The organism is Clostridium sp. AM22-11AC (genome assembly GCF_003473545.1).
Lineage (GTDB): Bacteria > Bacillota > Clostridia > Lachnospirales > Lachnospiraceae > Enterocloster.
Map to the genome: position 1 here is coordinate 57,672 of NZ_QUCM01000010.1, position 45,939 is coordinate 103,610.

General features: G+C 44.0%; 43 protein-coding genes and 1 riboswitch (1 of these 44 cut by a window edge). Of the genes, 40 read left to right on the forward strand and 3 right to left on the reverse strand.

Features of this window, described 5'->3' with window-relative positions; all coding sequences use genetic code 11:
• The 8 genes from DW251_RS10655 to DW251_RS10690 all read left to right on the forward strand — a co-directional run.
• On the forward strand, positions 1–744 hold the 3' portion of the coding sequence (locus DW251_RS10655; protein WP_021868974.1) for a dihydrodipicolinate reductase. 297 nt of this gene lie to the left of the window's left edge; 744 of the gene's 1,041 nt are visible here — the last part of the coding sequence; its start codon lies off the left edge, out of view; its stop codon occupies positions 742–744.
• A gap of 214 nt (positions 745–958) precedes the next feature.
• On the forward strand, positions 959–1,936 hold the full coding sequence (locus DW251_RS10660; RefSeq protein WP_118301063.1) for an EamA family transporter: 978 nt from the start codon (positions 959–961) through the stop codon (positions 1,934–1,936).
• A 109-nt stretch (positions 1,937–2,045) separates the two neighbouring features.
• Entirely contained in the window at positions 2,046–2,666 is a 621-nt protein-coding gene (locus DW251_RS10665; protein WP_021870767.1) for an NUDIX hydrolase, read from the forward strand.
• A 30-nt stretch (positions 2,667–2,696) separates the two neighbouring features.
• Positions 2,697–3,401, forward strand: a complete 705-nt coding sequence (locus DW251_RS10670) for a DNA alkylation repair protein (RefSeq protein WP_118301065.1) — start codon at positions 2,697–2,699, stop codon at positions 3,399–3,401.
• A gap of 92 nt (positions 3,402–3,493) precedes the next feature.
• Positions 3,494–4,399, forward strand: coding sequence for a LysR family transcriptional regulator (locus tag DW251_RS10675; RefSeq protein ID WP_021870769.1), 906 nt, complete (start codon positions 3,494–3,496; stop codon positions 4,397–4,399).
• 138 nt (positions 4,400–4,537) lie between these two features.
• The gene (locus tag DW251_RS10680) at positions 4,538–5,659 is read left to right on the forward strand and encodes a 5-methyltetrahydropteroyltriglutamate--homocysteine S-methyltransferase (protein WP_118301066.1); all 1,122 of its coding nucleotides are present in this window, start codon (positions 4,538–4,540) and stop codon (positions 5,657–5,659) included.
• Positions 5,660–5,884: 225 nt separating this feature from the next.
• Complete coding sequence (locus DW251_RS10685) at positions 5,885–7,411, forward strand: impB/MucB/SamB family protein (protein WP_021870771.1); 1,527 nt, start codon at positions 5,885–5,887, stop codon at positions 7,409–7,411.
• On the forward strand, positions 7,408–7,803 hold the full coding sequence (locus DW251_RS10690; RefSeq protein WP_021870772.1) for a DNA repair protein: 396 nt from the start codon (positions 7,408–7,410) through the stop codon (positions 7,801–7,803). Before DW251_RS10685 ends, DW251_RS10690 begins: the two co-directional genes overlap by 4 nt.
• A gap of 6 nt (positions 7,804–7,809) precedes the next feature.
• On the opposite strand, the gene DW251_RS10695 is transcribed toward DW251_RS10690, so the two are convergent.
• Positions 7,810–8,952 carry a glycoside hydrolase family 88 protein gene (locus DW251_RS10695; RefSeq protein WP_021870773.1) on the reverse strand — a complete coding sequence of 381 codons (1,143 nt, stop codon included), beginning with the start codon at positions 8,950–8,952 and terminating at the stop codon, positions 7,810–7,812.
• Positions 8,953–9,515: 563 nt separating this feature from the next.
• Between DW251_RS10695 and DW251_RS10700 the strand changes: the two genes are divergently transcribed.
• The 10 genes from DW251_RS10700 to DW251_RS10745 all read left to right on the forward strand — a co-directional run bounded on the left by DW251_RS10700 (position 9,516) and on the right by DW251_RS10745 (position 20,239).
• Complete coding sequence (locus tag DW251_RS10700) at positions 9,516–10,895, forward strand: extracellular solute-binding protein (RefSeq protein WP_243034926.1); 1,380 nt, start codon at positions 9,516–9,518, stop codon at positions 10,893–10,895.
• A gap of 17 nt (positions 10,896–10,912) precedes the next feature.
• Positions 10,913–12,028, forward strand: coding sequence for a glycoside hydrolase family 88 protein (locus DW251_RS10705; RefSeq protein ID WP_021870775.1), 1,116 nt, complete (start codon positions 10,913–10,915; stop codon positions 12,026–12,028).
• 15 nt (positions 12,029–12,043) lie between these two features.
• Positions 12,044–12,949 carry a sugar ABC transporter permease gene (locus tag DW251_RS10710; RefSeq protein WP_021870776.1) on the forward strand — a complete coding sequence of 302 codons (906 nt, stop codon included), beginning with the start codon at positions 12,044–12,046 and terminating at the stop codon, positions 12,947–12,949.
• Between the two features lie 8 nt (positions 12,950–12,957).
• A complete protein-coding gene (locus DW251_RS10715; protein WP_021870777.1) occupies positions 12,958–13,806 on the forward strand; it encodes a carbohydrate ABC transporter permease in 849 nt (282 codons plus the stop codon).
• 28 nt (positions 13,807–13,834) lie between these two features.
• Complete coding sequence (locus DW251_RS10720; RefSeq protein ID WP_021870778.1) at positions 13,835–15,400, forward strand: glycoside hydrolase family 28 protein; 1,566 nt, start codon at positions 13,835–13,837, stop codon at positions 15,398–15,400.
• Between the two features lie 3 nt (positions 15,401–15,403).
• Positions 15,404–16,225: a sugar phosphate isomerase/epimerase family protein gene (locus DW251_RS10725; protein WP_021870779.1), complete on the forward strand. Its 822-nt coding sequence runs from the start codon at positions 15,404–15,406 to the stop codon at positions 16,223–16,225.
• Between the two features lie 127 nt (positions 16,226–16,352).
• Positions 16,353–17,045 (forward strand): GntR family transcriptional regulator, encoded by a 693-nt coding sequence (locus DW251_RS10730; RefSeq protein WP_118301068.1) that lies wholly within the window; start codon positions 16,353–16,355, stop codon positions 17,043–17,045.
• Positions 17,046–17,189: 144 nt separating this feature from the next.
• Positions 17,190–17,522: an extracellular solute-binding protein gene (locus DW251_RS10735; RefSeq protein ID WP_021870781.1), complete on the forward strand. Its 333-nt coding sequence runs from the start codon at positions 17,190–17,192 to the stop codon at positions 17,520–17,522.
• Positions 17,523–17,628: 106 nt separating this feature from the next.
• Positions 17,629–19,197 carry a glycoside hydrolase family 28 protein gene (locus DW251_RS10740; RefSeq protein WP_118301069.1) on the forward strand — a complete coding sequence of 523 codons (1,569 nt, stop codon included), beginning with the start codon at positions 17,629–17,631 and terminating at the stop codon, positions 19,195–19,197.
• Between the two features lie 52 nt (positions 19,198–19,249).
• Positions 19,250–20,239, forward strand: a complete 990-nt coding sequence (locus DW251_RS10745; protein ID WP_118301071.1) for a LacI family DNA-binding transcriptional regulator — start codon at positions 19,250–19,252, stop codon at positions 20,237–20,239.
• 31 nt (positions 20,240–20,270) lie between these two features.
• Here DW251_RS10745 and citG read toward each other — a convergent pair whose 3' ends face one another.
• The gene (citG, locus tag DW251_RS10750; RefSeq protein WP_118301073.1) at positions 20,271–21,674 is read right to left on the reverse strand and encodes a triphosphoribosyl-dephospho-CoA synthase CitG; all 1,404 of its coding nucleotides are present in this window, start codon (positions 21,672–21,674) and stop codon (positions 20,271–20,273) included.
• A 309-nt stretch (positions 21,675–21,983) separates the two neighbouring features.
• On the opposite strand from citG, the gene DW251_RS10755 reads away from it, so the two are divergent.
• The 12 genes from DW251_RS10755 (at position 21,984) to atpC (ending at position 33,397) form a co-directional block, all read left to right on the forward strand.
• Positions 21,984–23,180, forward strand: coding sequence for a pyridoxal phosphate-dependent aminotransferase (locus tag DW251_RS10755; RefSeq protein ID WP_118301075.1), 1,197 nt, complete (start codon positions 21,984–21,986; stop codon positions 23,178–23,180).
• Positions 23,181–23,606: 426 nt separating this feature from the next.
• Positions 23,607–24,716: a TRAP transporter substrate-binding protein gene (locus DW251_RS10760; RefSeq protein WP_118301077.1), complete on the forward strand. Its 1,110-nt coding sequence runs from the start codon at positions 23,607–23,609 to the stop codon at positions 24,714–24,716.
• Between the two features lie 180 nt (positions 24,717–24,896).
• Complete coding sequence (locus DW251_RS10765) at positions 24,897–25,382, forward strand: TRAP transporter small permease (RefSeq protein WP_021870794.1); 486 nt, start codon at positions 24,897–24,899, stop codon at positions 25,380–25,382.
• Positions 25,382–26,668 carry a TRAP transporter large permease gene (locus DW251_RS10770; protein ID WP_021870795.1) on the forward strand — a complete coding sequence of 429 codons (1,287 nt, stop codon included), beginning with the start codon at positions 25,382–25,384 and terminating at the stop codon, positions 26,666–26,668. The genes DW251_RS10765 and DW251_RS10770 overlap by 1 nt, the downstream gene beginning before the upstream one ends.
• A gap of 519 nt (positions 26,669–27,187) precedes the next feature.
• A complete protein-coding gene (locus DW251_RS10780; protein ID WP_021870484.1) occupies positions 27,188–27,874 on the forward strand; it encodes a F0F1 ATP synthase subunit A in 687 nt (228 codons plus the stop codon).
• Between the two features lie 36 nt (positions 27,875–27,910).
• Positions 27,911–28,135, forward strand: coding sequence for an ATP synthase F0 subunit C (gene atpE, locus DW251_RS10785; protein ID WP_021870483.1), 225 nt, complete (start codon positions 27,911–27,913; stop codon positions 28,133–28,135).
• Between the two features lie 13 nt (positions 28,136–28,148).
• Positions 28,149–28,640 carry a F0F1 ATP synthase subunit B gene (gene atpF / locus DW251_RS10790; RefSeq protein ID WP_118301081.1) on the forward strand — a complete coding sequence of 164 codons (492 nt, stop codon included), beginning with the start codon at positions 28,149–28,151 and terminating at the stop codon, positions 28,638–28,640.
• Entirely contained in the window at positions 28,633–29,148 is a 516-nt protein-coding gene (atpH, locus tag DW251_RS10795) for an ATP synthase F1 subunit delta (RefSeq protein ID WP_021870481.1), read from the forward strand. The genes atpF and atpH overlap by 8 nt, the downstream gene beginning before the upstream one ends.
• A gap of 11 nt (positions 29,149–29,159) precedes the next feature.
• Positions 29,160–30,698, forward strand: a complete 1,539-nt coding sequence (gene atpA / locus DW251_RS10800) for a F0F1 ATP synthase subunit alpha (protein ID WP_118301083.1) — start codon at positions 29,160–29,162, stop codon at positions 30,696–30,698.
• Positions 30,665–31,558 carry an ATP synthase F1 subunit gamma gene (atpG, locus tag DW251_RS10805; RefSeq protein WP_118301085.1) on the forward strand — a complete coding sequence of 298 codons (894 nt, stop codon included), beginning with the start codon at positions 30,665–30,667 and terminating at the stop codon, positions 31,556–31,558. The genes atpA and atpG overlap by 34 nt, the downstream gene beginning before the upstream one ends.
• 10 nt (positions 31,559–31,568) lie before the next feature.
• A complete protein-coding gene (gene atpD, locus DW251_RS10810) occupies positions 31,569–32,969 on the forward strand; it encodes a F0F1 ATP synthase subunit beta (RefSeq protein WP_021870477.1) in 1,401 nt (466 codons plus the stop codon).
• Positions 32,969–33,397: an ATP synthase F1 subunit epsilon gene (gene atpC / locus DW251_RS10815; RefSeq protein WP_021870476.1), complete on the forward strand. Its 429-nt coding sequence runs from the start codon at positions 32,969–32,971 to the stop codon at positions 33,395–33,397. Before atpD ends, atpC begins: the two co-directional genes overlap by 1 nt.
• A gap of 72 nt (positions 33,398–33,469) precedes the next feature.
• Here atpC and DW251_RS10820 read toward each other — a convergent pair whose 3' ends face one another.
• Entirely contained in the window at positions 33,470–34,363 is an 894-nt protein-coding gene (locus DW251_RS10820; RefSeq protein WP_118301087.1) for a LysR family transcriptional regulator, read from the reverse strand.
• Positions 34,364–34,573: 210 nt separating this feature from the next.
• On the opposite strand from DW251_RS10820, the gene DW251_RS10825 reads away from it, so the two are divergent.
• The 10 genes from DW251_RS10825 (at position 34,574) to DW251_RS10865 (ending at position 45,926) form a co-directional block, all read left to right on the forward strand.
• On the forward strand, positions 34,574–35,515 hold the full coding sequence (locus DW251_RS10825) for a type I phosphomannose isomerase catalytic subunit (protein ID WP_118301088.1): 942 nt from the start codon (positions 34,574–34,576) through the stop codon (positions 35,513–35,515).
• Between the two features lie 104 nt (positions 35,516–35,619).
• Positions 35,620–35,859: riboswitch (cobalamin riboswitch) on the forward strand.
• Positions 35,860–36,049: 190 nt separating this feature from the next.
• Positions 36,050–37,090, forward strand: a complete 1,041-nt coding sequence (locus tag DW251_RS10830; RefSeq protein ID WP_118301090.1) for a sirohydrochlorin cobaltochelatase — start codon at positions 36,050–36,052, stop codon at positions 37,088–37,090.
• A 144-nt stretch (positions 37,091–37,234) separates the two neighbouring features.
• Positions 37,235–38,164: a hypothetical protein gene (locus DW251_RS10835; protein ID WP_118301099.1), complete on the forward strand. Its 930-nt coding sequence runs from the start codon at positions 37,235–37,237 to the stop codon at positions 38,162–38,164.
• A 30-nt stretch (positions 38,165–38,194) separates the two neighbouring features.
• Complete coding sequence (locus tag DW251_RS10840; RefSeq protein ID WP_347474652.1) at positions 38,195–39,451, forward strand: ABC transporter substrate-binding protein; 1,257 nt, start codon at positions 38,195–38,197, stop codon at positions 39,449–39,451.
• A 32-nt stretch (positions 39,452–39,483) separates the two neighbouring features.
• Positions 39,484–40,506 carry an iron ABC transporter permease gene (locus DW251_RS10845; RefSeq protein WP_021870471.1) on the forward strand — a complete coding sequence of 341 codons (1,023 nt, stop codon included), beginning with the start codon at positions 39,484–39,486 and terminating at the stop codon, positions 40,504–40,506.
• Positions 40,507–40,510: 4 nt separating this feature from the next.
• Positions 40,511–41,620, forward strand: coding sequence for an ABC transporter ATP-binding protein (locus DW251_RS10850; protein ID WP_347474653.1), 1,110 nt, complete (start codon positions 40,511–40,513; stop codon positions 41,618–41,620).
• A 143-nt stretch (positions 41,621–41,763) separates the two neighbouring features.
• A complete protein-coding gene (locus DW251_RS17965; protein ID WP_182433607.1) occupies positions 41,764–41,940 on the forward strand; it encodes a hypothetical protein in 177 nt (58 codons plus the stop codon).
• Between the two features lie 85 nt (positions 41,941–42,025).
• Complete coding sequence (locus DW251_RS10855; protein WP_118301092.1) at positions 42,026–43,510, forward strand: C69 family dipeptidase; 1,485 nt, start codon at positions 42,026–42,028, stop codon at positions 43,508–43,510.
• 212 nt (positions 43,511–43,722) lie between these two features.
• Positions 43,723–45,282 carry a metallophosphoesterase family protein gene (locus DW251_RS10860; protein ID WP_118301094.1) on the forward strand — a complete coding sequence of 520 codons (1,560 nt, stop codon included), beginning with the start codon at positions 43,723–43,725 and terminating at the stop codon, positions 45,280–45,282.
• Positions 45,283–45,404: 122 nt separating this feature from the next.
• Positions 45,405–45,926 (forward strand): hypothetical protein, encoded by a 522-nt coding sequence (locus DW251_RS10865; protein WP_243034927.1) that lies wholly within the window; start codon positions 45,405–45,407, stop codon positions 45,924–45,926.
• Positions 45,927–45,939 lie beyond the last annotated feature (13 nt).

Genomic DNA, 45,939 nt, shown 5'->3' on the forward strand with positions numbered 1-45,939 from the left:
AATGTAATTACCACCTGCGAGGAAGCAACCTATCCATGGACCACTTCCGCAGCATGCACCAATAAATTAGACGTTCTTGCAAAAGAAAACGGCTGTACCATCGTTGGAGCAGGTATGGAAGATATCTTCTGGGTACATCTGATCGGAACCGTAGCAGGCGGCTGCCATGATATTAAGAAGATCGAAGGCGCTGTAAGCTACAATGTAGAAGATTATGGTCTTGCACTTGCAAAAGCTCACGGCTGCAACCTGACACCGGAAGAATTTGAAAAGACCATTGCTCATCCGGAAGTTCTGGAACCATCTTATGTATGGAACTCCAACGAAGCGCTCTGCAACCTGATGGGATGGACCATTAAGAGCCAGACCCAGAAGTGCGTTCCATATTTCTCCGATAAAGAAGTTTATTCAGAGACCATGGGACTGACCATTCCGGTAGGACGCTGCATTGGTATGAGCGCAGTGGTTACGACCGAGACTTTCCAGGGACCAGTGATCGAGACACAGTGTATCGGTAAAGTTTACGGACCAGATGACGGCGATATGTGTGACTGGAAGATTAAGGGCGAGCCGGATGTTACCTTCTATGTACAGAAACCGGATACACCTGTCCACACCTGCGCAACCATCGTAAACCGTATCCCGGATGTAATTATGGCACCTCCAGGATTTATCACCGTAGACAAATTAGACAGCGTAGAATACAGAACTTATCCAATGCATCTGTATGTAGATGAATATTAATAATAGTAATACAAGTGTTTTTAAGCTTAAGCGGCCGCAGTGATGCGGCCGTTTTTCTGCTTCTATTTGGAAATATCTGGGATTAATGATAAAACTTGGCACCAGAAAGGGTTGATCGCCCTTGCGAAAAAGTAAATTCGGATATATAATAAGCAAGTCTGTCCAGATGGGAAAAACTGGAAGATAAGAAAAATGCAAAGGAATTTAGAAAAATATGTGGTTTTGGCTTGCTCTTATTGCGCTCCTGTGCTGGAGCGGATCCGACCTGTTTTCAAAGATTGGCTGTCGCGGCAATGACAAATATGCCCATTTAAAAATGGTCATTGCTGTAGGTATTATCATGGGTATCCATGCACTGTACGAGATCTTCGTAGGCGGTGTGGAAGTTACCTGGCACGTAATACTTACTTATTTACCGGTATCCCTGTTATACATTTCCTCTATGACACTGGGATATATCGGCCTTCGTTACATTGAGTTATCTATTTCTTCACCGATCTGCAACTCTTCCGGTGCCCTGGTAGCAGTTTTATGCTTTATCACAGGTACACTGGATGATGGAATTGAAGGTTCCATGCGTCTGGCTGTTATGGGCGCTGTTGCCCTTGTATGTATCGGCGTCATCGGACTTGGCGTCGTTGAGTCAAGAGAAGATGATGAGCTGCGTGCAGAACGTCAGAAAGCATCCAATTACAAATATGCAAAATCCTGGCTGGCTCTGGCACTTCCCGTTGCGTACTGCCTGTTAGATGCAGCAGGTACATTTGCAGATACCTTAGTTCTTGATACACTGGCTGGTGAAGTGGAAGCAGCAGGATTGTTTGCAACAGCAGAGGAGTGCTCTTCCTATGCAGCTTCTGTATCCAACTGTGCTTATGAACTGACTTTCCTTTTTGCAGCTGTCTGCTGTATCGTATATGTAGGCTTTATCAAAAAGCAGAAGTTTGCATTCAGCCAGGAAGGACCGAAATACTTCGGTGCAATCTGCGAGACTGCTGGTCAGTTTGCTTACATTTTTGCATTATCTGATACTGCACATGCTGCTATTTCTGCGCCGATCATTTCCGCATACTGCGTGGCATCTGTTGTCTGGAGCCGCATTTTCTTAAAGGAAAAGCTGTCCTGGAAGCATTATGCAATGATCCTGCTGGTTATCATTGGTATTGTAATGCTTGGTGTGTTTGATATTTAGAATAAAACGAGAGATGTCTTTTTACAATTTACATTTCAGATCAAAGGCTGCTGTAGAAATACGGCAGCTTTTTTGATATGATAAAAGGAGCAGAAAAGGGGAATTATATATGCTTCAGGATAAATGGATCGAATTTGCAGTAGAACTTCAAAGCCTTGCACAGGCGGGACTGGCTTATGGAAAAGATGTGTACGATCTGGAACGGTATACCAGGATACGGGAGATCGCAGCGGAGATGATCGCATGCAAAAGCGATATTCCGCTGGAAAAAGTAAAAAATCTGTTTTGCAACGAAACAGGTTATCAGACTCCAAAAGTAGATACAAGGGCGGCTGTTTTTAAAGAGGGAAAGATCCTTCTGGTCCATGAGAAAAATGGGACCTGGTCACTGCCGGGAGGATGGTGTGATGTAAATCAGTCCGTGGCTGAAAATACAGTGAAAGAAACATTGGAAGAAGCAGGGCTGAATGTAAAGCCGGTGCGTATGATCGCAGTTCAGGACAGGAACAAGCACAATGATCCGCCTTATGCTTATGGGATCGTGAAAGTATTTATTTTGTGTGAAGTGATCAGTGGGGCATTTACGGAAAATATTGAAACAACAGAGATCCGGTATTTTGGTAAAGAGGAAATTCCTGAAAACCTGGCTCTGGAAAAGACGAATAAAGAACAGATCCAAATGTGTTTTAAGGCAAATGAAGCGAAGCACTGGGAAACGCAGTTTGATTAAATTATTAAAATAAAAGGATAAAAAGCTGATATGACGGATATTCAGAAACGATTATTTGAATTACAGGATCATGCATATGGGGATTTCCACAGCGGGCTGATCCCGGAACTGCCAAGAGAGTATTTTATCGGGGTCCGTGTGCCGGTTCTGAAAAAATTTGTAAAAGAGTATAAAAAAGAGGCAGAGTCAGAAACATTTTTAAAGCAGCTGCCTCATACCTATTATGAAGAATACATGGTCCATATCCTTTTGCTGGGGGAGATCAAAGACTATGATACCTGTATGAAGGTAGTGGAAGAATTTCTTCCCTATATTGACAACTGGGCTATCTGTGACGGCCTTTCTCCTAAGGTATTTAAAAACCACAAACCGGAATTGTTAGAAAAGATCAAACAGTGGATCCCTTCTGAGCATACGTATATCTGCCGGTTTGGCATTGAAATGCTGATGCGCTGGTTCTTAGATGAAGATTTTAAGCCGGAATATCTGAAAATGCCGGCTTCTGTCCGGTCAGATGAATACTATGTGAATATGATGATCGCCTGGTTCTTTGCAACCGCTCTTGCAAAGCAGTGGGATGCAACCATTCCTTATCTGCAGGATCCGGTTTTAGAACCGTGGACCCACAATAAGACCATCCAGAAGGCAAGGGAAAGTTTCCGCATTACGCCGGAGCAGAAGGAATATTTAAAGACTCTGAAAGTAGGGTGCAAAAAGAGCATCAAACGGCCATAAAACAGTCATCAAACAGTCATCAAACAGCGTAAAAATCCTGAAAGTTGGGAAAGGCAGAAGGAAACATAAAAAAGGGCAAAAGGAGTACATCTATGACACTGCAGCAGCTGACCTACATAAAAATGACGGCCGAATGTGGAAATATCACAGAAGCGGCAGAAAAACTCTTTATATCCCAGCCAAGCCTCAGCGCAGCGATCCATAACCTGGAAAAAGAAATGGGAGTGACTATTTTTGTCAGGTCCAAAAAGGGTGTAGTCCTTACCAGGGAAGGGGAAGAACTGCTGTCTTATGCGGGAATGCTGTTGGAACAGGTGGATATTATGAAGGAGCATTTCGGCGTCGGAAAAGCGCGGATGCCCAAGTTTTCTGTTTCCTGCCAGCATTATTCCTTTGCAGTCAATGCCTTTGTAGATGTGGTCCAGACCTATGATGCGGCAAAATATGATTTTATCCTCAGGGAAACACAGACCGGTGAGATCATTGATGATGTGGCAAATGGAAAAAGTGAGCTGGGAGTGATCTATCTGTCTGAACACAATGAAGAAGTGCTGACGAAGCTGATCAAAAAGAATGGCCTGATCTTTGAAGAATTATTTACAGCAGAGCCGCATGTATTTATCAGCAATGTACATCCTCTGGCGGTGAAAGCGAAGATACAGTTAGAGGATCTGAAGGCGTATCCATATCTTACTTACGAACAGGGGGAGCGGAATTCTTTTTATTATGCAGAAGAGTTTTTAAGCATGCTGGACATGCCTAAAAACATTCAGGTAAGAGACAGGGCTACCATGTTTAATCTGATCATTGGTTTAAATGGTTTTACTGTGTGTTCCGGAGTAATAAGCGAGGAACTAAATGGCTCCCAGATCATTGCAAGACCGCTTGACATGGATGTTCAGATGCGGATCGGTCTGGTGAAAAAGAAAAATATACTGTTCAGCCGTTATGCAGATACTTATATTGAAGCACTGAAAAAATATGTATCCATAGATTGAAACTATGGATAACATAAAATATAAAGTATTATCCCAAAATGAAAACTACTGTTAAACTATCCTCAGAAAAAAACAGACGGGAACCAGATAACAACTGGTTGATTGATCTATAAAATTGTGAAAACGGAGGATAAGACAGTGGCAGATTTAAAAACACCATTTCGTTATGATTATGTAGGAAGCTTCTTAAGACCGGAAGCATTAAAGCAGGCAAGAAAGAATTTTGAAGAAGGAAAGATCACAAAAGAAGAACTGACAGCAGTAGAAGATGACTGCATCCGTGATCTGGTTGGAAAGATCAAAAAGCTGGGATATCATGTGATCACAGACGGTGAGTTCCGCAGATCCACCTGGCATCTGGATTTTATGTGGGGATTTCAGGGCATTGAGCATAGAAAGACAGTAGAAGGAAATACGACTTTCGATGCAGAGGCAGCTATGATCGACGATACCTACATGGTAGGCAAGATCTCTGTAAAGAACCACCCGTTTGTAGAGCATTTTAAATTTGTAAAAGCATTAGAAGATGAAAATACAGTAGCAAAGCAGACTATTCCGTCTCCAGGACAGTTTTATGCTTACTTTACAGGTGCCGAGCTTCTTGGAACTACACTGGATATCTATGGAAGTGAAGAAGCTTTTGCAAAAGATGTGGCAGGGGCATATGTGGAATTTGTCAATGAGATCTACGCAGCAGGCTGCCGCAACCTTCAGTTTGATGACTGTGTATGGGGCGGTATGGTTAATCCAAAGCTGGCAGTTGCATTGACCGGAAGAAAGGGAGATGCGTTGGAGGCATACAAGAAACTGCTCCTTCAGTTAAACAATGAAGTTGCAGCTCAGGCACCGGCGGATCTGGTGATCAATACCCATGTATGCCGCGGAAACTATCATTCCACATTTTTCAGTTCCGGTGCATACGACGGAGTAGCCGACCTGCTTTTTGGCGAGGAAAATGTAAACGCCTACTATCTGGAATACGATGATGAAAGATCCGGCGGTTTTGCTCCTTTAGCAAAAGTTTCCGGCGACAAAAAAGTAGTTCTGGGCCTTGTAACCACCAAATCCCCGGTATTAGAAAAGAAAGAAGACGTGATCGCAAGGATCCATGAGGCTGCAAAACACGTGCCTTTAGACCGCTTATACTTAAGCCCACAGTGCGGTTTCGCCTCCTGTGAGATCGGAAACAAGCTTACAGAAGAAGAGCAGTGGGCAAAGTTAAAATTGGTGAAAGAAATTGCTGAAGAGGTGTGGAGATAGAAATAAGCAAATGACTTTAATGATATTCTGAAAATTCTAATATTCGCTGGTGCCGTATCTGGTGTGGCTGACTTATGTGGGATATCTGAATTTCATGATCAGTATTTTGAATTGAAGTGAGAATGAGTAAGTTAAGAATAGATAAGAACAAATGTTTGCAGCGTTCATGGACAGGAAAAATGGCGTATGGTATACTAAACAGTAACTGGTCATGGAGGTTTAAACATGGGTTCTGATAAGATTTATATTGCTATTGATCTGAAATCTTTTTATGCTTCCGTAGAAGCAGTGGATCTCGGGCTGGATCCGCTTACTGCTAATCTGGTGGTGGCGGATCCTTCAAGGACGGAAAAGACCATCTGTCTGGCGGTATCCCCTTCTTTGAAGGCTTACGGGATCTCTGGGCGGGCGAGATTATTTGAAGTGGTGCAGAAGGTGAAGCAGGCTAATAGTCTGCGAAGAAGCGGATTGCCACAGCGAAAGTTTACAGGGAGATCTTGTGATGCGAAAATGCTTGAAAGGGATCCGCGGCTTGAGATTGATTATGTAATCGCGCCCCCTCAGATGGCTCACTATATGGAAGTGAGTACAAAGATCTATCATATTTATTTAAAGTATGTGGCTCCGGAGGATATCCATGTATATTCCATTGATGAAGTATTTATGGATGTGACAGAGTATCTGGGCACTTACAGGATGACAGCCCGGGAACTGGCGATGAAAATGATCCAGGATGTGTTAAGTGAAACAAAGATCACTGCCACTGCGGGGATCGCCCCTAATCTGTACCTTTGCAAGGTTGCCATGGACATTGTGGCAAAACATGTGGCTGCGGATCAGGACGGAGTGCGGATCGCAGAGCTGGATGAAATGTCTTATCGCCAGATGCTATGGGATCACAGGCCGCTTACGGATTTCTGGAGAGTAGGAAAAGGTTATGCCAGAAAACTGGAAGAAAATGGAATTTATACAATGGGGGATATTGCCAGGTGTTCTCTGGGACGTTCTGGGGATTTTTATAATGAGGATCTGTTGTTTCGACTGTTTGGGATCAATGCGGAACTTCTCATTGATCATGCATGGGGATATGAGCCATGTACCATTGCAGATATAAAGGCGTACAAGCCTCAGGATAAGAGCATTGGCTCGGGGCAGGTATTGCATTGTCCCTGTGATTTTAACCAGGCAAAGCTGGTTTTAAAGGAAATGGCGGATATGCTGGCAATGGACCTGGTGGATAAAGGGCTTATAGCCAGCCAGATCGTTCTGACGGTGGGGTATGATATTGAAAATCTGACAGATCCGGTGAGAAGAAAAGCGTATAAAGGGGCAGTGACTACGGATCAGTATGGCAGGAAAATCCCCAAGCATGCCCATGGAACCATTCATTTAAAACTGCCGACTTCTTCTGCAAGACTGATCATGCAGGGGGCTATGGAGCTGTATGATGGTATTGTAGATAAAAATCTGCTGATCCGCAGGCTTTATATTACGGCAGAACATGCTATGGAAGAGAAGAAGGTACAAAAACAGGAGACTTATGAGCAGTTAAGCCTTTTTACAGACTATGAAGCAGTAGAGAAGGAGCGGGAAAAGGAAGTAAAGAACCTGGAGAAGGAGAAAAGGTTGCAGCAGGCTATGTTGGATATTAAGAAGAAGTATGGGAAAAATGCGATCCTTAAGGGGATGAATTTGGAGGAAGGAGCAACGGCTATAGAGCGCAACCGGCAGATCGGAGGGCATAAGGCGTGAAAAAGTATGAGGATATCATTGGTCTGTCAAGACCGGTTTCAAAAAAGCATCCTCCTATGTCAAGGGAGAACCGGGCGGCACAGTTTGCGCCTTTTGCGGCTCTTACGGGATTTGAAGGGGCTATTAAGGAGACTGCCAGGGTGACAGGGGAGAAGATCGAACTGGATGAGACGCAGAAAACGTTTTTGGATGAAAAACTTAAGGTACTGCTGCGCGAAAAAACTCCCGCCCTCTTTACGTATTTTCAAAAAGATGAACAAAAAGAGGGGGGAGCTTATATAACTGTTTCAGGGATCGTGAAAAAAACGGATGCTTATACCCATAAGATCGTCTTAGAAGATGGTACCGGGATCTGCGTGGAAGATATCCTGGAGATACGGAAACTTCTCTGATCCGGCTTATACTTCAGCTTCCTGGTGCTGGTACATCAGTTCAATGTATGCAAGGATCAGCGGTGCAACGCCTTTCGCCTCATTTTTAACGATCGGTTCGCGCATATAATAATCAAAGGTTCCTTCCCGCATTTCTTTATTTCCAAGTCCTGCCACAAGACAGATCCCGCCCAGTTGCAGTTCTCCGTTTTCTTCAGAAAGGTAAGTGCGACAGATCCCTTCAAATGCTTTCTTTCCATAGGCAAAATAGGATCCGTCCAGGAAACCGAGACGTACACTCTTCATGATCGCATATGCAAAAATTGCGGAACCGGATGTTTCAAGATAGTTGGGATGAATTCCACCCCGGTTTACGACCTGATACCACATTCCTGTTTCTTCATCCTGATAGGGAAGCATGGAATCAATAAGTTCCTTGTAGATCCGATTCATTTCTTTCTTTTCGCTGCCAAGAGTTTCTTCTGGCATTACTTCCATTGTATCGATCAGAGCCATGGCATACCAGCCCAATGCACGCAGCCAGAAGTTGTCAGATAATCCTGTGACTTTATCACACCAGAAAGACGTTCTGGAGTCATCATAAGCATGGTAATACAGGCCGTTTCTCAGATCACGCATCAGATTGTACACATTGACGAACTGCTGATAGCAGTCTTTGCAATTAGTACTGTTGTTGTAAGTAACTTCATATTGCATATAAAATGGCTGTGCCATATAGAGTCCATCCAGCCAGATCTGGTTTGGATAAATTTCTTTGTGCCAGAAATTACCAGTTGAAGTTCGGGGCTGGGTCTTTAACTGGCTGTATACCAGGTCAATAGCGAGGCGATATTTTTCTTTTCCAGTCAGATCATACAGATCAAAGAGGGTTTTTCCAGTATTAACATTGTCAAGGTTGTGTTCTTTAGGATCATAAGAATGGATGGAACCATCTTCTTCTACAAAATAGTCAATAAACCGGTCTGCAAAATCAAGATATTCTTCTTTCTGTGTAATATGATAAAGTTCCAAAATAGCATTGATCATACAGCCATCCATATAATTCCAGGAAGGTTTTGCACCTTGACGGATTTTTTCAATATTCCAGATCGGACGGGACGGACTGCTTTTTTCTAAAAGCTGGTCAATGTAGCGGTCAAGAATTTTCATAGCAATATAGATTTCCTTTCTGAATTGTACAAAGTAAAAAAGTATACAGTAAAAACTGAAAACGTTTGCAACTACTTTGATTTTAACATAAATCCAGCAGAAAGAAAATTGTGCATAATACACAAAGTAAAAGCAACTAAACTGGATAAAATGTCTAATTGACGGGAGAAGGGATGCGTGATAATATATGAAATATCACGAGAGACATGCAGGACTGATAGTTGGACCGCAGAAATGTGACAGCATCCAGGATCAGGAATGCATTAAATTTTAGCCGAATTTGCAAACCTTTGCAAAACAACAGGGCATGACGGGGATGGTTCTGTAATTCTGGCAAATATCAAAGAAGGAGTTGTGTGTGGTGAATGGATACGTTCAAAAATATTATAAAATTTGTATGTATACAATAAAAAACAACATATGTATACATACAAAATATACAATGATATATTGACATTACACTAGGCTTATACTATTATAAGAGTACAAGGCAATTGGAATTAGGATGTTTTGTGGCGAAAACAGTTAAATTCCAGAATTATTTATGAAACAGGAGGAAGAAAATGAAAAAGGAATTGATGAAGCGTGTGGCGGCAGCAGGTCTGGCAGTATCTATGGTTGCAGGGCTTACAGCCTGCGGACCTACAGGAAAGCCTGAAGAGACCAAGAAGGAAGAGACAAAGGCTGAGGGCGGAGAGACTTCCGCAGCTGCAGATAAGGAAGATGCTGCAGCTTCTGACGGAGAAGTTACTCTGCGTTTCAGCTGGTGGGGAGGCGATGCCAGACATAAGGCAACAGAGGCGGCATGTCAGGCATTTATGGAAAAATATCCTAATATCAAGGTAGAGTGCGAGTACGGAGCCTGGGACGGATGGGCTGAGAAGGTAGCTACCCAGCTCAGCGGCGGTACAGCACCTGATCTGATGCAGGTTAACTGGAACTGGCTGTATCAGTTCTCTAGCGACGGTTCTAAATTCGTAGATCTGACCCAGTTCGCAGATGTAATCAATATGGAAAACTATCCGGCAGATCTTCTGGAGCAGTGTGTAGTAGGCGGCAAGCAGCAGGCGATTCCGATCGGTACTACAGGAAAGTGCTTCTACTGGAATAAAACTACCTTTGACAAAGCAGGTATTGCTCTTCCTACAAGCTGGGATGAGCTGATTGCAGCAGGAACCACATTTAAGGAGAAATTAGGCGATGAGTACTATCCTCTGGCTATGTATGAATATGAGAGAATGCTTCTGATGATGTATTATCTGGAAGGAAAATACGGAAAAGAATGGGCAGAGAACAATACCTTAAATTATTCTCTTGAGGAAGTAAAGGAAGGTCTTGAATTTATTAATTCCTTAGAGGATGCACATGTTCTTCCAAGCATTGCTCAGTTAAAGGGCGACGGCGCTACAGTTCTGGAGAAGAATCCGGGCTGGATCAACGGACAGTATGCCGGCTTCTATGAGTGGGATTCTGCTCAGGCGAAATTTGCTAACGCTCTGGAAGGCGATCAGGAGTTTGTACTTGGTGAGTTCCTTAAGGGCGGAGAGTATGAGGCAGGACTTATAAAGATTTCTTCCTGCTTTGCAATTACAGAAACCTCTGAGCACAAAAAAGAGGCTGCTATGCTGTTAGATTTCCTTATCAATGATCCAAAGGGTATTGAGCTTATGGGCACAGAGCGCGGTATGCTGGCTAACACTTATGCAAATGAAGTTCTGTCAGGTCTTGGCAAGCTGGAAGGTCTTACCTATGAGGGCAATCAGGCAGTTATGAAGGTTGCAAACTTTGCACTTGATCCAAACTTTGAGAATTCCGCATTAAAGGATTCTACAGGTATCTACTATGAGGTATTTGAGGGACTCAGCAACGGACAGGATGTAGAGATGCTGGCACAGTATCTGATTGACAGTATCAATGAAGTTTATGCAAGCAATCCTTACTAAGAAAAAGGGATAAAGAGATGAAGAACAGAGAAGTAATTAATTCATATATTGATAAATGGATTGAAGATTATAACAACAGACAGCGTCCGGTTTGGAATTATGAAGATGGCTGTGTAATGTTAGGAGCCCAGTATCTGTATGAAGCCACCGGAGATGAAAAGTACATCAATTGTATTCGTACCTTTATGGACCGGTATATACAGGAGGATGGAACGATTCGTTATTATGTTCCTGAGGATTACAATCTGGATAAGGTAAATAACGGAAGAGTTCTTTACTTCCTCTATGACCAGACCGGGGAAGAAAAATATAAAATTGCTCTGAGCCATATCAGAGAGCAGCTGGAAACACATCCCCGTACAGACTGCGGAAGCTTCTGGCATAAGCAGATATATCCGTATCAGATCTGGCTGGACGGATTATATATGGGGCAGCCTCTTTATCTGGAATACGAAAAGAGATTTAATGGCGGAGAGCGCTACAATGATATTACAGGACAGTTTTTAAACGCCAGAAAATATCTGTTTGATGAAGAGAAAAAACTGTATTACCACGCATATGACGAGAAGCGCCAGATGATCTGGGCAGACAAAACAACAGGCTGCTCCCACAATTTCTGGCTGCGCTCCATTGGATGGTATCTGATGGCGCTGATTGACTGCTGCGGCCTGATTCCCGAGGAGAGCTTTGAACATCTGAGTACATATAAGCGGCTGTTTAAAGAAGCTCTGGCAGGAATTATGCAGTATCAGGATGAAAAAACAAAGCTGTTTTATCAGCTGGTAGATATGCCTGAGCTGGAAGGTAATTATCTGGAAACGTCTGGATCCGCTATGATTGCATATGCGATTTTAAAGGGCTGCCGTCTGGGTATTTTACAGGAAGAAAAATGGCGCAGGAGAGGCGAAGAGATCTTTGACGGCCTGGAAAGAGAAAAGTTACAGAAGGATGAAGATGGATGGCATCTGACCGGCATTTGTCTGGTGGCTGGATTAGGCCCCAAGGATGAGCGGGATGGAAGCGTAGAATACTATCTTTCCGAACCGGTGGTTTCAGATGAAGAGAAGGGCGTAGGAGTTTTCATGATGGCCTACGGCGAATATCTGAAGCTGGAAAAACAAGATGAAGCATAGAATGGAGAATGCCTTATGCAGAAAAAGACAAAAAAAATAACCCGTGCATCCAGACAGAACATAGGATATGCATATATTGCTATCTGGATCATCGGTTTTCTCGTTTTTAAATTTTATCCGTTTATGTCCTCTCTTTTCTATAGCTTTACGAACTATAATCTGTTCAAGGAATCTGTAGAAAATATAGGATTTGCAAATTATGAGAAGATTGTCGATACGGCAAAATACTTAAAGTCCTATATTGTAACCTTTAAGTATGCCTTTATGACAGTACCCTTAAAACTGCTGTTTGCGCTGTTTATCGCATATCTTCTTAACTTTAAGATCAAGGGAATTAACCTTTTCCGTACAGCGTATTATATCCCGTCTATTCTGGGAGGTTCAGTTGCGATTGCTGTTTTATGGCAGTTCCTTTTCCAGAATGAAGGTCTGGTTAACACTATCATCGGCCTGTTTGGAGTAAAGCCTGTTAACTGGCTGGGAAGCCCGGATTATGCACTGTTTGTAATCTGCCTTCTCCGTGTATGGCAGTTTGGATCAGCTATGGTTATTTTCCTGGCTGCATTAAAGGGCGTTCCGCAGGACCTGTATGAAGCGGCGTCCATTGACGGAGCAGGAAAATTTACACAGTTTTTAAAGATTACCATTCCGCTGATTACACCGGTTATTTTCTACAATCTGGTTACTCAGCTGTGTCAGGCATTCCAGGAGTTTAATGGACCGTTTATGATTACCAAGGGAGGCCCCTTAGGTTCTACAACCCTGATTTCCATCCTGATCTATCAGAATGCATTTAAGACATATGATATGGGACTTGCCAGTGCTATGGCATGGCTGCTGTTCCTTATTGTTGCAGTGCTGACGGCAGTTTCGTTTATCAGTCAGAAGCATTGGGTGTATTATGGTGATGAAGAAAGGTAGGAATTAAAATGACAAGACAACAAAAATACAAAATTCAGACCATAGCACGCTACATAATTCTGATTGCAGTGGGGCTTGTAATGATCTACCCCATGATATGGATGGTAGGAGCTTCCTTTAAAGCAACCAATGCGGAGATCTTTGGTTCCATCGGTTTTATTCCGAAGGAGTTTACGCTGGACGGCTATAAAAACGGCTGGTTCGCCAGTACCTATCAGTTTGGCAGATATATGGTCAATACCTATAAATTTGTTATACCAAAGGTAATAGGAACCGTTGTTTCCTCAGCCATTGCAGCATATGGTTTTTCACGGTTTCAGTTTAAGGCACGGGGCTTCTGGTTTGCACTGATGCTTTCCACGCTGTTTCTGCCTCAGGTAGTGTTAAATGTGCCTCAGTTCTTATTGTTTACAAAATGGGGCTGGGTGGATTCCTACCTGCCTTTAGTTGTGCCGAGCTTTTTTGCCTGTGATACCTACTTTGTATTTATGCTGGTTCAGTTCATGAGAGGAATTTCAAGAGAGCTGGAGGAGGCTGCGGAGATTGACGGTTGCAATTCCTTTAAGCGTTTCATCTACGTAGTGCTTCCCATGGTTCAGCCTTCACTGGTATCCTGCGCGCTGTTCCAGTTTATGTGGTCCTCCAATGACTTCATGGGTCCGTTAATTTACTTAAATTCTACAAAGAAATTTACAGCTTCTCTGGGCCTGCGTATGATCATGGATACGGAAAGCGGATTTGACTGGAATAAGACGCTGGCATTATCTGTTATTACACTGATTCCATCCCTGATTATATTCTTCCTGGCGCAGGATCAGTTTGTGGAAGGTATTGCAGCCGGAGGAGTAAAGGGTTAAAGACGCGAATTGTAAGAAAGGACGCAACATGAAATTTCAGATTATATTTCAGACATCCAGAAAGGTCACGATTGAATTTTTGGATTTTGGAATTTATTTTACAGAAAAGAAGTATCGTCTGTTGTTAAATGGAAAAGAAATTCTTACTTCCGATCGGGTAGTTCAGACCATTTCCGGTCTGACGCCTGATACGGAATATGAGCTTACTGCTGTGGCAGACGGGGAAGCAGAAGAGACGGTTCGTTTTAAGACAGATTATGAATTTGTAACCCTGAACGTACGCCGTTTCGGAGCGAGAGGCGATGGAAAGCATGATGATACAGTTGCTATTCAGGCGGCGGTGTCATCCTGTCCGGAGCACGGAAGAGTGTATATTCCCAAGGGAGTTTATAAAGTATCCAGTATCTTCCTGAAGAGCCATATGACGCTGGATATTGGGGAAGGAGCAGTGATTTCTGCTTATACAGAGCGGGAGAAATTTCCTATTTTACCGGGACTGATTGAGAGCTATGATGAGACGGATGAATATAATCTGGGAACATGGGAGGGAAATCCTCTGGATATGTTCGGATCTATTCTTACGGGTATTCATGTTTCAGATGTGGTAATTACCGGAGAAGGAACTCTGGATGGAAATGCCAGCTATGAAAACTGGTGGAAGGGAGAGGGCCGTGAAAAAATCGGAGGAGCCTTCCGCCCAAGAATGATTTTTTTGAATCACTGTGAAAATGTTACTGTTCAGGGACTGACTGTTCAGAACAGTCCAGCCTGGAACCTTCACCCATATTTTTCCAATCATACGAGGTGGATTGATTTGAAGGTACTCAATCCCAAGCAGTCCCCGAATACGGATGGAATGGATCCTGAATCAGTAGATGGACTGGAAGTAGTAGGCGTATATTTTTCCTTAGGTGACGATTGTATTGCCATGAAGTCCGGCAAGTTCTATATGGGACATAAATATAAGGTTTCATCAAGAAATGTTGATATTCGCCAGTGCTATATGAGACATGGACACGGAGCGGTAACTCTGGGCAGCGAAATTGCTGCCGGGGTGAGACATTTGTCCTGTAAGAAGTGTATTTTCGAAGATACGGACCGCGGACTGCGCGTAAAGACCAGAAGAGGCCGTGGAGAAGATTCTGTAGTTGAGGATATTCTGTTTGAAGATATTAAGATGGATGGCGTTTTAACACCCTTTGTAGTAAATTCCTACTACTGGTGCTGCGATCCTGACGGACATTCTACCTATGTAAGCACAAAGGAACCGCTTCCGGTTGATGAACGGACTCCCAGAATAAAAGAACTGGCCTTTCGCAACATTGAAGCTCATAATTGTCATGTGGCAGGAACCTTTATATATGGACTTCCGGAAGCCAAAATAGAAAAAGTGACAATGGAAAACATAGAGATTGATTTTGCGGAAAATCCAACGCCGGAGTATCCCGCAATGATGGCTGAGGTTGAACCCTGTACAAACCGAGGCGTGTTTATCAATAATGTAAAGGAACTCACCTTAAAGAATGTAAAGGTTCACGGCACAGCAGGAGAACCCTTTGAAATTGAAAATGTAGATTGTGTGGAAAAGGAGTAAACGATGGAGTTAGCGATAACAAGTACCAGCATGAAGCTGAGAGATCGAGCTCCGGTAGTTTTCCGGGGTGAGGATAACTGGTGCTTTGAACAGATCCGCAGCATAGGATATGATGGCGTAGAGCTTCATATCCATGATTCCTCTCAGCTTGACAGGAAGCAGTTAAAGGAGGAATTGGATCAGTTTGGCCTGAGTTTGACTTCGATTGGAACAGGATCTGCCTATGGAAAAGACAGGGTGTTTTTATCCAGCGAAGATGCGGATGTAAGACAGGCTGCAATTGAACGTATTAAGGGACATATCCTTACGGCTTCTGATTATCCTCATGCTGTGGTGATTATCGGGCTGATTAAGGGAAAGGTATCAGACTGCGAAAGCAGAGAAAGCTATTTTGCCAATCTGATACCTGCTCTGCGGGAATGTGCAGAAGAAGCGGGAAAATATCAGGTATATCTGGGGCTTGAGGTTATCAACCGGTATGAAAGCGATGTGATCAATACCGTTAAGGAGGGACTTGAATTTCTGGAAATGGTTGGATCACCATGGTTGCAGCTGCATCTGGATACATACCATATGAATATTGAAGAGAGTGATATTAAAAAATCAATTCAATCAGCTAAGGGGAAAATCTGTCATGTACACGTTGCAGATAATGACCGTTGGTTTGTAGGACATGGGCACTATGATTTCGCCGAAACATTAGGTGCTTTGAAGGAAATAGGTTATACCGGAGCTGTCAGTGTAGAATCCTTCGGTTTTCCGGATATGATCAGTTCTGCCAGGGCATCTTATGAAAATATGAGACATATTATGAATCAGTTATAAAGAAAAGCTGCAGTGGGAACCATCAAATATGGAAACTCTGCAGCTTTTTCTATCCGATTTTCAGATTTTGTGATAGAATAGAAAAATGCAATGGATAATTATTGAACGGGAGGGGGGTGCGAATTAAGTGGAGAAAACAGTGTTGTTAGTGGATCAGGCATATGAAGACATTAAAAATATGATCTGTAATTTTGAGTTGATACCGGGCCAGATCGTATCAGATTTTACATTAAGTAAAAAAATGGGAATGAGCAGAACGCCGATCCGTCAGGCGCTGCAGAAGCTTGAAGGCGATGATTTGATTGTAGATGCAGGTGCGGGGAAGAGCTATCAGGTCAGTCCTATTACAGAAGATGGAATTATTGATCTTTTTGATGCAAGAGAAGGAATTGAGGTTGCAGCTGTACGTATTGCTCTTGAAAAAGGGATTGATGAAACAAGGCTGATAGAACTGGAGCGTATTAACCGGAATATGGAGGATGCTAATATAGCCGGAAGAATTAAGGAAAATTTTGAGGCGGATCAGCAATTTCATGATTATCTTGTAAATCTCTCACGGAATAAAAAACTGATACGTTTTCATGAAAGCCTGCTTCTTCAGTGCCGTCGGGTAAGGATGATTTCATATCTGGAGCGTAAATATCAGGATAAAGCATACAGGGATCATCAAATGATTTTAGAGGGTCTTAAGTCAGGAGACAGCAGACTGGCGCAGCAGGCGCTGGCTGAACATATTGAAACAGCAAGGCTGGATTATCTGAGAGTTATGAAGGAGAAGAATATAACAGAGGATTTTGGGATGCTTCGCTTTTTCCGCTGAAAAATACCTCAAGCAGCAGATGCTTGGGGTATTTTTAATTTCCACAAGACAAACCCCCGGTAAAGGTGGTATGATAATACCAAAAGAACTAATCAGAAGAAAGCAGGTGAAGGGCTTGACATTATAGGAAGGGAAAAGTTTTTTATGAAGAAAATGAAGAGAGCAGCACTGGCAATGGCTTCCGTTACAGCAATTTCACTGGTTGGATGCGGTGGAAGCAACACAACTACTACAGCAGATACCAAGGCAGCAGGTGAAAGCAGCGCAGAAGGCGGAAATTCCGGTGATATTTCCGGTAACATCACTTTTTCCTGGTGGGGCGGAGATTCAAGACATGAAGCAACTGAAAAAGCGATCGAGGCTTTTCAGGCAAAATACGAAGGTGTAACTGTAAGTCCGGAATACGGCGCATGGTCCGGATGGGAAGAGAAACAGTCCTTAAACATCTTGGGCGGCAACTCAGCAGATCTGATGTAGATCAACTGGAACTGGATCGACCTTTATTCTAATAATGGAACAAATTTTGCTGATTTAAACCAGTACGCAGATATTATTGATCTGTCCCAGTTCCCGGAAAGCGCACTTGAAGAAAGTAAGCTGTATTTTTAAGAATGCAAGATCTGCTACCATTGAGATCGGGGATGAGGGGATCTTTCACACAAAACGAGAATATGAAGTCTATGTCAATGACGCATTTTACCAGAAGACAGACCGGGTGATTACCGGGATCTATGATCTGCAGCCTTCTTCCGATTATAAGGTACGTATAGTGGCAGAAGATGAGCAGGCGTGTATCGAGATAAAGACTGATGAGGAATTTGTGACACTTAATGTCAGGGATTTTGGTGCAAAGGGAGATGGAATCACGGATGATACTCTTTTTATCCAGTCTGCCATTATGGCATGCCCGAAAAAAGGCCGTGTGCTGATCCCTGAGGGAACTTATAAGGTGACCAGCCTGTTTTTAAAGGATGACCTGAATTTGGAACTGGCACAGGGAGCTGTGCTTTCTGCTGAAACAGACCGCAGGAAATTTCCAATCTATCCGGGACTGATCCAGAGCTGGGATGAGACAGAAGAGTATAATCTTGGAACTTGGGAGGGAAATCCTCTTCCTATGTTTTCCGCGATCATTACAGGTGTTAATGTGAAACATGTTGTGATCTACGGAAAAGGAGTGATTGACGGAAACGCAAATTTTGATGAGGACAACTGGTGGTATCAGCCAAAAGTGAAGCGGATCGCATTCCGCCCGAGAATGCTCTTTCTCAATCACTGCGAGGATGTAGTTGTTGCCGGTATCCAGGTACAAAACAGTCCAAGCTGGAATATCCACCCATATTTTTCCGACAATCTCCGCTTTATAGATCTTAAGGTACTAAATCCAAAAGTTTCCCCGAACACAGATGGCCTGGATCCGGAATCATGCAAAAATGTAGAGATCGTTGGTGTATATTTTTCTCTGGGAGATGACGGTATTGCTGTTAAAGCCGGAAAAATTTATATGGGTGCAAAGTATAAACGTCCATGTGAAAATCTTATGATCCGTCAGTGCTGTATGCGGGACGGTCATGGTTCTGTAACGATCGGAAGTGAAATGGCAGGAGGAGTGATAAACCTTACTGTTAAGGACTGTCTCTTTATCAATACAGACCGTGGACTTAGGATCAAGACGAGACGTGGCCGGGGAAAAGATGCTATTGTTGACGAGATCCTGTTTGACAATATCCAGATGGATCAGGTTATGACACCGCTCGTTATTAACTGCTTCTATTTCTGTGATCCAGATGGACATATTGAGTATGTTCGCAGCAAGGAGGCACTTCCGGTTGATGAGCGTACTCCCCAGATCCGCAGTCTTGTATTCAAAAATATTGAGGCAAAAAACTGTCATGTTGCAGGTGCTTTCTTCTACGGACTTCCGGAGAAAAAAATCCAGAAGGTGGTTATGGAACATGTTCATATTACCTATGATGAAAACCCGCAGCCAGGAGCTCCGGCCATGCTTGACGGAATTGAGCCATGTACAAAAGTAGGAATATTTGCAGATAATATTGAAGAACTGATTATGCACGATGTAAAGGTTGAAGGCCAGGAGGGAGAGGCGTTCATACTGAGAAATATTGAAAACATGATCAGTGATCCGCAATAAAAAGTGATATACTAGTTTGTAAAGGATATCAAAATGGGACGGAGGAATAGACATGGGGGTAACGATCAAAGATATTGCGCAGAAAGCGGGGGTCTCTTATTCTACGGTTTCGAGAGCATTAAATGGGATCGGAAGTACAAACGGGGATCGTCGGAAGCGGATATTGGAGATTGCCAAGGAGATGGGGTATGTTCCTAATCAGGCGGCGATCCATCTGAAACTTTCAAGATCCTATGTGATCGGTCTGTATTTCTCAACCATCAGCAAGATGACATCACCCTTCGTTCTCCATGATGTTCTCACGGGAGTATACAGTATTGTAGGGAGTAAGTATAATATTGTAGTCAAAGGTATTGACATGCACGAAGCGGGAACATTAAATCCGACCTATTATGATGGGATCATTGTTTTAAGCCAGAGAACGGAAGACCGGGCATTTATGGAGGAAGTTCTGGAGAAAAAGATCCCTATGGTTGTGATCTGCCGTAAGGTGGATATAGATGCACCCAATGTAACAACCGATGAAACGAAGGCAATGGAAACAGCAATGGATTATCTGATCGAAAACGGCCATCGAAATATCTGTGTGATCGAAGGGGCTCCGAATTTGGACTCTACAAGACTGCGCCATATTGGATGGCAGAATGCAGCCAGAAAACATGGCCTGGATCCGGATATCATTCCCACTGTCAGCGGGACTTACCGGTACGCAAGCGGGTATCAGGGGGCAAAGCTCCTTCTGGAGTACCATCCCACAGCTCTTTTATGCTTCAATGATGAAATGGCTTTCGGAGCGAGAGAGGCTATAGTAGAAGAAGGGCTGAAAGTGCCGGATGACGTTTCATTGATCGGCTTTGATAACTGGGATATGTCTGGATACAGCAGTATGAAACTGACAACGGTTGAGCGGAGTATGAGTGAGATCGCAAAAGAGGGCACCAGGGTCCTTTTGCGCAGGATCGAAGACGGCGTAGAGGATAACCACAGGATCGTTCTGGAAAACCGTCTGATCGTCCGGAATACGGTCAGACGGCTGGTGTAGCTGGTATACAGTTTTTTATATATGAGAAGGATCAAAGTTCCTGCTCATAAAGGTAAATAAAGTAGGTCAGTGCAAGAAGGTCGGCGCTGCCGCCTGGACTGATGTTGCGTTCTATCATTTCAGCATCAAGTTCTTTTGCATAAGTAAGAAGCTCATGGGTATCATGGGCTTTTTCTTTTAGTACAGTTTGGATACGGGCCTGCAGTTCTTTCATTTCTTCGTAGGAAGAGCGGTTTACGATGTTGGTGTCTTCGGAGGTCGCAATAATGGACAGCAGGGTGATCACACCGGCATCATTGATGGAACGGCCTTTTTTCAGCTCTTCTTTCAGGATGGGGAGAGCTGTTTTTAATACGGTTGCGTAGCCGGACAGTGCTTCACCCCGGGCTCCTTTCATACCATAGAGGGCGTAGAGGCGTTCGCCATTGGTGCGGGCGGTTTCTGCCGTAATATCTTTGAAATCTTCCAGGACATCGGCTACCAGTTTCCGGTTGATGGAGAGCAGAGTGTCTGGGGAATAGGGGATATGGTTTGCATACATATAGCCTAAGGAGCAGTTTAAGATCGCCAGGGAGAAGATAAGTCCTTTGTGTGTATTGATGCCTTTGGTGGCGGTCATCATGGCATCTTCTGCCTGGATCCCTAAAGAGCGCAGTCTTGCAAAGATACGGGAAAATGGTTCGTGGCCGTTTTCGTGTTCTTTTTCCATGCCGCAGAGGGCGAATTTCTCAAAGTAGTGGTTTAAGGAAACGGCGCTGGCTTCAAAAGTGAAGATGTCCATATCTTTGTGGGCGCCGGTATTGTTGCGGTCTACCAGTCCTGGTTTAGGGGTGGCGCTTACCTCGTAGAGAAGGGCCTGCATGGACAGGGAAGACAGTTTTTTTGCCTGTTTTTCTTCAAAATAGTCTTTCATCAGTTCGCAGGCTTTATCTAACAGTTCTTTTACTGTGTGGGTACGGGAACGGCTGCATACAAAGGCATCGTTGCTGCATAAAAGGCATTTTCTGCCTGGAAAGCCAAGTTCTGTACGGGAAACTTTGGTTTCATCGGTACGGATCACATCAATGTCGAAAAGACGGCCAAAGGACAGGCTGTCTTCTAAAAGGCAGAGGATCTCTTTGATGAAAAGGGTATCACCTTTAACAGACCAGAACTGTTCGTTTCCTGTAAAATCGCGGATCGTCCGTTTTTCAAGGACCGGGATCTTCCAGGCGTGAAGCTGGGAGTCGATGAGACGGACGCCTTCTTCAAAGGTCATTTCTCCTAAAGGAAAGACTTTGATGGGACCGGGAATATTTAAGGTGAAGGAAATGACTGTGGCATTGTGGGTGCGGATCAGTTCCTGCTGGATGGCGTGGCGCCTGTCTCTTGCATTTAACATATCCAGTACTGCAACTTCACGTCCGGTGATGAATTGGGATGAGTCTGTATTCATAAGGATTTTACCTCCAGATCATGGTATAGGCAGGTTCTGAAAAGCTGCGTTTTTGAGCTGAAATAAAAAGAACCTTTATTAATGAGTATAGCATATAAAAGGCTTTGAGGAAAGCTGGTTACAGTATGCCAGATGTTGAATTATAATAAAATAGATGCAGAATTACTTTATGACTTTACAGTGGCAAAATAAATTTTTCTAAAATCATTGCGTTGGATACGTTAATGTGTTAAAATTTTTGTTAATGAAAAAGAACAGCCGGTGCGGACACAAAAGGATAAAGGCACGATCGCTGTAGGAGGTAGAGAGATGGTTCTTTCAAAGAATATGCAGAAACTGGTAGCAGGAAGTTCCACAATAAGAAAACTTTTTGAGGAAGGTATTGAGCTGGCAAAGGAAGTTGGCGCTGAGAATGTATATGATTTCAGCCTTGGAAACCCGGCCGCTCCTGTACCGGAAGAAGTAAAGAAGAGCATTTACGATATTCTTGAAAACAGAAATGCCAATTTCGTACACTGCTATATGCCAAATGCCGGTTATCCGGAAGTAAGGGAGAAAGTAGCGGCAAACTTAAATAAGAAATACAATTCTTCTTTTACAAAAGATGACATTATTATGACCGTAGGTGCTGCAGGCGGTATCAACTGTGTTCTGCGCTGTCTGTTAGAGGCAGAGGATGAGGTCCTTTGCTTTGCTCCGTTCTTTGGTGAGTACAACAGCTATGTTATGAACTTCGGCGGAAATTTAAAGGTAGTTCCTGCTGATTATGAGACTTTCCAGTTAAATGTGGAAGAGGCTGACAAGTATATTACAGAGCGCACCAAGGCTGTGATCATCAACAATCCAAATAACCCATCTGGTGTTGTATACAATAAAGAGACGCTGATCCGTTTACAGAAGATGTTGGAGAAGGCGGAGGAGCGCATCGGACATCCGATCTATGTTCTTTCTGATGAGCCATACCGTGAACTGGTATATGATGGCTGTGAGCTTCCATTTGCACCGGATTATATTAAGAACTGTATCGTAGTTTACTCCTTCAGTAAGTCCCTGTCCCTGTCTGGTGAGCGTATTGGATATATGGCTGTGAGCCGCCAGATCGCAGAGTATGATACCATGATCAATGCCCTGGTGGTTGCAAACCGCTGCATCGGTTACATTAATGCACCATCTTTATTCCAGCTGGTTGTAGCTGACTGCCTGGATGTAAAGACAGATGTGGAATTTTATGACAGAAACCGCAAGCTGTTATATGAATCCATGAAGGATATGGGCTTTGAGTGCGTAAAGCCGGAGGGAGCTTTCTATATGCTGGTTAAGGCACCTACAGGGGATGACGCAGAGTTTTCCGCAGCAGCCAAGAAGTTTAACCTGCTGATCGTACCTGCAACCAGCTTTGGCTGTCCTGGTTATGTTCGTATGGCATACTGCGTATCCAATGAGATGATCCACAGAGCACTTCCTGCACTGCAGAAGCTGGCTGATCATTACGGTCTGAAGAAATAAAGAAATAACGGCAATTATAAAAAAACTATAAAAACTTTAAAATGTAAAAATAAAAAGGCTGACAGGAAAAATCGTAAGTATATTTCCTGCCAGCTTTTAGTTTGTATACAACTTTTGGAAATTATGTACAAATATCGAAAGTGTATTTTGTGCGAAATTATTGTGTAAAACCAGTTGATATTAGAAAAAAAATATGTTAATATCTTTATAGCTTCTTAACACAACCGATTGCAAAGAAAACAATCGCACAAAAAAACTTGAAATCAAGTTATTTTTTTGTTAAAATTGTGCATAGAAGTGCTGCGGATCTCAAATGGAGTTTATTGAGAAAATCAGTCAGCAGGGGGGATAAAAACCTCTTTGAATGTACGAGATTTACGGACATGAAAGTGTCCGTGAAAATAAAAGAGAGAAGGAAGTAGAAGTATGAAAAAAAGGTTAGCATTAGTACTGGCAGGTGTTATGATGGTATCATCATTAGCTGGATGCGGATCATCCAAACCTGCTGAAACAACAGCAGCAGCTGCTGGCGAGACAACCGCTGCAGCAGCAGATGCAAAAGCAGACACAACAGAAGCAGCAAAATCTGATGCAGCTCCAGAGTTAGAGCTGATCATCGCTTCCAACCAGACTTCTTTAGACAACCCATATTCCTATGGTATGGACAAGTTCAAAGAGGTAGTTGAGGATGTTTCCGGCGGAAAGATCGCTGTAACTGTTCATAAGGGAACCTTAGGCGAGAACGAGAACGAGCTGATCGAGAAGCTGGAAATGGGCGCTGCATCTATGGTAGTTGCTTCCCCAGGTTTCATGACCGCTATCGGTGTTCCGGAAGTAGATATCTTCTCACTGGAATATCTGTTTGACAGCTTTGATCACTGGGAGAAGTGCTTAGATGGCGAATTCGGTGACAAGATGAAAGAAGTTGTTAAGGAAAAGACCGGAAACAATTTCCGTATTATGGCTTACTGGAGCTCCTCTGTTCGTGATTACTACGGCAAAAAGCCAGTTACCAAGCCAGAAGATTTAAAGGGTATGACAATCCGTACTCAGTCTTCTCAGGTACAGCAGGACTTCTGGAAAGCTTGCGGCGCTATCCCAACATCTGTAGCATGGGGCGAGTTATACCAGGCATTACAGCAGGGCGTTGTTGACTCCGCTGAGAACGACTACACCAGCTTTATGTTAAAAGAGCATCACAAGACTCCAAACGGCCACTACATCTCTGAAACACATCATGACTACACAACCCGTCTGTTACTGATGAACGGCGATTTCTATGATAGTCTGACTGATGAGCAGAAGGGCTGGATCGATCAGGCTGTTGAGGCTTGTACAGAAGAAGAGCGTCAGGTAGTTTACCGTATGTTCAAAGAGTCCAAAGAGAAAGTTATCGCTGATGGCGCAGAAGTTACCAACTTTGAAGATGTTGATATCGATGCATTCAAGGCTCTGGCTCTTCCAATCCAGGATAAGTTCGCAGCTGATAACAACATGACTGCTGAGTTAGAGATGATCCGTGCAGCAGCAGAGTAATCTGTAAGCAGAACGGAACATAAGGGACTTATAAAGTTCTGAACATTTACGAAAGAAAAATGAAATGGGTCAGGTCTTCCTGATCCGGAGGATATCAGCCATCTGGGCGACTGGATGGCTGATGTTAGGTTTAAAAGAGTGTTAATATGGTGTTAAGATTTCCTGAAAGGAGAACACATTATGAAAAAAGCAATTGAATGGATGCAGAAGATCCAGATTGCTGTAGGAGGATTTTTCCTTTGCATCTTCCTTCTTACAGTTGTATTCCAGATGCTCTCTCGTTACATTGGCATCGCAGCAACCTGGACTGAGGACGTATCTATGTATTCCTTTATCTGGGCTGTATTTATGGGCGCAGGCGCTATGGTTTATGAAAAACGTCACTTTGCGTTTACTTCCGTCAGCGATATGCTGAAAAACGAGAAAATTAAGAGCGTATTAGCAATCATCATCTCTCTTGTTATGCTGGTGTTTGCTGTATTAATGGCTTATTATGGTTATAAATTAACACAGAAGTTCTGGAACTATACATGGACCAATATTCCGTCCTTTAAGCGTGGACCTACATGGACCTGTCTTCCAATCTGTGGTGTAACTTCTACTATTTATCTGATCGCGCAGATCATTGAAGAAATCGGTGCTCTTATGAAAGGAGGCAACAAGTAATGGGTGTTTTATTAGTAGTAATGTTTATCGTTTTTGTTGCCATTGGTGTGCCGATCTCATTCGCACTTGGCGTTGTATCTTTTACCGGTATCGCATCTCTGGGACAGATTCCGAATTTAGTTGTATTCCAGAAAATGTTTAATGGTCTGAACAGCTTTACACTGTTAGCTGTTCCGCTGTTTATCCTTGCAGCAAACCTAATGAACGAAGGTGAGATCACTGAAAAGCTGATCGACTGCTGTAACTCTTTAGTTGGACACCTTCGCGGTGGTCTTGCTTATTCAAACGTACTTGTATCCATGATCTTCGCTGGTATCTCCGGTTCTTCCCAGGCTGATACCGCTGGTGTTGGTAAGATCTTCATTCCTGCAATGGAGAAGCAGGGATATGACAAGGGAACATCTGTTGGTGTTACCGCAGCATCTTCCACATTAGGTTCCATTATCCCTCCAAGTATCACCATGGTTGTATACGCAGGTATCGCTAACGTAAGTACCGGTGCGCTGTTCATGTCCGGTCTGGTTCCAGGTATCTTACTTGGTCTGGCTATGATGGCAGTAGTTAAGTACTACTCCAAGAGAAAGAACTTCCCTAAGTGTGATCGTGTTCCGTTTAAGGAAGTATGCCGCAGAACTTTTCAGTCTCTGCCAGCACTGCTTACTCCTATCATCCTGATCGGTGGTATCGTCAGCGGTTTGTTTACACCTACTGAGTCTGCAGCATTTGCATGTATCTATGCATTATTAGTTGGTATCTTCTTCTACAAGACCATTAAGGTTAAGAACCTGCCACGTATCCTGATCGAGACTATGAAGCTGTCTTCCCTGTCTCTGTTCGCTCTGGCTACAGCAAATGCATTAGGCGAGTTATTAGCATACTATCAGTTGAATGTAATTGTACAGAACTTCTTCGCTAATATGCCAGGCGGAAGACTGGTATTCCTTCTTGTAGTAGTTGCATTCTTTATGTTTGTAGGTACTTTCATGGATGCTGTACCGGCAATGATCCTGTTTGTTCCGATCATTCTTCCGGCTGCTACTTCACTGCAGATCAGCCCGATCATCCTTGGCCTGATCATCGTTGTTACCCTGGCTCTTGGCCTGGTAACCCCACCTTATGGTCTGTGCCTGCTAATCGCTTCTTCTATCAGTGGTATTACCATCGAGGATGCATTTAAGGGAACTCTTCCTTATTTCTTATCCTCCATCGCAGTATTATTGCTGTTAGTTATCTTCCCAAACTTCTGGCTGGCTATTCCGGCTACCCTGTTCCCGGGACTGTTCTAATAGAAAAGCGCGATAGCGCAAATCTGAGAGAAAAAAGTATGAAACTGTCGCGAAATAAGAAAATATTTCGCGGCAGTTTTTTACTTTATAGGAAAGACCGCCTCCGGCGCTCTTTTGAAAAAGAGGAACAGGCCAAAATGCTGTATGAAATGGGCTGTGATCTGGCTCAGGGATACTATTTTGGAAAGCCGGTGCCAGTGGAAGAGTTCTTCCGGAAAATGAATAAAGAGATATAAGATGCTTCGTTTTTTTACTTATAAAAAGTGAAAGAACAGAAGCATCTTTTTTTGTATTCATTTAAAAACATGTAGAAAAAAGTCTTAACATCTTCTAAACATATATTCTGAAATGTTCCAAAAAAAATAAACAATAATCCATAATAATTATGCAATATTTAGTTTGATAACATTTGTGTTATGAAATAATAAGAAATTCAGAATTGAAAAGGAAAATTCATGTGGCTATAATAACGGACGAAACAAAAAAGACAAGAAAATAGGTAGGAAGGAGAGTGAAAAAATGGACCAGCTGGTAGACTCCCTGATGGAGGAATTAAACTGTAATACAGTATTTACCATTCCTTTATTTGGCGGGATCGATGTACTGGAATCGGTGGTGGTCACATGGATCATTATGGCCATTATCATGATCGGTTCCCTAATCTGGGTGCATGGGCTTAAGATCCGTAAAATAAGCGGAAAACAGGCAGCACTGGAAAGTGGTTTTTCTTTCCTTTATAACTTCTTTCTGGATCTTCTGGGAGAAGAAGGAAAAGATTACATTCCTTATCTGATCACCGTTGTTATCTACATAGCCATCGCCAATATGATCGGTCTGTTAGGTTTTAAATCCCCCACAAAAGACTTAAATGTGACCGCGTCTTTAGCTGTTATGAGTATTGTGCTGGTGGAAGCCGCAGGTATCCGGAAAAAAGGTGTAAAGGGCTGGGTGAAAAGTTTTGCGGAACCGATCCCCATTATCGCTCCTATTAATGTACTGGAGCTGTTTATCCGGCCGCTGTCGCTGTGCATGCGACTGTTTGGAAATGTGCTTGGCGCAGTAGTGGTCATGGCACTGATCAAATATCTGCTGCCCTTAGTGGTGCCACTGCCATTTAGCGGGTATTTTGATATATTCGATGGAGTGATACAGGCTTATGTGTTTGTATTCCTTACATCTTTATATATAAAAGAAGCAATTGAGTAAATAAACAAAAATTTTTAAACAAAAGGAGAAATCATCATGTCAGGATTAATCGCACTTGGAGCTGCAGTTGCAGTAATTACAGGAATTGGAGCAGGACTTGGAATTGGTATGGCTACTTCCAAAGCAGTAGATGCTATTGCAAGACAGCCTGAAGCAGACAGCAAGATCACAAAGGCACTTCTTCTTGGATGCGCACTGGCAGAGGCAACTGCTATTTACGGTTTCGTTATCGGTCTTCTGATCATCCTGTTCCTGAAGTAGAAAGGCAGTACATATGCTAAATATTAATTTTTGGAATATTGCCTTTACGATCATCAACATTGTTGTGCTGTATCTGTTTTTAAAGCATTTCCTTATGAAGCCGCTGATGTCCATTCTGGAAGAGAGGAAACAGATGGTGGAAAAGGAATTAGATGAAGCGGCTGCTGCTAACAGGGATGCGGGTCTGCTAAAGAAAAAGTATGAAGTATCCCTTGAAAAAGCAGATGAAGAGGCTGGCAGGATCGTTGCCCAGGCAAAGGAAAGGGCAGGAGAGGAATACGAGAAGATCCTGTCAAAGGCAGATGCAGATGCTTCTAAAAAGCTGGAAGATGCAAAGAAAATGATCGATCTGGAAAGAGAAAAGGCATTAAATGATCTTCGTGCTTCTGTTACAGGTCTGGCAATGACTGCAACGGCAAAACTTTTGTCTGAGCAGGCAGGACCGGAAAGCGACAAGAAACGTTATCAGGCATTTTTAGCAAGCGCAGGTGAAAAACATGACTGAGCAGGCAAGATTATACGGAACCGTTCTTTATGAATTAAAGGTACCTGAGAAAATGGTCCGGGAGACCGGGCGCATTTTCCAGGAAAATCCAGAACTTAAGGCAGTTCTTGATGATCCCACATTGCAGGAAACAAAAAAGGAAGCCATTATTGGAAAAATATGGAAAGAACCTGATTTTTCCAGTACAATGGTTCATTTTTTAAAGAAGGCCTGTGAGGAAGGCTGCATCGGGCAGATGGAAGATATGATAAAGGTCTGGGAGAAATGTCTGTTAGATGGAGCGGGTATTTTATCAGCCAGTCTTTTTTATGTGACCAGACCAGATGAGGAACAGCTTGCAGGGATCCTGGAATTTTTGTGCAGGGAATATAAAAAGAAGGATGTGCAGCTTGAAATGGCTGCTGCTCCGGAACTGATGGGCGGTTTCGTCTTAAAGACCGGAGATGTGGAATATGATTACAGCCTGAAAGGGCAGCTTGAGCGGCTGTTTCAGACTGCAGGCAGATAGGAGTTATTACTATGAGTACAATCAGTTCTCAGGAGATCATCTCCATTATCAAGGGCGAGATCGAAGACTATGACGCTCATGCAGGACAGGTTAATGAGACTGGTTCTGTGATCTGGGTAGGCGATGGCATTGCCATTGTATATGGTATTGATCATGCCATGTATGGAGAGATCGTTATATTTGAAAACGGAGTCAAGGGCATGGTCCAGGATATCCGTAAAAATGAGATCGGCTGTATCCTGTTTGGAAAAGATACAGGTATTACAGAGGGAACAAAAGTTACCAGAACAAAGAAAAAAGCAGGTGTTCCTGTTGGAGCGGCTTTTTTAGGAAGAGTTGTCAATGCCTTAGGAGAGACCATTGACGGAATGGGACCTGCAAAAGAAGAGGATTACCTGCCGGTTGAACAGGAAGCACCTGGTATTGCAGAACGTAAATCCGTAGGAGTTCCTATGGAGACAGGTATCCTGGCCATCGACTCTATGTTCCCTATCGGACGGGGACAGCGTGAGCTGATCATCGGTGACCGTCAGACCGGTAAAACCTCCATTGCAATGGATACTATTTTAAACCAGAAGGGCAAGGATGTGATCTGTATCTATGTTGCCATTGGCCAGAAGGCATCTACCATTGCAAAGCTGGTAAATACATTAAAGAAAAATGACGCCATGGATTACACCATTGTTATGGCTTCTACAGCCAGTGATCCGGCGCCTTTACAATATATTGCCCCTTATGCGGGAACTGCCATGGCAGAGTTTTTCATGCGCCAGGGAAAAGATGTGCTCATTGTTTATGATGACCTGTCCAAGCATGCAGTAGCTTACCGTGCATTGTCCCTGTTGCTTGAGCGTTCTCCGGGACGTGAGGCATATCCAGGAGATGTTTTCTATCTTCATTCCAGGCTGCTGGAGCGTTCCAGCCGTCTTTCAGATAAACTGGGAGGAGGTTCTATTACAGCCCTTCCTATTATTGAAACACAGGCAGGAGATGTATCAGCCTATATTCCTACCAATGTAATATCTATTACAGATGGTCAGATCTTCCTTGAAAGCGACCTGTTTTTCTCAGGAATGAGACCGGCAGTAAACGTAGGTCTTTCTGTATCCCGAGTAGGCGGTGCTGCACAGACCAAGGCAATGAAGAAGGCCAGCGGTACCATCCGTATCGACCTGGCACAGTATCGTGAAATGGAAGTGTTCACCCAGTTCAGTTCTGACCTGGATGAGGCGACAAAAGCACAGCTGGCTTATGGAAAACGTCTGATGGAACTGTTAAAACAGCCTTTGGGACGTCCGCTTTCCATGGCAGAGCAGGTGATTACCCTGTGTACAGCAACCCACAAAGTAATGGTAAGTGTGGATGTAAAACAGATCAAAAAGTTCCAGATGGATATGCTTGCCTGGTTTGAGGACAAACATCCTGAAATTGGAAATGAGATCACGGAAAAGAAAGTCTTAAGCGATGAGCTGGCAGAACGGATCGTAGAGGCAGCGAAGGAGTTTAAGGAGGCAGTATGGCAAACGCAAGAGAGATCCAAAACCGAATAAAAAGTATTCAGGATACACGTAAGATCACCAATGCCATGTATCTGATCTCTTCAACAAAGCTGAAGAAAAGCAAAAAGCTTCTGGAAGATACAGAACCTTATTTTTACACCCTTCAGAGCCTGATCCGGCGTATCCTGCGCCATATGGGGGATACAGAGCATCCTTATTTTAATGCCAGAAAAGAGATCAAAGAAGAGGACCGTGTCCGTGGCCTGGTAGTCATTACAGGTGATAAGGGTCTGGCAGGTGCTTATAACCACAATGTACTGAAACTTGCCCATGAATGGATGGAAAAAAGTGATAAAAACCGTCTGTATGTCGTGGGAGAGCTGGGAAGACAGTATTTTGCTGCAAGACATGTGCCGGTAGAAGAACAGTTCCACTACACGGTGCAGAACCCTACCATGCACAGAGCCCGTCTGATCGCCTCTTCCCTGATCGAGGATTATCTGGAAGGACGTTTGGATGAGGTGTGGATCATTTATACGCAGATGATAAACAGCATGAAGGTGGAAGCACAGATGGAGCAGCTTCTTCCCCTGAAGCAGGAAGATTTCAGCAATGTGGTCATTCCTGCGGATATCCATCAGGAAGAGATCCAGATGGTCCCATCCCCTACAGCGGTCATGGACCATGTGGTGCCAAACTATGTAACAGGATTTATCTTCGGTGCCCTGGTAGAGTCATTTTGCAGTGAGCAGAATGCCCGTATGATGGCAATGCAGTCTGCCAGCGACAATGCGGCAGAGCTTTTAAATGAGCTGTCCATTGAATATAACCGGGTGCGCCAGGCTGCCATTACCCAGGAGATCACGGAAGTGGTAGGCGGTGCAAGGGCACAGCGGAAGAAGCGGAGATAAGGAGTAAATCATGAATAAAGGAAAGATCATACAGGTAATGGGACCTGTAGTAGATGTGGCTTTTGAAAATGGAAACCTTCCTCATATCCAGGATGCGCTGACTGTAATGAACAATGGAAAGCGTTGCGTTATGGAAGTAGCCCAGCATATTGGCGGAGATGTAGTCCGCTGTATTATGTTAGCTTCCAGTGAAGGTTTATATAAAGATATGGAAGTAGAAGCAACAGGACAGGGAATTGCTGTTCCTGTTGGTGAAAAGACACTGGGACGTCTGTTTAATGTCCTTGGGGACACCTTAGATGGCGGTGAGAGCCTGGAGGGAGAAGAAAAATGGGTCATCCACAGAGATCCCCCAAGTTTTGCAGACCAGAGCCCGGTTGTAGAAATGCTGGAAACAGGTATCAAGGTCATTGACCTGTTAGCACCTTATGCAAAGGGCGGTAAGATCGGTCTGTTTGGCGGTGCCGGTGTTGGTAAGACGGTGCTGATCCAGGAACTGATCACCAACATTGCAACGGAACACGGCGGATATTCGATCTTCACCGGTGTTGGAGAGCGTTCCCGTGAGGGAAATGACCTTTGGACGGAAATGAGCGAGTCCGGCGTTTTAAAGAAGACAGCCCTTGTATTTGGACAGATGAACGAGTCACCGGGTGCCCGTATGAGAGTAGCAGAAACAGGACTGACCATGGCAGAGTATTTCCGTGATGTAAAGCATCAGAATGTGCTTTTATTCATTGATAATATCTTCCGTTTTGTACAGGCTGGTTCTGAGGTTTCCGCCCTTCTTGGACGTATGCCTTCTGCAGTTGGTTATCAGCCGACACTGGCAACGGACCTTGGCGGACTTCAGGAGCGTATTGCTTCTACAAAGAATGGTTCTATTACTTCTGTTCAGGCTGTTTATGTGCCTGCAGATGACTTAACAGACCCGGCACCTGCTACTACTTTCGCTCATCTGGATGCAACTACAGTCCTTTCCAGAAAGATCGTAGAACAGGGTATTTATCCGGCAGTGGATCCTCTGGAGTCTTCTTCTCGTATCCTGGAAGAGGATGTTGTAGGAAAAGAGCATTATGAAGTAGCCAATAAAGTAAAAGAGATGCTGCAGAAGTACAAAGAACTGCAGGATATCATCTCCATCCTGGGTATGGAGGAACTTTCCGAGGAAGATAAGCTGACAGTCAACCGTGCAAGAAAGATACAGAGATTTTTATCCCAACCATTCCATGTGGCAGAGAACTTTACCGGTGTTCCGGGAAAATATGTACCTGTAAAGGAAACGGTCCGTGGATTTAAGGCGATCATTGACGGAGAAATGGATGAATATCCGGAAGCAGCCTTCTTTAATGTGGGTACCATTGACGAAGTAGTGGAAAAAGCGAAGGCGATGCAGGAAGGAGCGTCATAATGGCAGCATTCTGGCTTAAGGTCATAGCCAGTGACCATGTATTTTATAATGGAAACTGCGAGTCCCTGGTGGTTCCGGCTCATGACGGGGAAGTAGGTATCCTTCCTCACAGAGAGGCTATGATCCTGGCAATCCAGGAAGGAGAACTGCGGTTTCGCGTTCCCGGGGAAAACCAGTACCGGGAAGCGGTTGTAGGTATTGGGATCGTACAGGTAGCAAATAACCGTGTAACGGTTGTAGTAGATACAGCGGAACGGCCGGAAGATATTGACGAAGTCCGGGCCAGACAGGCTTTGGAACGGGCCCAGGAACAGCTTCGTCAGAAACAGAGTATCAGAGAATATTATATGTCAAAAGCATCCATGGCCCGTGCTCTCAGCCGTTTGAAAGCCAGTCAGCATAAGGGCAGTGAATACCATGGATTATAATAGATCACATTATAGATCACATAAGCAGCGCGCCGGAAGGTACGCTGTTTTTGCGTTATATATTTTTTATAGTTACAGCCAGTTGTTATGTTCTACCAGAAAATCGCAGAAATCAGCTACAATAGGGCTTTTCTTTCCTTTTTCGGACCGGGTCAGGATGATCTGGCGGCGGCATTTCTGGTCTGTGATGGGCAGAAGTTTTACCGGAAAATGACCAGGCGAACCACCGAAATTAGTAGTAAGAGGTCCCCAGGAGCAGGCAGGCCAGAAACCGATGCCCATTCCCGCTGCGATCAGGTTTCGCACAGACTCCGTAGTGTCGCTTTCAAAGATGATATGGGGAGTAAAGCCAGCTTCCATAAAATAGCTGTTTGTGATCTGGCGGATGGGCTTGGAACCGCCAAGGCAGATATAATCGGCATCTTTTGTGTCTGTTAAACGTATGGACTCCCTGGATCCATAGGGAGAATGGGATGGCACTGCCAGATACAGGTCTTCTTCTAACATAACCGTGGCATCGTCATTTTCCTTTGGGGCAGTATCGGCTCTCCGGGCTGTAACACATACGTCAAAATCATCTTCCTGTCCTAGTATCTGGTACAGCTGGAAATTTACATCCGGGCGGAGACTTCTGTAGGCAATGATCCGGTTGGTGATCAGGGCAGAGGCAGAAAGGAGACGAAGATGTACAGTGTGGGTGGCAGCTTCCTTTCCTTTTCGCAGTTCTTCCGGCAGCCGGTCTAAGCTGCTTAAAATAGGGATGAGCCGTTTTTGCAGGAATTTTCCTTCATCATTTAATTCAATGCTGCGGTTTTTTCTCTCGAATAGGGGAACACCCAGTTCTGCTTCCAGCCTGTGGATGGCCTGGGAAAGAGCCGGCTGGGCGATCTGTAAGTGTTCCGCTGCTTTTGTCATATGCTGGTACTGGGCCGCAACTAAAAAATATCGTAATTGTAGTAATTCCATGATGCACCTCTTCATTTGTTGCAAGTCTTAAGTATTTCATAAGCAGTTCTATTATAAGCAAAAGGGGGAAAATGTCAAATTTATATCGAAGATACTAACAAAATGCGCTATAATATAATGAGCGCAGGGAAATCTTCAAACGCGTCGCTGGCGGGTTTTTGATATGCATGGCAAAACAAGTGGCTGCAAAGCAGAAAGGGGAATATAAATATGAAGGAATTATTGTTTATGAAACCGGTTTTCAAAGAAGCTGTCTGGGGAGGCAGAAAACTTCGGGATGATTTTGGGTATGAGATACCAAGTGACAGTACCGGGGAGTGCTGGGGCATCGGAGCCCACAAAAATGGAGACTGTGAGATCGCAGAAGGCACTTATAAGGGAGAGCATCTGTCAAAACTGTGGGCAGAACATCCGGAACTGTTTGGAAATGAAGATGGAAAATATGGAAAAGAATTTCCCCTTCTTATTAAGATCATTGACGCCAAATCTGACTTAAGCATCCAGGTACATCCGGACAATGCCTATGCAAAAGAACATGAAAATGGTTCTCTGGGAAAGACAGAGTGCTGGTACATCTTAGACAGTGAACCGGGAACCCAGATCGTTATTGGCCATTATGCAAAAGACAAAGAAGAATTAAAGCAGATGGTAGAGGAAAAGCGCTGGAAAGACCTGATCCGTGAAGTGCCAGTAAAAAAAGGAGATTTTTATCAGATCGATCCTGGCTGTGTCCATGCCATCAAGGGCGGTACTGTTATTTTAGAGACCCAGCAGTCCAGTGACATTACTTACCGTGTATACGATTATGACAGAAAATGGAACGGAAAGCTTAGGGAACTTCATGTAAAACAGAGTCTGGATGTGATCAAAACTCCATTCCAGCCTGCAAAGGACCAGAGAAGCATCACCCATACAGAAGGAGCTGACCTGGAACATCTGGAAACATGCCCTTATTATACAGTAGAAAAATACGATATCCACGGAACCTGGGACCATGTTTTTGAGGCTGGTTTTGTAAATGTCAGTGTGATTGAAGGAAAAGGAAGCATAAACGGCAGAAAGATCAAAAAGGGGGATCATTTTATCATTCCTGCTGATTTTGGGACCTGCTCTTTTGAGGGTAACTTAAGCCTGATCTGTTCCTGGGTATAAAGTGCTATATTCAGCTGTGACAGTAAAATAAGTTGCTTTTTAAACTAATAGGTGATAGGATAGCTTTATATCGAGTTAAGAGCAAATGGTGCTCTTTGTTTATGGACCAGCCGCTGATCAGCGGTCGTGTCTATTTATAAAGAGGTAAAAGGGAAGCAGGGGAAGTACCTGCGCGATCTCGTCACTGTAAGCTGTAAAGGAGATCCGGAAAGTTATCATCCAGATCCCATGCATATAAAACGTGGATAGAAAGGACAGAATATCCGCCACTGGGAAACCGGGAAGGCAGTTTTGTATGTAGAAAGCAGCAAGCCAGGAAACCTGCCATTTGTTGGTACAGGAGAAGGTTCATTCCGGGTCACGAGTAATTGATCGTGCCGGTTCTGAAAGATGATCATGGCAATTGTTCCAGTCGTGTTATCATGGATCAGGATTTCTGACTCACACAGGAAAATGGACTCCTGCGCCCTGCCGGGAATTTCTTCCGGATCGATACATATTATTATGTGTCTTAGGACAAGGAGGAAAATGAAAATGAAGTTGAAAAAAGCAATGCTGCTTTTCGCAGCGGCAGCAGTAGCTGCAGGTACCGTAGCAGGATGCTCTGGAAGCGCAAAGGAGACAACAGCCGCTTCTGTAGCAGAGACAAGTGCTGAGGAAACAAAAGAAGAGACCACAGCAGAGGAGACCAAGGAAGAGGAAACTGCTGCTGAAGAAGAGGACGAAGAAAACTACGATACAGGAGATGCAGCATTGGATAACACAAGAAATCAGGATGAGATCGGAGAAAAAGAACTTTTAGTTGTAAGTTTTGGAACCAGCTACAATGACAGCCGTCGTTTAACCATTGGTGCTATTGAAGATGCCATCGAAAAGGCAGAGCCGGATTTTTCCGTAAGAAGAGGTTTTACCAGCCAGATCATCATTGATCATGTAAAGAAGAGGGATGATGTTACTATTGATAATGTAACAGAAGCTCTGGACCGTGCAGTAAATAATGGTGTAAAGACTCTGGTTGTTCAGCCAACCCATCTGATGAATGGTCTTGAATATACAGATCTGGTAAATGAAATTGCAGAAAATGCAGACTCCTTTGAGAAGGTTGTTGTAGGTGAACCATTACTTACATCCGATGATGACTTTAAGGCAGTGATCCAGGCAATTACAGACGCAACCAAGGAATATGATGATGGCGAGACCGCGATCTGCTTTATGGGTCATGGTACAGAGGCTGACTCCAACCAGGTATATGCCAAGATGCAGGATATGCTGACAGAGGAAGGTTTTGAGCACTACTATGTAGGTACTGTAGAAGCAACTCCAAGTCTGGAAGATGTAGTAGCAAAGGTAAAAGAAGGTTCCTATAAGAAAGTTGTATTAGAGCCTTTAATGATCGTTGCCGGTGATCACGCAAACAACGATATGGCAGGTGACGAGGAAGGTTCCTGGAAGACCACTTTTGAAGAAGCTGGTTATGAAGTAACCTGCCTGGTAAGAGGTTTAGGTGAGTTAGAGCCGATCCAGCAGCTGTTTGTAGAACATGCAAAGGCAGCTGTTGACAGTCTTGCAAAATAATCGATTTTGCATTAGGATGCTAAGTTAAAATAAAAAAGGCGGTCAGAGAAAATTCTGGCTGCCTTTTGTTGCAATGCATATGGGAAATGTGCCGGTGATGTGTCCGGCAGTGGACCTATAGACAGTGAGAAAGATGGTAAAAAGATGAAAATAAGAAAATATATACTGTGTGCCGGGATCGTTGGTTTAGTGGGGATGTCTTCCGGATGCGGACAAAAGACAGACAGCGGGGCAACTTCCCAGGCTGTAAGCGAACAGGCAGATACAAAAGAAAATGCAGAAACATCTGGTGCAGCAGGTGCCGAAACAGAAAAAGAAACGGCTCCTACAGTGCAGGTAGTAACAGATGATATGGTGCCTGTTGAAGCAGATGCGTTAAAAGACGGCGTTTATCCGGTAGAGGTGGACTCCAGCTCTTCCATGTTCCACATTACAGAGGCAGAACTGACGGTTGCTGATGGAAAGATGAGCGCAAAGCTGACCTTAAGCGGTTCCGGCTATGGAAAAGTATTTATGGGAACCGGGGAAGAGGCAGAAAAAGCAGGGGAAGGAGATTACATTCAGGCAGAAGAGAGTGCAGATGGAAAGAATGTATTTGAGATCCCGGTAGAAGCCTTAGACAAAGGAATTGACTGTGCAGCTTACAGCAAAAAGAAAGAAACCTGGTATGACAGGACCCTGGTAGTCCGGGCATCTTCCCTTCCAATGGAAGCCTACAAAGAGGGGAACATGAAAACTGTGGAAAGCCTGGGCCTGGAAGACGGAACATACACAGTGGAAGTGAAACTGGAAGGCGGTTCCGGCCGTACAACTGTGGAAACGCCAACGCAGTTAAAGATCCAGGATGGAAAGGCAACGGCTGTGATCACCTGGGGCAGCTCTCATTATGATTATATGAAAGTGGGAGAAGAAAAGTATGAGCCTGTAAATACAGAAGGAAATTCTTCCTTTGAGATCCCGGTCACTGTTTTTGACCAGAAACAGAAAGTGATCGCAGATACCACAGCCATGAGTGTGCCTCATGAGATCGACTATACACTGATCTTTGACTCTGAAAGTATTCAGCCACAGTAACGGGCAGGCAGCAGATCACAGGAAAGAAAGATGAAAAAACAGATAAAAAAGAAACTATTAAAAGGATTTCTTCTGGGAACGCTGACTGTCTGCGTTCTGGGAATGTGCGCTGGATGCGGACAAAAGACAGAAAATATAGAGAATACAGTTACTTCCCCTACAGCACAGGAGCAGACAGGAAAAACGGGGCAAAAATCCCTTTCCTGGTCAGAACTAACGCAGACAGGAAGTATGGATCTTTCATATGCGGATCAGTTTTCTGTCACCTACTATGGGGAAGAAAACTATGCCCTGGTCATTATTGGAGAAGATGAAAAATTCCTGGTAGTGCCGGAAGGAGAGCCGGTACCGGAAGATCTCCCGGAAGATATTACACCCCTTTTGCAGCCTTTAACGAATATGTACCTGGCAGCTACTTCTGCTATGGACTTTTTCTGCCATTTGGATGCAGTGGATCAGATCACCCTTTCCGGTACAGACCGTTCCGGCTGGTATTTAGAGGAACCGAAAAAAGCTCTGGAAGAGGGAACCATGGAATATGCAGGAAAATACAGCGCTCCTGATTATGAACGGATCGTAGATAAGTCCTGCTCCCTTGCCATTGAGTCTACCATGATCTATCATTGTCCACAGGTAAAGGAGCAGCTGGAAAATCTGGGAGTTCCAGTCCTGGTAGAGCGTTCCAGCTATGAGGCGGATCCTTTAGGAAGGATGGAATGGATCAAGCTGTACGGGGTACTTACAGGAAAAGAGCAGCTGGCAGAGGAATTATTTGAAAAAGAGATCAAAGAACTGGAAAATGTTTCTGTTCAGGCGGATGAAGGACAGGAACATTCGGATCAGACAAACCAGGGAAAAACAGTAGCCTTTTTTTACATTACATCCAAGGGCAGTGCCAATGTGCGTAAGCCGGGAGATTATGTGGCAAAAATGATCACTATGGCAGGTGGCACCTATGTTCCCCAGAGTGCAGAGGAAGAAGAGGAAAACGCTCTTTCTACCATGAATATGGAAATGGAAGCCTTTTATGCAAAGGCAAAGGACGCAGATTACATTATTTATAACAGTACCATTGACGGTGAACTGACCACAATGGATGAATTTCTTGCAAAAAGCCCATTGTTAGCAGATTTTAAGGCAGTTAAAGAGGGACATGTGTGGTGTACAGGAAAGAACCTGTTCCAGGAGACTATGGGACTGGGAAATATGATACAGGATATTCACAGGATGCTGACAGAAGAGACACCAGATGAAGGACAGATGCATTATATCCATCAACTGAAATAAGAAAGGGGAAACACAGGTTGAAGACCAGAGAAATGACGGGAACAGCAAAAAAGCGGATCCATATTGCAGGGGGATTTTTACTCCTGGTTGTGGCACTGGTCCTGCTTTTTTTCTGGAATATTTATTCCGGAAGTGTAAGTGTAGAACCGAAAGATGTGCTGCGGCTTTTGTTTCAGGGACCGGATGAAAGTACCCAGGCAAGGATCCTCTGGGATATCCGTTTCCCAAGAGTGCTGGCAGCTATGTTATTAGGCGGCGCCCTGTCTGTTTCCGGATTTCTGCTTCAGACCTTTTTTGCAAATCCCATTGCAGGCCCCTTTGTACTGGGAATTTCTTCCGGTGCAAAACTGATGACAGCCCTGGTGATGATATTTCTTCTGGGAAGAGGGCTGGTGGCAGGTTCCGTTGTATTGATTTTGGCATCTTTTATTGGTGCCATGCTTTCTATGGGTTTTGTGATCCTGATCGCCAATAAAGTGAACAATATGTCTATTCTTGTCATCTGTGGTATTATGGTCAGCTATATCTGTTCCGCAGTTACGGATCTGGTAGTTACCTTTGCAGATGACTCTAATATCGTAAATCTGCATAACTGGTCTTTGGGCAGTTTTTCCGGCATTACCTGGGAAAATATTTCGGTTATGGCAGTGGTGATCTTTTTCTGTATGATCTGTGCCATGTTGATGGCAAAACCTGCAGGGGCATATCAGTTAGGAGAGATCTATGCAGCCAGTATGGGTGTGAACATAAAGGCGTTTCGCCTGGCACTGATCCTGGTGTCCAGTATCCTTTCTGCCTGCGTTACTGCTTTTGCAGGTCCGGTCTCCTTTGTGGGGATTGCTGTTCCACAGCTGGTAAAAAGCCTGTTTAAAACAACAAAGCCGATTATTATGATACCTGCCTGCTTTTTAGGCGGGGCAGTATTTTGCAGCTTTTGTGACCGGCTTGCAAGGACCCTGTTTTCGCCGGTAGAATTAAGTATCAGTACAGTAACAGCTGTGTTTGGAGCGCCGGTGGTTATTTATATGATGATACAGACCAGAGGAAGAAGGTGACAGGATGATGGCAGAAGAAAGAAGCAGTTCTTATATTTGTGCGGAAGATATAAGCGTAGGTTATCATAACCTGCCATTGATCCAAAAGATAAACCTTCATGTAAACAGGGGAGAGATACTGACTCTCATAGGACCAAACGGCGCAGGAAAATCTACTATATTAAAGAGCCTGATCGGTCAGCTGAAACTGGTAAAAGGGGCAGTGTGGCTGGATGGAACCTCTATGGGGACCATGAAGGAAAAAGAGATTGCCCTTCGTATGTCTGTGATGATGACCGGTCGGGTGAAAACAGAGCGGATGACCTGTGAAGAAGTGGTAAGTATGGGGCGGTATCCTTATACAGGGAAAATGGGGATCCTGACAGAAAAAGACTGGCAGATCGTAAGGGAGTCTTTAGAACTGGTCCAGGGACTGGAACTGGCAGAAAAGGACTTTGAGGCGGTCAGTGACGGTCAGCGCCAGAGAGTCCTTCTTGCAAGAGCCATCTGTCAGGAACCACAGGTCATTGTATTAGATGAGCCGACTGCATTTTTAGATATCCGGCACAAACTGGAACTTTTGTATCTTCTTAAAAATATGGTGCGGGAAAAGAAAGTGGCAGTGCTTATGTCTCTGCATGAACTGGATCTGGCCCAGAAGATATCCGATCATATTATCTGTGTAAAAGGGGATAATTCCATTGGCCGCTTTGGTACGCCGGAGGAAATTTTCAGTGGAGATTATATCAAAGAACTGTTTCAGATCGAAAAAGGCACCTATCTTACAGATTATGGCAGCGTAGAGTTGGAAGCTGTAAAAGGAGAGCCGAAGGTGTTTGTCATTGGCGGAAATGGAACAGGGATCCCGGTGTATCGGCAGCTGCAAAAAGAGGGAATTCCCTTTGCAGCAGGTATCCTGTGGGAAAACGACAGGGAATATCCGGTGGCAGAGGCACTGGCTTCTGTGGTGATTCGGGAAAAAGCCTTTGAATCGGTCTCAGATGCGACCTTTGAAACTGCGGTAAAGGTTCTTAAAAACTGTGAAAAGGTGATCTGCTGTATGGAAAACTTCGGAACTTACCAGGAACCTTGCAGACAGTTGTGGAAAATAGCAAAAGATCTTGGAAAAATTTGACTTCTATGCTCATTTTTGTTAAACTTTTATCAGCTGACAAGTAGACAAAAAAGTCCGCCAGACAAAAAACGAGAGAAAAGAGGACTTAAAAACATGGAGCATTAGCATATCTTACGATCATCCTGGCAGGTATTCCATTAACTATGATCTATAACCTGGAAGCAGGTCTGCTTCAGGCAGTGGGAATGTTTGAACATGGGCTTAGTATGGGGCTGATGAGTGCCATTTATAACATAGGGAGCGTAGTGCTCCAGAGCAGTATCAATCAGTGTGCGTCTGCGAACCGGCTACCTGGGTGGTCTGCTGCGGGTTTATTTTAGCAGCGTTGTATCTGTTCCGAAATGACTTTCGGGATGATAATATAAAAGAAACGGTTTAATGAATGAGAACAGGAGGAATGACATTATGCCATGTACAACTATATTAGTAGGAAAAAAAGCAAGTTATGACGGTTCTACCATGATCGCCAGAAATGACGATGCAGGCGGTAATCATTTTACAGCAAAAAAATATGTGATCGTACATCCGGAGAAGCAGCCGAAGGTGTACAAATCTGTGATCTCTCATGTGGAGATCCCGCTTCCGGAGCATCCCATGCGCTACAGCGCAGCTCCTAATGCCATTCCCGGACAGGGAATTTGGGCAGCCTGCGGTGTAAATGAGAAAAATGTGGCAATGACTGCAACCGAGACCATTACCTCCAACCCGAGAGTCCTGGGTGCGGATCCTATGGTAGTGTACCAGCCGGCAGAAGACGGAAAGGCAGAAGTTCCAGGTGGTATTGGAGAGGAGGATATCGTTGTTCTTGTCCTTCCTTATATTAACAGTGCCAGAGAAGGTGTAAAGCGCCTGGGAAGCCTGTTGGAGCAGTATGGAACTTATGAGAAAAATGGGATTGCTTTTCAGGATGCAAATGAGATCTGGTGGCTTGAGACAATCGGCGGACACCACTGGATCGCCAGAAGAGTACCTGATGACAGCTATGTGGTAATGCCAAACCAGCTGGGACTGGATGTATTTGATCTGGAAGATGCCTTATTTGAGCAGAAGGAATATATGTGTTCTGCAGATATGAGGGAATTTATTGAAGAAAATCATCTGGATCTGTCCTTTGATGACTGCTTTAACCCGAGGGATGCTTTTGGCAGCCATGAGGATTCTGACCATGTATACAATACCCCAAGAGCCTGGTTCGGTCTTCGCTATTTCAATCCCCATACCATGAAATGGGAAGGGGAAGACGCGGACTATACACCGGAGTCAGATGATCTGCCATGGTGCATGGTTCCGGAAAAGAAGATCACAGTGGAAGATGTAAAATATGTGCTGTCCTCTCATTTTCAGGGAACACCTTATGATCCATATGCGAAGCACTCTGACCCGGTATACCGCAATAAATACCGCGCTATCGGCATCAACCGCACCGATCTGCTGTCACTGATCCAGATCCGCCCTTATATGCCGGAGGAGTTTCAGGTAATCCAGTGGGTTGCCTTTGCTTCCAATCCATTTAATGTATTAGTGCCATTTTATCCACAGGTATCAAAGACACCGGAGTATATGGCAAATACCACAGCAGAGGTTTCCACTGAGAATTTCTACTGGGCCAGCCGTATGATCGCAGCTATGGCAGATGCAGCTTATGCAAAGACTTCTATTTATATTGAGCGCTACCGCCTGGCAGTGGGATCTAAAGCCCATGCACTGATCATCAAGGGAGATAAGGCGCAGCAGGCAGCAGGCACGCCGGAAGAAAAAGAAAAGATCCGGGAAGAGATCAACGAAGAAATGGCAGCTATGTTAAAGAAAGAGACGGGAAATACACTGAATAAGGTGTTATTTGAGCTGAGTTCTTCTATGAAAAATGCCTTTTCAAGATCAGATGCATAAAAATTAGCAGGAAGCGCCCTGGGATATGTAAAAAGCATGTTCCAGGGCGCTTTTTATGTTCCGGGGTACATTCATTTTTCAGACTTCAATTTGCAAAAATCATACATTTCCTATACATTTCCCTGGTAGTAGATTTTACATGGCTTTTTTATACTAAAACCATGATCAGAATAAAAAATAACAAAAAGTAATATAAAAGAAAGGGAATGGATATGAAAAAGAGAAGAATTGCAGCAGGACTTTTAGCAGGTGTACTGGTGATCGGGGGACAGCAGGTATGGGCTGCTACCACACATTACAATGACTCATCTGTAACCGGCGGATCTGAACAGTGGCAGAAGTGGGTAGCAGACTGGAACCAGACAGCTACAGATTTTACAAAGGTATCATTAACACCTGGCGGCGCAGCTTCCGAACTGAATTTTGCATGGTACAGTGAAGGAAACGAGCCAACACCTGTTGTTTATTTTGGAACAGATAAGGATGATCTTAAAGCCTGTTCAGGAACTGCAAGCAGTGTAGATCCATCTCTTACAGGTGGAAAACCTTACAGCTACAACTATGTAACTGTAAACGGTCTGAAAGAAAACACTACTTATTATTATTCTGTAGAAAAGAGCGGTGTGAGAACTCCTGCGGAAGTTTATAAAACAGGAAGTTTTGAAAATGTAAAGATCCTTTATGTAGGCGACCCGCAGGTAGGTGCTTCTAAGGGACAGCCTCAGGGAGAAGGAAAATTAAGTGCTGACTCCGGCGCTGCCAATACAGCAGCCCGCAATGACGGTTTTGCATGGGACCGTACACTGGATGCAGCTTTAGCACAGAACCCGGATCTGAATTTTGTGATCTCTGCCGGTGACCAGGTAAATAAAACAGGAAAGCCAAAGGAAGAAGAGTATGCAGCTTATCTTTCCGCAGATGCTTTAAAGAGCCTTCCGGTAGCAACTACCATTGGAAACCACGACTCTTTAAACAAAGATTACAGCTATCATTTTAACAATCCAAATCCGACTGATCTGGGAATGACAGAAGCAGGAGGAGATTATTACTACAGCTATGGACCTGGCCTTTTCATTGTATTAAATACAAACAACTACAATGTAGCAGAACATGAGCAGGCCATTCAGAAAGCAGTTGCAAACTTCCCGGATACCAAATGGCGTATCGTGACCATTCATCAGGATATCTACGGCTCCGGCCTGGATCACTCTGATACAGACGGTATGATCCTTCGTACCCAGTTGACACCTGTATTTGACAAGTATGATATTGACGTAGTCCTTCAGGGACATGACCATACCTACAGCCGTTCCAAAATCCTCTATGGAGATGGAAAGTCACATGGCTCTTATGAATTCAGACTGGATGAAACAGGTCTGGACTATGACTGGGATCATGCTTACAACAACAATACAGGGGAGAGCATTACTTTAAATCCTCTTTCATCTGATACAGCTGCTGTAGAAGCAAAAGATGCTTTTACAGCAGACAATAAGTGCTATACCATTGAAAGCTCCGGCAAATCCGTTGTGACCAACCCCAAGGGAACCCTTTATATGACAGCAAACTCCGCTTCCGGTTCCAAGTATTATGAGCTTATTAATTCACAGCAGGATTACATTGAAGTAAGAAGCCAGAACTGGTTGCCAAGCTACTCTGTGATCGATCTGACAAAGGATGATTTCAAGATCACCACTTACCAGATCACAGATGAAGGAAAGGTAGAAAATATTGATAATACCTTTACTATTCACAAGACCGTAAACAGATAAGCCCAAAGCCGGCAATAAAAGGTATAAAAAAGATATAAAAAGACATAAAAGATCAAATTCCGTCCCGCGAAAGCTGCAAAAAGCCTTGCGGGACGTTGATCGGATAGATCGAGGCAGTAAAAATGGATCAGGCACTGAAAAAACAGGTAAAAAAGTACGCAGTTATGACAGTGATCATGGTGATCATGGCACTGGCAGTGGTGAAACTGAATAACGTAACTAAGACACAGCTGGTCAACCGCACAGGGCAGACTTTTGAGACAGGAAAAGTGGTCCGTATCCTGGAAGACAACATTCAGGAAGACGGAATGCGTGTGGGGCAGCAGACTGTAGTCGTAAAGATGACGAGTGGAGTGAAAAAGGGACAGGAACTTACAACTACCAGCAGCGCAGGCTATCTTTTTGGTGCAGCCTGCAAAGTGGGAATGCGGGTAGTGGTTCTCCAGAGCGTTGCAGGAAATTCAGTGATCACAAGCGTTTATTCCATGGACCGGAAAGAGGTAATGATCGGTTTTGTGGTACTTTATCTGCTGGCATTGTGCCTGGTAGGCGGTTTGCAGGGCGTAAAAGGTGCTCTGGGACTGATCTTTACTTTTGGGGCCATTCGAGACCGTTTCAAGTTTTGTGTAAACGTTAAAAACTGATATAAGATTTGTG

Excerpts from the sequence above, each read along its gene's own strand:
- DW251_RS10745 (WP_118301071.1), top strand. The coding sequence starts at position 19,250 with ATGGGGGTAACGATCAAAGATATTGCGCAGAAAGCGGGGGTCTCTTAT.
- DW251_RS10845 (WP_021870471.1), top strand. The coding sequence starts at position 39,484 with ATGACGGGAACAGCAAAAAAGCGGATCCATATTGCAGGGGGATTTTTA.
- DW251_RS10765 (WP_021870794.1), top strand. The coding sequence starts at position 24,897 with ATGAAAAAAGCAATTGAATGGATGCAGAAGATCCAGATTGCTGTAGGA.
- DW251_RS10665 (WP_021870767.1), top strand. The coding sequence starts at position 2,046 with ATGCTTCAGGATAAATGGATCGAATTTGCAGTAGAACTTCAAAGCCTT.
- DW251_RS10715 (WP_021870777.1), top strand. The coding sequence starts at position 12,958 with ATGACAAGACAACAAAAATACAAAATTCAGACCATAGCACGCTACATA.
- atpA (WP_118301083.1), top strand. The coding sequence starts at position 29,160 with ATGAGTACAATCAGTTCTCAGGAGATCATCTCCATTATCAAGGGCGAG.
- atpD (WP_021870477.1), top strand. The coding sequence starts at position 31,569 with ATGAATAAAGGAAAGATCATACAGGTAATGGGACCTGTAGTAGATGTG.
- DW251_RS10760 (WP_118301077.1), top strand. The coding sequence starts at position 23,607 with ATGAAAAAAAGGTTAGCATTAGTACTGGCAGGTGTTATGATGGTATCA.
- DW251_RS10660 (WP_118301063.1), top strand. The coding sequence starts at position 959 with ATGTGGTTTTGGCTTGCTCTTATTGCGCTCCTGTGCTGGAGCGGATCC.
- DW251_RS10840 (WP_347474652.1), top strand. The coding sequence starts at position 38,195 with ATGAAAAAACAGATAAAAAAGAAACTATTAAAAGGATTTCTTCTGGGA.
- atpF (WP_118301081.1), top strand. The coding sequence starts at position 28,149 with ATGCTAAATATTAATTTTTGGAATATTGCCTTTACGATCATCAACATT.
- DW251_RS10705 (WP_021870775.1), top strand. The coding sequence starts at position 10,913 with ATGAAGAACAGAGAAGTAATTAATTCATATATTGATAAATGGATTGAA.
- DW251_RS10685 (WP_021870771.1), top strand. The coding sequence starts at position 5,885 with ATGGGTTCTGATAAGATTTATATTGCTATTGATCTGAAATCTTTTTAT.
- DW251_RS17965 (WP_182433607.1), top strand. The coding sequence starts at position 41,764 with ATGATCTATAACCTGGAAGCAGGTCTGCTTCAGGCAGTGGGAATGTTT.
- DW251_RS10725 (WP_021870779.1), top strand. The coding sequence starts at position 15,404 with ATGGAGTTAGCGATAACAAGTACCAGCATGAAGCTGAGAGATCGAGCT.
- DW251_RS10850 (WP_347474653.1), top strand. The coding sequence starts at position 40,511 with ATGATGGCAGAAGAAAGAAGCAGTTCTTATATTTGTGCGGAAGATATA.
- DW251_RS10755 (WP_118301075.1), top strand. The coding sequence starts at position 21,984 with ATGGTTCTTTCAAAGAATATGCAGAAACTGGTAGCAGGAAGTTCCACA.
- DW251_RS10820 (WP_118301087.1), bottom strand. The coding sequence starts at position 34,363 with ATGGAATTACTACAATTACGATATTTTTTAGTTGCGGCCCAGTACCAG.
- DW251_RS10835 (WP_118301099.1), top strand. The coding sequence starts at position 37,235 with ATGAAAATAAGAAAATATATACTGTGTGCCGGGATCGTTGGTTTAGTG.
- DW251_RS10735 (WP_021870781.1), top strand. The coding sequence starts at position 17,190 with ATGAAGAAAATGAAGAGAGCAGCACTGGCAATGGCTTCCGTTACAGCA.
- DW251_RS10710 (WP_021870776.1), top strand. The coding sequence starts at position 12,044 with ATGCAGAAAAAGACAAAAAAAATAACCCGTGCATCCAGACAGAACATA.
- DW251_RS10780 (WP_021870484.1), top strand. The coding sequence starts at position 27,188 with ATGGACCAGCTGGTAGACTCCCTGATGGAGGAATTAAACTGTAATACA.
- DW251_RS10670 (WP_118301065.1), top strand. The coding sequence starts at position 2,697 with ATGACGGATATTCAGAAACGATTATTTGAATTACAGGATCATGCATAT.
- DW251_RS10700 (WP_243034926.1), top strand. The coding sequence starts at position 9,516 with ATGAAAAAGGAATTGATGAAGCGTGTGGCGGCAGCAGGTCTGGCAGTA.
- DW251_RS10695 (WP_021870773.1), bottom strand. The coding sequence starts at position 8,952 with ATGAAAATTCTTGACCGCTACATTGACCAGCTTTTAGAAAAAAGCAGT.
- atpE (WP_021870483.1), top strand. The coding sequence starts at position 27,911 with ATGTCAGGATTAATCGCACTTGGAGCTGCAGTTGCAGTAATTACAGGA.
- citG (WP_118301073.1), bottom strand. The coding sequence starts at position 21,674 with ATGAATACAGACTCATCCCAATTCATCACCGGACGTGAAGTTGCAGTA.
- atpH (WP_021870481.1), top strand. The coding sequence starts at position 28,633 with ATGACTGAGCAGGCAAGATTATACGGAACCGTTCTTTATGAATTAAAG.
- atpC (WP_021870476.1), top strand. The coding sequence starts at position 32,969 with ATGGCAGCATTCTGGCTTAAGGTCATAGCCAGTGACCATGTATTTTAT.
- DW251_RS10830 (WP_118301090.1), top strand. The coding sequence starts at position 36,050 with ATGAAGTTGAAAAAAGCAATGCTGCTTTTCGCAGCGGCAGCAGTAGCT.
- DW251_RS10860 (WP_118301094.1), top strand. The coding sequence starts at position 43,723 with ATGAAAAAGAGAAGAATTGCAGCAGGACTTTTAGCAGGTGTACTGGTG.
- DW251_RS10675 (WP_021870769.1), top strand. The coding sequence starts at position 3,494 with ATGACACTGCAGCAGCTGACCTACATAAAAATGACGGCCGAATGTGGA.
- DW251_RS10855 (WP_118301092.1), top strand. The coding sequence starts at position 42,026 with ATGCCATGTACAACTATATTAGTAGGAAAAAAAGCAAGTTATGACGGT.
- DW251_RS10825 (WP_118301088.1), top strand. The coding sequence starts at position 34,574 with ATGAAGGAATTATTGTTTATGAAACCGGTTTTCAAAGAAGCTGTCTGG.
- DW251_RS10720 (WP_021870778.1), top strand. The coding sequence starts at position 13,835 with ATGAAATTTCAGATTATATTTCAGACATCCAGAAAGGTCACGATTGAA.
- atpG (WP_118301085.1), top strand. The coding sequence starts at position 30,665 with ATGGCAAACGCAAGAGAGATCCAAAACCGAATAAAAAGTATTCAGGAT.
- DW251_RS10770 (WP_021870795.1), top strand. The coding sequence starts at position 25,382 with ATGGGTGTTTTATTAGTAGTAATGTTTATCGTTTTTGTTGCCATTGGT.
- DW251_RS10865 (WP_243034927.1), top strand. The coding sequence starts at position 45,405 with ATGGATCAGGCACTGAAAAAACAGGTAAAAAAGTACGCAGTTATGACA.